Annotated in this window: 49 protein-coding genes and 1 other RNA gene (1 of these 50 only partly in view); 22 read left to right on the top strand and 28 right to left on the bottom strand. The window is 36.3% G+C overall.

Going from position 1 to position 57,671, the window contains the following annotated elements; all coding sequences use genetic code 11:
* From TYM08_RS18095 to TYM08_RS18125, 7 genes are all read right to left on the bottom strand, one after another.
* A protein-coding gene (locus TYM08_RS18095; protein WP_422380553.1) for a nitrilase-related carbon-nitrogen hydrolase crosses the window boundary here: on the bottom strand, window positions 1-458 show its 5' portion. It extends 349 nt beyond the left edge of the window; 458 of the gene's 807 nt are visible here — the first part of the coding sequence; the start codon lies at window positions 456-458; its stop codon lies beyond the left edge, outside the window.
* The gene (locus tag TYM08_RS18100) at window positions 455-4,390 is read right to left on the bottom strand and encodes a YhdP family protein (protein WP_422380554.1); all 3,936 of its coding nucleotides are present in this window, start codon (window positions 4,388-4,390) and stop codon (window positions 455-457) included. The genes TYM08_RS18095 and TYM08_RS18100 overlap by 4 nt, the downstream gene beginning before the upstream one ends.
* Before the next feature lie 7 nt (window positions 4,391-4,397).
* Complete coding sequence (gene rng, locus TYM08_RS18105; protein WP_422380555.1) at window positions 4,398-5,855, bottom strand: ribonuclease G; 1,458 nt, start codon at window positions 5,853-5,855, stop codon at window positions 4,398-4,400.
* A 14-nt stretch (window positions 5,856-5,869) separates the two neighbouring features.
* Entirely contained in the window at window positions 5,870-6,448 is a 579-nt protein-coding gene (locus TYM08_RS18110; protein WP_422380556.1) for a Maf family protein, read from the bottom strand.
* Window positions 6,445-6,933 carry a rod shape-determining protein MreD gene (gene mreD / locus TYM08_RS18115; protein WP_422380557.1) on the bottom strand — a complete coding sequence of 163 codons (489 nt, stop codon included), beginning with the start codon at window positions 6,931-6,933 and terminating at the stop codon, window positions 6,445-6,447. Before mreD ends, TYM08_RS18110 begins: the two co-directional genes overlap by 4 nt.
* The gene (gene mreC, locus TYM08_RS18120; RefSeq protein WP_422380558.1) at window positions 6,926-7,684 is read right to left on the bottom strand and encodes a rod shape-determining protein MreC; all 759 of its coding nucleotides are present in this window, start codon (window positions 7,682-7,684) and stop codon (window positions 6,926-6,928) included. The genes mreD and mreC overlap by 8 nt, the downstream gene beginning before the upstream one ends.
* A 104-nt stretch (window positions 7,685-7,788) precedes the next feature.
* The gene (locus TYM08_RS18125; protein WP_422380559.1) at window positions 7,789-8,826 is read right to left on the bottom strand and encodes a rod shape-determining protein; all 1,038 of its coding nucleotides are present in this window, start codon (window positions 8,824-8,826) and stop codon (window positions 7,789-7,791) included.
* Between the two features lie 208 nt (window positions 8,827-9,034).
* Between TYM08_RS18125 and TYM08_RS18130 the strand changes: the two genes are divergently transcribed.
* Complete coding sequence (locus TYM08_RS18130; RefSeq protein ID WP_422380560.1) at window positions 9,035-9,556, top strand: retropepsin-like aspartic protease family protein; 522 nt, start codon at window positions 9,035-9,037, stop codon at window positions 9,554-9,556.
* Between the two features lie 6 nt (window positions 9,557-9,562).
* Here TYM08_RS18130 and TYM08_RS18135 read toward each other — a convergent pair whose 3' ends face one another.
* Window positions 9,563-9,781, bottom strand: a complete 219-nt coding sequence (locus TYM08_RS18135; protein WP_422380561.1) for a hypothetical protein — start codon at window positions 9,779-9,781, stop codon at window positions 9,563-9,565.
* A gap of 172 nt (window positions 9,782-9,953) precedes the next feature.
* Between TYM08_RS18135 and TYM08_RS18140 the strand changes: the two genes are divergently transcribed.
* Together TYM08_RS18140 and TYM08_RS18145 are read left to right on the top strand one after the other, a co-directional pair.
* Window positions 9,954-10,619 (top strand): Bax inhibitor-1/YccA family protein, encoded by a 666-nt coding sequence (locus TYM08_RS18140; RefSeq protein WP_422380562.1) that lies wholly within the window; start codon window positions 9,954-9,956, stop codon window positions 10,617-10,619.
* Between the two features lie 220 nt (window positions 10,620-10,839).
* Window positions 10,840-11,319 (top strand): TlpA family protein disulfide reductase, encoded by a 480-nt coding sequence (locus TYM08_RS18145; RefSeq protein ID WP_422380563.1) that lies wholly within the window; start codon window positions 10,840-10,842, stop codon window positions 11,317-11,319.
* Between the two features lie 185 nt (window positions 11,320-11,504).
* Here TYM08_RS18145 and secB read toward each other — a convergent pair whose 3' ends face one another.
* Genes secB through TYM08_RS18160 form a run of 3 tightly spaced genes read right to left on the bottom strand, consistent with a single transcriptional unit; the run spans window position 11,505 to window position 12,635 of the window.
* On the bottom strand, window positions 11,505-11,972 hold the full coding sequence (secB, locus tag TYM08_RS18150; RefSeq protein ID WP_422380564.1) for a protein-export chaperone SecB: 468 nt from the start codon (window positions 11,970-11,972) through the stop codon (window positions 11,505-11,507).
* 31 nt (window positions 11,973-12,003) lie between these two features.
* Window positions 12,004-12,252: a glutaredoxin 3 gene (grxC, locus tag TYM08_RS18155; RefSeq protein WP_422380565.1), complete on the bottom strand. Its 249-nt coding sequence runs from the start codon at window positions 12,250-12,252 to the stop codon at window positions 12,004-12,006.
* Window positions 12,252-12,635 (bottom strand): rhodanese-like domain-containing protein, encoded by a 384-nt coding sequence (locus TYM08_RS18160; protein WP_422380566.1) that lies wholly within the window; start codon window positions 12,633-12,635, stop codon window positions 12,252-12,254. The genes grxC and TYM08_RS18160 overlap by 1 nt, the downstream gene beginning before the upstream one ends.
* Window positions 12,636-12,774: 139 nt before the next feature.
* Between TYM08_RS18160 and TYM08_RS18165 the strand changes: the two genes are divergently transcribed.
* From TYM08_RS18165 to TYM08_RS18180, 4 genes are all read left to right on the top strand, one after another.
* The gene (locus TYM08_RS18165) at window positions 12,775-13,245 is read left to right on the top strand and encodes a GNAT family N-acetyltransferase (RefSeq protein WP_422380567.1); all 471 of its coding nucleotides are present in this window, start codon (window positions 12,775-12,777) and stop codon (window positions 13,243-13,245) included.
* A gap of 32 nt (window positions 13,246-13,277) precedes the next feature.
* Window positions 13,278-14,552, top strand: a complete 1,275-nt coding sequence (tilS, locus tag TYM08_RS18170) for a tRNA lysidine(34) synthetase TilS (protein WP_422380568.1) — start codon at window positions 13,278-13,280, stop codon at window positions 14,550-14,552.
* Window positions 14,553-14,684: 132 nt separating this feature from the next.
* Window positions 14,685-16,316, top strand: a complete 1,632-nt coding sequence (locus tag TYM08_RS18175) for a CTP synthase (RefSeq protein ID WP_422380569.1) — start codon at window positions 14,685-14,687, stop codon at window positions 16,314-16,316.
* A 126-nt stretch (window positions 16,317-16,442) separates the two neighbouring features.
* Entirely contained in the window at window positions 16,443-19,223 is a 2,781-nt protein-coding gene (locus tag TYM08_RS18180) for an Hpt domain-containing protein (RefSeq protein ID WP_422380570.1), read from the top strand.
* A gap of 40 nt (window positions 19,224-19,263) precedes the next feature.
* Here the strand turns inward: TYM08_RS18180 and TYM08_RS18185 are convergent, their stop codons facing one another.
* The 3 genes from TYM08_RS18185 to TYM08_RS18195 all read right to left on the bottom strand — a co-directional run bounded on the left by TYM08_RS18185 (window position 19,264) and on the right by TYM08_RS18195 (window position 21,295).
* Window positions 19,264-19,653, bottom strand: coding sequence for a hypothetical protein (locus TYM08_RS18185; protein WP_422380571.1), 390 nt, complete (start codon window positions 19,651-19,653; stop codon window positions 19,264-19,266).
* Between the two features lie 31 nt (window positions 19,654-19,684).
* Complete coding sequence (locus TYM08_RS18190) at window positions 19,685-20,197, bottom strand: hypothetical protein (protein WP_422380572.1); 513 nt, start codon at window positions 20,195-20,197, stop codon at window positions 19,685-19,687.
* Between the two features lie 243 nt (window positions 20,198-20,440).
* On the bottom strand, window positions 20,441-21,295 hold the full coding sequence (locus tag TYM08_RS18195; RefSeq protein WP_422380573.1) for a PA4780 family RIO1-like protein kinase: 855 nt from the start codon (window positions 21,293-21,295) through the stop codon (window positions 20,441-20,443).
* 295 nt (window positions 21,296-21,590) lie between these two features.
* On the opposite strand from TYM08_RS18195, the gene TYM08_RS18200 reads away from it, so the two are divergent.
* From TYM08_RS18200 to TYM08_RS18220, 5 genes are all read left to right on the top strand, one after another.
* Window positions 21,591-22,022: a hypothetical protein gene (locus tag TYM08_RS18200; RefSeq protein ID WP_422380574.1), complete on the top strand. Its 432-nt coding sequence runs from the start codon at window positions 21,591-21,593 to the stop codon at window positions 22,020-22,022.
* Between the two features lie 475 nt (window positions 22,023-22,497).
* A complete protein-coding gene (locus TYM08_RS18205; RefSeq protein ID WP_422380575.1) occupies window positions 22,498-23,028 on the top strand; it encodes a hypothetical protein in 531 nt (176 codons plus the stop codon).
* 130 nt (window positions 23,029-23,158) lie between these two features.
* A non-coding RNA gene (gene ssrS / locus TYM08_RS18210) (6S RNA) lies at window positions 23,159-23,336 on the top strand.
* A gap of 51 nt (window positions 23,337-23,387) precedes the next feature.
* Window positions 23,388-23,963, top strand: coding sequence for a 5-formyltetrahydrofolate cyclo-ligase (locus tag TYM08_RS18215; protein WP_422380576.1), 576 nt, complete (start codon window positions 23,388-23,390; stop codon window positions 23,961-23,963).
* A complete protein-coding gene (locus TYM08_RS18220) occupies window positions 23,963-24,613 on the top strand; it encodes a hypothetical protein (protein WP_422380577.1) in 651 nt (216 codons plus the stop codon). The genes TYM08_RS18215 and TYM08_RS18220 overlap by 1 nt, the downstream gene beginning before the upstream one ends.
* Here TYM08_RS18220 and glpK read toward each other — a convergent pair.
* Window positions 24,596-26,068, bottom strand: a complete 1,473-nt coding sequence (gene glpK, locus TYM08_RS18225) for a glycerol kinase GlpK (protein ID WP_422380578.1) — start codon at window positions 26,066-26,068, stop codon at window positions 24,596-24,598. The two genes, TYM08_RS18220 and glpK, sit on opposite strands and share 18 nt — an antisense overlap.
* Before the next feature lie 122 nt (window positions 26,069-26,190).
* Between glpK and TYM08_RS18230 the strand changes: the two genes are divergently transcribed.
* The 3 genes from TYM08_RS18230 to TYM08_RS18240 are packed head-to-tail and all read left to right on the top strand — an operon-like array spanning window position 26,191 to window position 29,121.
* Complete coding sequence (locus TYM08_RS18230; RefSeq protein WP_422380579.1) at window positions 26,191-27,960, top strand: vWA domain-containing protein; 1,770 nt, start codon at window positions 26,191-26,193, stop codon at window positions 27,958-27,960.
* Window positions 27,961-27,982: 22 nt separating this feature from the next.
* Window positions 27,983-28,561, top strand: a complete 579-nt coding sequence (locus tag TYM08_RS18235; protein WP_422380580.1) for an RNA polymerase sigma factor — start codon at window positions 27,983-27,985, stop codon at window positions 28,559-28,561.
* The gene (locus TYM08_RS18240) at window positions 28,558-29,121 is read left to right on the top strand and encodes a hypothetical protein (protein WP_422380581.1); all 564 of its coding nucleotides are present in this window, start codon (window positions 28,558-28,560) and stop codon (window positions 29,119-29,121) included. The genes TYM08_RS18235 and TYM08_RS18240 overlap by 4 nt, the downstream gene beginning before the upstream one ends.
* A 65-nt stretch (window positions 29,122-29,186) precedes the next feature.
* Here TYM08_RS18240 and TYM08_RS18245 read toward each other — a convergent pair whose 3' ends face one another.
* The 4 genes from TYM08_RS18245 to TYM08_RS18260 form a co-directional block, all read right to left on the bottom strand.
* Window positions 29,187-30,605, bottom strand: a complete 1,419-nt coding sequence (locus tag TYM08_RS18245; RefSeq protein WP_422380582.1) for a DUF1501 domain-containing protein — start codon at window positions 30,603-30,605, stop codon at window positions 29,187-29,189.
* A gap of 10 nt (window positions 30,606-30,615) precedes the next feature.
* Window positions 30,616-33,078 carry a hypothetical protein gene (locus TYM08_RS18250; RefSeq protein WP_422380583.1) on the bottom strand — a complete coding sequence of 821 codons (2,463 nt, stop codon included), beginning with the start codon at window positions 33,076-33,078 and terminating at the stop codon, window positions 30,616-30,618.
* Window positions 33,079-33,335: 257 nt separating this feature from the next.
* A complete protein-coding gene (locus tag TYM08_RS18255; protein ID WP_422380584.1) occupies window positions 33,336-36,131 on the bottom strand; it encodes a GDSL-type esterase/lipase family protein in 2,796 nt (931 codons plus the stop codon).
* Window positions 36,132-36,214: 83 nt separating this feature from the next.
* On the bottom strand, window positions 36,215-39,280 hold the full coding sequence (locus tag TYM08_RS18260; RefSeq protein WP_422380585.1) for an RICIN domain-containing protein: 3,066 nt from the start codon (window positions 39,278-39,280) through the stop codon (window positions 36,215-36,217).
* 726 nt (window positions 39,281-40,006) lie between these two features.
* On the opposite strand from TYM08_RS18260, the gene TYM08_RS18265 reads away from it, so the two are divergent.
* A complete protein-coding gene (locus TYM08_RS18265) occupies window positions 40,007-40,426 on the top strand; it encodes a hypothetical protein (protein ID WP_422380586.1) in 420 nt (139 codons plus the stop codon).
* A 136-nt stretch (window positions 40,427-40,562) separates the two neighbouring features.
* Here the strand turns inward: TYM08_RS18265 and dapB are convergent, their stop codons facing one another.
* The gene (gene dapB, locus TYM08_RS18270) at window positions 40,563-41,294 is read right to left on the bottom strand and encodes a 4-hydroxy-tetrahydrodipicolinate reductase (protein WP_422380587.1); all 732 of its coding nucleotides are present in this window, start codon (window positions 41,292-41,294) and stop codon (window positions 40,563-40,565) included.
* A gap of 422 nt (window positions 41,295-41,716) precedes the next feature.
* Between dapB and TYM08_RS18275 the strand changes: the two genes are divergently transcribed.
* Window positions 41,717-42,139, top strand: coding sequence for a hypothetical protein (locus TYM08_RS18275; RefSeq protein WP_422380588.1), 423 nt, complete (start codon window positions 41,717-41,719; stop codon window positions 42,137-42,139).
* Between the two features lie 83 nt (window positions 42,140-42,222).
* Here the strand turns inward: TYM08_RS18275 and TYM08_RS18280 are convergent, their stop codons facing one another.
* Window positions 42,223-42,768 (bottom strand): peroxiredoxin-like family protein, encoded by a 546-nt coding sequence (locus tag TYM08_RS18280; protein WP_422380589.1) that lies wholly within the window; start codon window positions 42,766-42,768, stop codon window positions 42,223-42,225.
* Window positions 42,769-42,877: 109 nt separating this feature from the next.
* Between TYM08_RS18280 and TYM08_RS18285 the strand changes: the two genes are divergently transcribed.
* The 3 genes from TYM08_RS18285 (at window position 42,878) to TYM08_RS18295 (ending at window position 44,405) form a co-directional block, all read left to right on the top strand.
* Window positions 42,878-43,462, top strand: a complete 585-nt coding sequence (locus TYM08_RS18285; protein WP_422380590.1) for a TetR/AcrR family transcriptional regulator — start codon at window positions 42,878-42,880, stop codon at window positions 43,460-43,462.
* Between the two features lie 330 nt (window positions 43,463-43,792).
* A complete protein-coding gene (locus tag TYM08_RS18290; RefSeq protein WP_422380591.1) occupies window positions 43,793-44,086 on the top strand; it encodes a transcriptional regulator in 294 nt (97 codons plus the stop codon).
* 1 nt (window position 44,087) lies between these two features.
* Complete coding sequence (locus TYM08_RS18295) at window positions 44,088-44,405, top strand: helix-turn-helix domain-containing protein (RefSeq protein ID WP_422380592.1); 318 nt, start codon at window positions 44,088-44,090, stop codon at window positions 44,403-44,405.
* Between the two features lie 657 nt (window positions 44,406-45,062).
* Here TYM08_RS18295 and rep read toward each other — a convergent pair.
* Entirely contained in the window at window positions 45,063-47,090 is a 2,028-nt protein-coding gene (gene rep / locus TYM08_RS18300; protein ID WP_422380593.1) for a DNA helicase Rep, read from the bottom strand.
* 119 nt (window positions 47,091-47,209) lie between these two features.
* The gene (locus tag TYM08_RS18305) at window positions 47,210-47,761 is read right to left on the bottom strand and encodes a rhomboid family intramembrane serine protease (protein WP_422380594.1); all 552 of its coding nucleotides are present in this window, start codon (window positions 47,759-47,761) and stop codon (window positions 47,210-47,212) included.
* 664 nt (window positions 47,762-48,425) lie between these two features.
* On the opposite strand from TYM08_RS18305, the gene TYM08_RS18310 reads away from it, so the two are divergent.
* Window positions 48,426-51,452, top strand: coding sequence for a DUF1588 domain-containing protein (locus TYM08_RS18310; RefSeq protein WP_422380595.1), 3,027 nt, complete (start codon window positions 48,426-48,428; stop codon window positions 51,450-51,452).
* Window positions 51,453-51,454: 2 nt separating this feature from the next.
* Complete coding sequence (locus TYM08_RS18315; RefSeq protein ID WP_422380596.1) at window positions 51,455-52,804, top strand: DUF1552 domain-containing protein; 1,350 nt, start codon at window positions 51,455-51,457, stop codon at window positions 52,802-52,804.
* A gap of 279 nt (window positions 52,805-53,083) precedes the next feature.
* Here TYM08_RS18315 and TYM08_RS18320 read toward each other — a convergent pair whose 3' ends face one another.
* The 5 genes from TYM08_RS18320 to TYM08_RS18340 form a co-directional block, all read right to left on the bottom strand.
* Complete coding sequence (locus TYM08_RS18320) at window positions 53,084-53,716, bottom strand: hypothetical protein (protein WP_422380597.1); 633 nt, start codon at window positions 53,714-53,716, stop codon at window positions 53,084-53,086.
* Between the two features lie 108 nt (window positions 53,717-53,824).
* Window positions 53,825-54,451 (bottom strand): class I SAM-dependent methyltransferase, encoded by a 627-nt coding sequence (locus TYM08_RS18325; protein ID WP_422380598.1) that lies wholly within the window; start codon window positions 54,449-54,451, stop codon window positions 53,825-53,827.
* A 707-nt stretch (window positions 54,452-55,158) separates the two neighbouring features.
* Window positions 55,159-55,467 (bottom strand): hypothetical protein, encoded by a 309-nt coding sequence (locus TYM08_RS18330; protein ID WP_422380599.1) that lies wholly within the window; start codon window positions 55,465-55,467, stop codon window positions 55,159-55,161.
* A 128-nt stretch (window positions 55,468-55,595) separates the two neighbouring features.
* The gene (locus tag TYM08_RS18335; RefSeq protein ID WP_422380600.1) at window positions 55,596-56,138 is read right to left on the bottom strand and encodes a hypothetical protein; all 543 of its coding nucleotides are present in this window, start codon (window positions 56,136-56,138) and stop codon (window positions 55,596-55,598) included.
* Window positions 56,139-56,213: 75 nt separating this feature from the next.
* Window positions 56,214-56,825, bottom strand: a complete 612-nt coding sequence (locus TYM08_RS18340) for a retropepsin-like aspartic protease family protein (RefSeq protein WP_422380601.1) — start codon at window positions 56,823-56,825, stop codon at window positions 56,214-56,216.
* Between the last annotated feature and the right edge of the window lie 846 nt (window positions 56,826-57,671).

Here is a 57,671-nt window from a genome sequence, read left to right on the forward strand (position 1 = left end):
CAAACCGCCAACCCCATTTTGATTACTTTATTATTAAACATAAAATCAAACACACAGGGTAAAGAGCCTGGATCGTATTGGTCAGATTCTCGATAAGCACCTTGAGTGTCATTTACAACTGCATCAAATAAATGAATTTTTTGATAACAGGTGACAATTTGGCCTAATTGATCAAACACATAACAATTTGGCTGTCCTTTATCACTATTTGTTTGCGGCTGTTTAACAGTACCTGCAATTAATAAGGCATTATTTTCAATGGCTAACTGGCTAAGTTCAATCAATACTTGATCAAACTCCATTTGAACGGGGCTTTTATATTTAGCCCCGATTGATAAGCACATTTCAGGCAATACCAAGACATCCATTTTCTGATTTGTTAACAGCGTTTTGATGATGTTAAAATTTTCACTCACATCATTTGTGGATGTCATTTGCACAACACTAAAACGTATCATTCTTTTAATCCTCCATGTTTCACTTCAGGATATAAACTGTCTAAATTATTAATATTGCCCACAATATTAAAATGCCAGGTAGTTAATTTTTCTAGACCTTTGTTAAATATTTTTTCGCTGAAAAATATAATGGCGGCTGCAGGTGGTGCAGCAATTCCTGAAAGTAACCCTACCGTTGCAATAGTTGATGAAAACGGCACAATAATTTGCCCACTGATTTCAACATTATCATTTAACATATTGTAGTTACCAAACCCTGAGAATTTAAGCGAACTACTATCAAGGCTGAATTTGCGATCCGATGATATCGTAGCAACCCCTTCACTTAATACAACTTCTGCCCGTATCGAATCAAATGACTGTCCTGATTTCATAATATCAGTAAAGTCTAACGCAATACGGCTGAAAATTTTAGATGCGTTCAATAATCCGATAAATTTAAATAACCCGACGGCAGGGCCAACATCATCTGGTAATTGAGTAATCACGCCATTATCAATTGCAATTTTAAACGTTCCATTTGCAGTGGAACCTTTAAATAAATAGGGCGAGCCTTTCCAATTTAATGCCAATTCAATTTCAGTTTTGGCAGCTTTAATAGCAGGGGGGGCTTTAAATGCTTTTAAAGTTTGAGTGGTATTAGGTGTCATTAATTTCATCTGCATAGACGAAACATGATTATTATTTTTATCCACAAACCAATTTAAATTTCCGTTTGCTTCTACACCATTAATGACGCCACGCACATCTTTTATATTAAGCCCTTTTTCATGGGGCTCAATTTGCAATTGCCACGAACCATAATTAATGCCTTCATAGGATATTTGTCGAATATCAATTGCTGTAATTGGCAAATCTTTAGGGCTCATGCTTTGAGCTAACAAATCAATTTCAGGCGCATTAGGGTCAATGATTTCTTCCTCAGCTGACTCAGGAAAATTTTTCTCAGTTAATGCTAAGTAATCAACAGCAATAATCACGGGTTCAAAATCAGAGAACGGAATACCAATCTGCCCTTTTGATTCGATATTTTTATAATCCACTACCCAGCCAATTTCATTTTGAACCATTGTGGCGTACATTTCATGAAATAAAGTATCACCAGCAAGGGCAGTTTTACTTTTTAATACTATGGATTTAATCCGCTCATCAACCGTTGGCGTACCTTCTGGTAATTCAGGCCACACAACATTATATGGATTTGTTTCATTTAATTCTTGAGCATCCATAATGTATGGAATCCAATAATCAATATCGATGTAATCCAAATCGACATCTACATATATGCCGATGTCACTTCGATAATCTAATGGTCCAGTATTTGTGATAACCCCTTGCGTTAAGTAATCACCTTCCATCAATAATTTACCATCTAGCCAACCATCGTAATTAAACACGACCTCCAAATCATCAACATCATCAAAAATTGAGACATCCACAATTGTTGGCCTTGCTTCATTAATGGGCTTGCCAATTGGCTCTGGCAATTCATCAAAATCAGCACCAACTAAATCCGTTTCTAAATGCAAAGCTAATCGATCTTGTAGAATAGAAAATAAAGCGTCGTATTCAATACGCCCATTAAACTTAGACATTACAGGCTCACCAAACCATCTGGCTACATCTTGAATATCAATAAACCCTTTTGAATTAACATGATAATCCCAAATAGAAGGTTCAGTTTTACTCGCGTATTTTAGAATTTGAGTACTCACAACAGACTGTATTTGTTCGCCAAAAAATACAGAATCTATTTTTCCAGAAACGCCTAACACATCGTCGTAAATAATTTGGCCATTTATTTGCTCAAATCCTAACTCTTCTTCTGGCATAATCACCGTGACATTTTTCAGATCACTTTTCACCCAAGCTTGTACAGGGTCAGCTGAAAATGGAATGCGTAATTGTAAATCTAAATCGATATCGCCTTTCATTTCCCATAAATCGGCTGTATTACCAATATCCGCTTCGTATCGAATTGGAGAAGTAGTTAAAAATGTTTTCGCATGTTGCGCAGTGGTTTTTCCCAAACCAGTTAAATATAACAAGCTACTCGCATCACCAGAAATCTCTGCCTTTGCATTAAATACTTCACTTTTATAATATTCACCCTTTGTAATATTGGCATACACTAATTTATTTTCTAATGTGACTCTTCCTGCTAAATCGTAAACTGACTGCCATGTTGGATCAAAATTTATAGACACGTTATTTAAATCGGTACTTAATAAAAAGCTCGCATTGCTTTTTGCGGATTTATTTTTGCTAATGATTGGGCCATTAAAAATAAATGAGGTTCGCTCAATATTTGCTTCGAATATATTTTGTAAAATCCAACTTCTAATTTCAATATCTTGATCTTTGGTAGGATACAACTCTGGCAATGCGTATTTTTTAGATGACGACAGCCCACTTGTTAATGCCAATGTGGATTCATACCCTTTTAATAGCATTTCTTCAGAATACAACGTTACAAATATTTGCCCATCACCCTTTCCATAATGCTGATCTTCGATATGTAAATTTGGACTGTATAAGTAAGCTACGTTTTTTTGCTCATCAGTCTGCCAATACAAATCCGCTTTAAAATTCTCAACCGCTAAAGGCTCTTCAAAATTTCCAGCATCCCAAATTTTTACATGTTGATTTTCAATTGAAAAATGACCTTTAAATTCATTCATTTTTATATATCCGGCGAAGTTTTCAACCCCTGGTGATCCATTTGCAGGTCGGGTATACAAGTTGGTAACTTCAGAAAATAATTCATAACTGAGTTTATTATCAAACTTTGAAAATTGAATCGTACTATTTAAAAGCTTTCCTTTTGGATTCATTTTAGCAATGGTTTGAGTATCGTCAAAAGGCGAAATTAATTCCGCTAATCGATCTATATCTACAATATCACTACTGATTTCAAACACATTATCTATTAATGAAAATTCATGCAGGCTTGGTTGCCAAATTTCTTTGTTTTGTGAAAATGTTAAATCTTTTAATGTGCCTTGATAATTTGATTGCCCAACACCCATTTTATTTAAATTAAATTGTGTTGAAAAATTTTGTAATTTTGCCACTTTATTAGTTTGAGTGTACTTTAATGCAATATCTTGAATTTGAATCAAACTTGTAGAAGATTGCAATGTTTCGCCATACAATCTTAACCAATGCTCACCACTTACTTGCATACTTTGCAAAGCTAATGAATCAGGAAATACCGAAGTTAACCAAGGCGTCCAATCCCATTTATCATGTTTAATATACGCATCAAAAAAACCTTGCCCGTTACTGTCTAATTGCAATTCAAGTTGAGTTTGCTGGTCTTTTGCGTTCACTTGAGCTTTTGCTATTAGCCATGATTTTTTCTTTAGCGTCGATAAATCTGCTTGATCAACAAATATATCAAGAGGCGGAGAGTCTTTTAAGGTAATACCTAATCGTAAATCGTTAATTTGTACGCGATGCTGTTGTTTTAGAAATTGATCGATTTTTTTGAGGGTAACCGGTTCACGTTTTTGCTTGCTCTCTTTGATTTTATAACCTGAAACGACAAATCCTTCCTCGTTTTGGTTAACCGTTAATGCAAGTCCACTTATGGAAAGTTGCTCCATAATCCATTTTTGTTGCCAAATGGAATCAATAACAGATGGTTCAATTTTTAGTTTTTCCACCGAAAAATCTGAACCAATTTGAATATTTTCAAATGTAATTTCTGGCGCTAACCGAACCCAAGTGGCACTAATATTACCAATGACTACATCTTGTTGCGTTGATTTTGAAATTAAAGCTTCGATATGAGATTTGTAGTTACTTATATTCGGCGTAAATTGTTTGCCTAACGCAATCAACACGGCAAGCACTAATACAGTGACAACCACAAATGTCCAGACTAAAGACACACACCAATGTAAAAGCTTTGATAAAAGTTTAATCATAATGTTTTTATAACATCACCACATCGAACTGCTCTTGGCTGTACAATGTTTCTACTTGAAAAGTAATGGGCTTTTTAATAAATTCTTCTAAATCAGCGACATTTGCTGACTCCTCATCTAACAATCGATCCACAACTGATTGAGACGCTAATACTCGATAACTGCTACTTTCATAGGCTCGCTCTTCTCGTAATATTTCACGAAATACCTCATAACAGATCGTTTGCGCTGTTTTAATTCGTCCGCGACCATCACAGGTACCACACACATCCGTTAAAATATGCTCTAACGATTCTCTTGTGCGCTTACGAGTCATTTCAACTAAGCCAAGCTGAGACACTTCGGTTAATTTTGATTTAGCGTGATCTTTTTCTAGGTTTTTTTCTAGTACTCGAATCACTTGACGCTGGTGCTCTTCATCTAACATATCGATAAAATCAATAATAATGATGCCACCTAAATTTCGTAAACGTAGCTGCCTAACTAATGTCGTCGCCGCCTCTAAGTTAGTTTTAAAAATGGTCTCTTCTAAATTTCGATGCCCAACAAATCCACCAGTATTCACATCAATGGTGGTCATCGCTTCTGTTTGATCGATGATTAAATACCCACCTGATTTTAAATCCACCTTTCTTGCTAGGGCTTTTTGAATTTCTTCTTCGACACTGTAAAGATCAAAAATTGGTCGCTCACCTGGATAGTATTCTAGTTTGGACAATACATTTGGTGTGTATTTTTCAACAAATTGTTTTACTTTTTGAAAGGTTTCTTTTGAATCAATGCGTATTTTATCCACCTCTGGACGAACCATATCGCGACACACACGCAGGCTTAATGGTAAATCTTCGTAGATTAATGTAGCCGGTGTGGGTTGCGCCATACGCTCTTGCAATACTCTCCACAAACGTTTGGAATATTGAATGTCATTGATGGCTTCTTCTTCAGTAATGCCTTCAGCTGCAGTGCGCAGAATATAACCAAATTCAACTTCTTCTAACTCACGACTTGTTTGAACAATTTGCTTTAATCGTTCACGCTCCTCGTCAGTTTCAATTCGCTGCGAAACCCCAATATGTTTTGAATACGGTAAAAAAACCAAAAAACGAGACGCTATGGATAAATGCATAGTCAATCTCGCTCCTTTTGTGCCAAGTGGATCTTTAGTTACTTGTACAACAATGATTTGACCTTCACGAATTAAGAAACCAATAGGTCTGTTTTCGTCCCCATTGGCTTCATTATCGATGATGTCTGCTACATGGATAAATGCCGCTTTATCCAATCCAATATCCACAAATGCTGCTTGCATACCCGGGAGCACACGAATGACTTTGCCTTGGTAGATATTTCCTACAATACCAATACTTTGTGAACGCTCGATATACAGCTCTTGGGTCGCACCATTCTCGACGATGCCAACACGTGTTTCCATTGGAGTCACGTTGATTAAAATTTCAGAATTCATAGTTAACCTAAAGTTTAACTTAAATAGTCAATATCAAATTGCCTTAATAAAGCAATGGTTTGAGTAAGCGGTAAACCAACAACGCTACTATAACTGCCTTCAATTGATTCAACAAAACCCGCACCTATACCTTGAATGGCGTAGCCTCCTGCTTTATCAAGTGGCTCACCTGTATGCCAATAATTTTGTATCTCTTGAACAGTTATGTTTCTAAATTTTACATTTGTGGTCACGGTCACTAGCTTTGTTTGCCTAGGACTTTTTACGTATACCGAAGTGATCACCTGGTGCCAATTATCACTTAATTTTTGCATGTTTACTCTGAACACATCGTAATTTTCAGGTTTTAATAAAATTTCATTTTCAAAACACACAATTGTATCGCTAGCTAAAATCACTGCAGCCGTTGAATTTTGAATTTGATTGAATACATGCTCGCCTTTTTTAATGGCAATACGTTCAACATAATTGATTGCATTTTCACCTACCAGTCGACTTTCGTCCACATATGGTGATAAGCATTCAAACTGGTAACCCAGCTGGGTTAGCATTTGTTTTCGTCTAGGTGACGATGAAGCAAGAATAAGTGTCATTGGATTCTAAAGCTCTGACGCAAATGTCGTAACAACAAATAAGACCATGGCCAAAAAAGGGCGCTGAATACACAGGGATAGAAAAAGCGCCAATCCCAAATAAAATCGCCTAGCAACATATTAATAACCGCAGTCACAAACATACCGATAAAAATTATCCCCATAACCATGATAGATTGCTGAAAAGCTGGGAACATTCTTAATCGCTGATACACAATTAGCACTAAGTAAGCTTGAATAATTAGCCCAAGCGCGTACACACCAAATACATTATCACGCATTTCATCCATCAAAATACCGATAAAAAAAGCAGTAATAAATGAAAACCGCTCAGGCAAAGCTAACACCCAATAAATTAGAACAATCATCACAAATTGTGGTCGCCCCAATGCTAATGTATCAGGTAGTGGAAATTGATCTAGGAAAATAGCAATAACAAACGTCAACCAAACGATCCAATGATTTTGCGGTTCTTTATCAGTCATTGGATAACTCATCTTCAATTAAAAATAAATGGCGGCTTGTTTCTAATTCGGCAATAGGCTGAATAAAAATTCGAAAGAATTTTTGATCATCGCTTTGGATTTCTGTCACCGTTGCGACAGGATACCCTTTTGGATAGCGCCCTCCTAAGCCCGAGGTCACAATAAGGTCTCCCACTTGTACATCTTGAGTTTTAGGAATATACATTAATTCCATCTGTTCAATATCACCCACACCCTGTGCGACTGTTCGATAATGGGTTCTTAATAATTCTACTGGCACTGCGGATTGCTGATCGACCACCAACATCACTCTTGCTGATAATGAATCCAATTGAATAACCATGCCAAATACGCCTTTTGAATCCAAAACAACCTGCCCAACATACACGCCATGCACGCTGCCGCGATTAATCATCACATGGTGATTAAATGGGTTGCTATCTTCGGAAATTATTTCGACGGTTTTTACGGGATGTTTAATTGCTTCAACAGCATTTAAAAGTGTTCTGAGGCGAGCATTTTCAGCTTCTAGAAAAGCTAATGTTTGAACTTGACGCTCCAAAACGATGATTTCGTTCTCAAGGTCTTTATTTTGCGCGATTAAGGTTTCTTGATCTTCAAAGGACTGAGTACCCCATAAATAAATTTTACGAGGCACGCTTACTACAAGATGAACAGGTGCAGTTAACAGTGAAAGCGCTTTATGAGCAGGGTCTAACGTTTCTCGATTATTTAATTCTACCCATAACAAAGCACAGCAAACAAACACCGAGAGGAAAAATCGACTGTGCGGCCCTTGTTCTTGTAAAAATATGGACTTAATGAGACACCTCTATGCGTTTATTGAGGAATCAATTAATAGTCTTGGGCAAATTCAAAAATACGATCATCCATCATTTCTAGTGCCTTTCCGCCACCGCGAGCAACACAGGTTAATGGATCATCTGCAACCAAAACAGGCAAACCAGTTTCTTCAGATAACAATACATCAATATCACGAAGCAATGCACCCCCACCTGTAAGGACAATGCCTGACTCTGCAATATCCGCTGATAATTCTGGCGGGGTTTGTTCTAAAGCGGATTTTACCGCAGTTACGATTTGAGATAATGCTTCTTGTAACGCTTCTAAAACCTCATTGCTATTTAAGGTAAAGCTGCGCGGAATACCTTCTGCAACGTTACGGCCACGAACATCAATTTCTAATAATTCTTTTCCTGGATACGCACAACCAATTTCAAGCTTAATGCGCTCAGCTGTCGCCTCACCAATAGCAGAGCCATAATTACGACGAACAAACGCTACAATCGCTTCATCAAAACGATCGCCACCGACTCTTACGGAGTCTGAATACACCACACCATTTAGGGAAATGACCGCGATTTCGGTAGTACCTCCACCTATATCCACTACCATTGAACCGCGCGCTTCTTCAACTGGCATACCCGCACCAATTGCCGCAGCCATTGGCTCCTCAATTAAATGAACAACACGTGCACCTGCACTTAATGCAGATTCTTTGATGGCTTTACGCTCAACCTGGGTCGATTTACAAGGTACGCAAATTAAAACTCGAGGGCTAGGTTTAAACCATGAATGTTCATGCACTTTATAAATAAAATGCTGAAGCATTTTTTCTGTTACTAAGAAGTCGGCGATCACACCATCTTTTAATGGTCGAATCGCTTTAATGCTCCCAGGAGTACGACCAAGCATTCGCTTAGCATCGGTTCCCACAGCGGCAACTTGTTTTCCGTTTGGCGTATCTCGAACCGCAACTACAGATGGTTCATTCAAAACGATATCTTGGTCGCGAACGTAAATTAAAGTATTAGCTGTCCCTAAATCTATTGATAGATCATTTGAGAACATTCCACGAATTTTCTTAAACATATTTAACCCTTAAAATGTTATTTCTGGCCATACAAGATGAAACTAAAAACTTAACGCCAAAAGATAATATAAAATTCCACTGAATGTACCAATGCTGGACTCTTTGAGCAAGCATCAAATAATAAATATAGTCGTTACACGGTAAAAAAATTGGAATATTCCAACCTTACCCTTATTATTTATTTAAATTTAATAATTTGAGACAACCATGAGCAATAAAGATTCAACTCAACAGCTAGGAAAAGGTTTCGGATATGTCGCTTGGTTTTTAGCATTAGCGGCAATGACTTGGTTTTTTTCAGGAGTTCTAGACAGACAAGAAAATCCAAATAATAGGATATCTACAAATCAAAATGACGCTTACAAAGAAGTTATTTTGAAGGATAATCGAAATAACCATTACGTGTTCACAGGAAAGATCAATCAAAAAGAAGTAGTCTTTTTAGTGGATACTGGTGCAACCGATGTCGCGCTATCTGAAAGTTTGGCAAATAAACTTAATTTAACCAAAGGATCACGAGGTATCGCCAATACTGCAAATGGGGAAACACGTACATATCAAACATGGATTCGCCAACTCAACATCGGTGACATTACACTTTATGACGTTCAGGCGAGCATTGTCACTGGCATGGATTCCGAAGACTCCGTTCTTCTTGGCATGAGCGCCCTTAAAAATTTAGAAATGATTCATAAAAACGGACAATTGACCTTACGCCAATACCCATAGCAGAATTTAAATACAAATAACTTGATCGCTTTGCTGAACATCTGTAACGGGCGAACCTGGATAGCTAATTACAGTGATATTCAGGCAACACTCAATCATTTGTTTCCAGCGCTCACATTGCTCACCAAATACATGGATATGCTGTACATTTTTCATCAATAGAGTTAACGCTTCAAGTTTTGTATGAGTGTATTCGCTGCTTACGCACAAAATGACATCTTTCATAAATATCCCCTTACGTATCTTATCCGCTAAGAATGGCAAACTTTGATGAATCTAAACTGAAGGACTTGAAATAAAACTGAGTTGGACGCATTATGTGACTAATTGCATCTGGCTATATAGCATGAATTTGCTTATTTTTAGCCAATGTTTTTTAACAACACAGGAGAATGTCATGTCTGATATCGAACAAATGTACAACGAATCCACCGCAATGAGCGTGGATGTACCGAAACTTTTAAGAAACACCTATAGCTTACTGGCTTGTACCGTACTATTTAGTGCTGTAATGGCTTTTGTTGGCATGCAAATGAATATCGGTTTTATTTCCCCATTTATGACGCTTGCTATTGTATTTGGCTTGTTTTTTGGCATTGCTAAAACAGCTAATAGCGGTATGGGAATTGTGCTAACTTTTGCTTTAACTGGTTATTTAGGCTTTTCATTAGCGCCGTTAATTACTGCCTACATGGGCGCAGGCAAAGGCAACATAGTTGTTCAAGCCTTTGCTGGTACCGCATTTATCTTTTTCGGATTATCTGCTTACGCGTTAACTACCAAAAAAGATTTCACCTTTTTGTCAGGATTTTTGATGACAGGCGGCTTAGTGTTAATGGCTGCAGTTGTGATGAGTATATTCCTTCAAATACCAGCTTTGCACATTGCTATTTCTTGTGGATTCATGGTGTTTTCATCTGCTAGCATCTTGTTTTATACAAGCTCTGCAATTAAAGGTGGAGAAACTAACTACGTAATGCTGACAGTTGGATTATTTATGGCAGCTTACAATTTATTTGTTAGCTTACTAAGTATTTTAGGCATCTTCGGTGGCGATGATTAATAATTAATCAACGACACATACAAACCCGCTTTTGCGGGTTTTTTTATGCCTAATCGCAACCTGAATATACCCTGACTTGTATAGCACTTTTTTAAAGATACATATTTTTTCGCCTGCTAATATGTAACTGTTCTCATCTTGTGATAAAAATACAAATGCATGATACCTAGATGATTTTTTTTTGGTATGATGCAACCACTTTTAAAGAGGAGCCGCAATCATGCGTAAATTATTATTAGCCGTTATGGCGTTGTTAACTGTTCAAATTTCATCTGCAAAATTAAATGTAGGTGATGACGTGTATCTTCCTGAGTTAGTTTCACTTGAAACTGGTGAAGCGATTGATTTATCTCAATACAAAGGAAAAGTATTATTTGTTGAGTTTTGGGCAAGCTGGTGTACAACTTGTGCGAAATCATTCCCAACTTACAACAAAATCCACAAAGCATTAGATAGCGACAAGTACATGATGATCAGTATTAATACTGATAAGAAAGAAAAAGACGCTCACAAATTCTTAAAAAACACACCAGCTGATTTCTTAGTGGTACGTGACACTGAAAAAACTGCTGTTAAAAAATATGAGCCTAAAGGTTACCCTGTAGGTTATATCGTAAACAAAGCAGGTAAAATTGTTGCGATTGAAGAGTCACAACCAGAATACGAAGAGTTAAAAGCGTTATTAGAAGGTTTAATGTAAGCTTTACTTTTCTAAACAAACCAGCTTAGGCTGGTTTTTTTTCGCCTTAAACAAAGCAAAGCAAGCCTGTTTCCACAGAACTTAACTTGATTTACTGCTACACGAACAAAATAAACAACAACACCTAAACTCAAATTCAAGGCAAAAAAAAGCCAGCAAACGCTGGCTCATTAAATCTCAAACAATTACTGAACGTTTGCAGATTCTTTTTCTTTAGCAGCGGCAGCTTGTTTAGCTTGAGCTTGCTGATAAATTGCATCAAAGTTGATTGGCGCTAACATAAGCGCTGGGAAGCCACCTTTAACAACAACATTATCAATTGCCTCACGTGCATATGGGAATAATACGTTTTGACAATAAGCATTTAATGCATGCTTCTTCTGTTCGTCAGAGAAATTTTTGATTGAGAAAATACCCGCTTGTTGAATTTCAACTAAAAAAGCGGCATCCCCTTCAACTTTAGTATTAATGGTTAATGTTAAAACCACTTCAAAATTATCATTACCTAGATCTTTATTCTCAGATTTCATGTCCATTTTTACTTCAGGCTTCCACTGCTTACGAAAAACATCTGGAGAATTAGGTGATTCAAATGACATATCTTTTAAGAATATTTTTTGTACGTTAAATGCTGGTGTAGTTTGTTCTGACATAATATTTCTCTTTTTAGTGAATAAAAAGGCTTTAACCCTTTAATAATTGATCAAGCTCATTTTGATTTTCCAATTGGTAAAGCTCATCACATCCACCGATGTGCTTTTCACCTATCCATATTTGGGGAACAGTATGTCGACCACTTTTGCTCATCATCTCTCGACGTAAGGCGTAGTCTTGGTCGACCTTAATTTCATCGTATTTTGCTCCTTTTTTTTCAAGCAATTGTTTTGCTCGAATGCAAAAAGGACAAAATCGAGTGGTATATATAGTGACCATTAAGATTTAACCAAGGGTAATTTACTTGCTTGCCACTCATAAATGCCGCCTTGTAGGCGGTTTAAGTTGGTAAACCCTTCTTTTAATAAAATACCACCAGCCGAAGAAGCGTGTTGCCCTGCTTTACAAATTAATATAACTGGCTTTTCTTGATATTTTTTTAACTCTTTGGCACGCTGAGTTAACTCTTTAAGTGGAATATTAATCGCGCCAGACAAATGCCCCTCACGATATTCATTAGAAGGTCGAACATCTACCACAACGGCACCTTCATTATTGATTAGATTGGTCACTGCATGCACAGACAGGCTATTTCCTGTACGAGCACTCTCATGTTTAATAATTAAAAACAATAACACCGCCCAAACTGCAACAGCGATCATGTTCTCACCTACAAATGTAAATAAAACGTCCACAATATTATTCCAAAAAATCAAAGTTGGGGGATTATACAGATTTTCGCCTTGACTGAACAACCGTTATCAACCAAGCTAACATAGGTTTATCTAAAAATAATGACCTATGACTGCTCAATATGTTTATTATCCATTTAAGCACTATCATCCTATTAAAGGGTTTGATTTACAGTTAGTGCTCACCAATTGCATCCAAGGCCTACATTCAATGGATGGCATGCCTGCGTATGTATTTAACATATGTTTACCTTGCGATACTATTATTGGGCAAGCAGACATCAGAATTGGCACTAGCGACTACTTAATTAAATATGGCGGACAAATTGGTTACGGCATTAATCGAGCTTATAGAGGCTTTAATTATGCAGCCAAAGCCTGTCAACTTCTTAAAAAAGTCGCCCTTGATCACGATATGACTACATTATGGATAACATGTAATACCGACAATATTGCCTCTATCAAAACCTGCGAGAAATTAGGGGCAAAAAAAGTCGATAAAGTCATCATCCCTAAATGGACAGAGCTCTATCAAAGAGGCGATCGAGAAAAATTTCGTTATTTATGGGATTTAGAATAAACTGCCCCTCCTTTATAAAATCAATACACCTCATGTTATTAACAGACTGCCTTACCAAACTTAAAAAAAGTAATCGGCCTATTTTTCTTGGTTATTCTGGTGGTGTTGACTCCGAGTTTTTATTTGACTGTTTAATTAAGCACGGCATTACTTTTACTGCGATTCATATCCACCATGGCTTACAAGTACAAGCAGATCACTGGCAGCAACATTGTAGAACTCAATGCTCAGCCAATAACATTGCCTTTATAACAAGTAACGTCAAATTAAATCCAAATGGTAAAGGTATTGAAGACGCTGCACGTCAGGCAAGAATTGAGTTTTTTATTCAATGCATGAACCAAACTAATCAAACCTGCACTTTAATTTTAGCCCATCATCAAGACGATCAACTTGAAACCTTCTTTTTGCGTTTAATGCGCGGAGCATCATTGCAGGGTTTGTCAGCCATGCAAGATGAAGCTGAATTTTACGGGCACAAAGTGGCAAGACCTTTATTGGAAATGAGCAAACAATCTATTATTGAACAATCTGCACATTTAAACTGGGTAGAAGACCCAACCAACCAAGAATCAAAATACGATCGTAACTTTTTAAGAAACCAAGTTTTACCATTATTAAAACAAAGATGGCCCCATGCAAATGAATCCATTGAGGCATCTATCAAACACATTCAATCTGCCAACGCCTTCGAAACTGCATATTTTATCAACCAAGTTCAGCATTTAACTGACAATTCAAAGGGCCTTCGACTTTCTAAAGATTGTGAAAATCCAGCCAAAACCCTCTATTTTTGGTTAACTCAAACCCTGAACTTACAAGCTAACCAAAAATTAATTAATGAATTATTAAATTTAACTCAAGCCAAACAGTTACATTTGGCAAAAGTGATTTATCAATCCAAGCAATTTATTTTTGATGGCGAGTATTTAAGATTTATTGAGTCGACACAACCTCCAAGCACCATTTCAAACATTCAATTTAATTACCCTATCACTTGGAATGAATTCACAATCGAGTTCAAACTAAACGAGCAATTACAACAAACAGGCTTAAAAGCAAACTTAGATATCCACCAATTTCGTATTGATTCACGACCAACCAATCAAAAATTAAGCATTTTTGGCCGCCACCAACGCCGTGATTTAAAGCGACTATTACAAGAAATTGATTTACCTTGGACGACCAAGCAAAACCTGCCCTATATTTTTTATGGACAGGAATTAATCGCAATCGGTCACTTTTTCATCGTAAATGAATATGCTTCTGAAAAAGGCAGTGCAGGAATTGAAATTATTTGTAATTGAATATGGTGAACCCCGTCACTTTGCGATAATATAGCCTCCCATCTTTTGTTACCCATTCCTTGTTATTTTTTATCGCTTTTCGCATTCTTAGAATACGCGAGGAATTTCTATTTTTTTTTGAGATGGTTTTTTATGACTCGATTTATATTTGTCACAGGCGGCGTAGTTTCTTCGTTAGGTAAAGGTATTGCTTCCGCTTCATTGGCTGCAATTTTAGAAGCACGCGGACTCAATGTGACGATCCTCAAACTGGACCCATATATCAATGTGGACCCAGGAACGATGAGCCCATTCCAGCACGGTGAAGTATTTGTCACCGAAGATGGCGCGGAAACTGACCTAGATTTAGGTCATTACGAGCGTTTCATCGACACTACCATGAATCGCAGCAATAACTTCACCTCTGGCCGTGTATACCAAGATGTTCTTAAAAAAGAACGTCGTGGCGACTATCTTGGTGGAACAGTTCAAGTAATCCCTCACATCACAGACGAAATTAAACGCCGCGTATTTGAAGGCGCTGGCAAAGCGGATATCGCCATTGTAGAAATTGGTGGTACGGTTGGTGATATTGAATCATTACCTTTCTTAGAAGCCATTCGTCAGCTTAAAGTTGAACTTGGGTCCTCTCGTGCGCTTAATATGCACTTAACTTTAGTTCCTTATTTAAAAACTGCAGGTGAAGTCAAAACCAAACCGACTCAGCACTCTGTTAAAGATTTACGCACTATCGGTATTCAGCCTGACGTTTTATTATGCCGCTCTGAAGTACCTATTGATGCATCAAGCATTCGTAAAATCTCGTTATTTACAAACGTAGAAGAGCGCGCTGTTATTTCATTACCTGATGCTGACACGATTTATCGCATTCCAAATATCTTACAAGATAGTGGTTTAGATAAAATTATCCTTGAGCGCTTCAACTTAGACTGTCCAGTAGCCGATTTAAGCCAATGGGAAGACGTTGCCGATCGTAAATTAAACCCAACTCGTGAAATCAACATTGCCATGGTTGGTAAATACATGGAGCTTCTTGATGCGTATAAGTCATTAATTGAATCCATTGATCATGCAGGAATTCGTGCTCGTCTCAAAGTAAATATTGAATATATTGACTCTGAAGACATTGAAACAAAAGGCACGGCTCTTCTTGAGGGCAAAGATGCGATTTTAGTACCTGGCGGTTTTGGCCATCGCGGCGTTGAAGGTAAGATTCAAACAGTTCAATTTGCTCGTGAAAACAAAATTCCATATTTAGGTATTTGTTTAGGCATGCAAGTAGCCGTAATTGAATTTGCACGTAACGTGGCTAAATTAGAAGGTGCAAACTCAACTGAGTTTGACAAACAAGCTCGTCATCCTGTGATTGGTTTGATCACAGAATGGATTGAAGCGGATGGATCAAAAGTTGAGCGTAATGAATCAACAGACCTTGGTGGCACCATGCGTTTAGGTGCTCAAGACTGTCGTTTATTAAAAGACAGTAAAGCCCATCAAGCATATGGTCAGGAAATCATCAAAGAACGTCACCGTCACCGCTACGAAGTGAACAACAACTATGTTGTACAACTTGAAAAAGCAGGATTGGTTTTTTCTGGAAAATCAGTTGACGGGGCATTAGTTGAAATGATTGAAAATAATGACCACCCTTGGTTTGTGGCTTGCCAATTTCACCCAGAGTTCACATCCACTCCTCGCAAAGGGCATGGGTTATTCTCAGGCTTTATTGATGCCGCCGTTAAACAGGCAGATAGCAAAAAATAAAAATTTAAAATCAAGGGCCTTTTTTAGGCCCTTTTTTACATATAACTTCTCAATATGTTAATTTTTAGCACTACATTTCATTAAAATAAAGTATGATTCTAACTTTTTTAATATGTAGGGTTATGTATGTTATTCAAAACCACCCAGTCACACGATTTGAATCTCTCGCAGTCTTCTGTACCAGGAATGCTTAGCCTTTCGATTTTACCTCTTTTATTAGCATTCTTTTTTCCCCTGATTTACGTATTAAGTGACCTTTACTTTCTAAATCAATTTGATAAAAACCTAAGCGCACAATTATTCTTTTACAGCCCATTATGCTTATTATTTACTCTAGTAAGCTTACTCATCGCACCTGGAGCTGCTTTATTTATAACAAAAAGCATTGCTCAATTTGATTATGAATCTGCAGAAAATATTGCAGGGTCGGCAATTTTATGGATATTTATAATTGGATGTACTCTAAGTGTCTTTGGATATATTGGATTATCCTCAATCATTGAAATGAATTTGATAGATCTTACTAACACCCAAATCAGTCACTTATACCCTTACCTTATTGCGATCCCTTTTATACTATTAGCTCAATGTTATTTTGATTTTCTGCGAGCTCAGGGCAATACAATATTCATATCATTGATTGTAATTTTCGGGTTTTTAATCAATATTGCTCTAAATTACACTGCAAATACTTATTTCAATTTAGGTATTCTAGGAGTTTCAACTGCAACATTAATTTCGTTAATTATTACCTGTTTAATATTAATCATTGTATTTTCAACTGGCCAAACTGAGATTCGTATTGGAAGTAATGATTTATCATTAAGTGTCACCAACCTATTTTCAATTATTAGCCAAAGCTTATTATATTTTTCAATTACAGCGGCATTACCTTTAACGGTTTTGGGCATGTATTTTTGGACGGCTCAAATTGAATCCTCAAGTTTAAATTTTGATATATTTCATCATGCCTTTTTAATTAGTGCAGCGATTTGCTTTACATTATTTTCGCCATGTATTGCTTTATTATTAACATACCAATCTATTTCTATTTTTAATCTCTCTACGTTTTCTTATTCCAGAGTAAAATCGGCGCATAAATTCTCGATTCGATTCATTGCAATTTACGGTGTATTAATCACTGCAGCCATTCAATTTTTTCCAAATGAAATACTCAATATTTTAGCCATTGATGCAAACCTACAATCAACTGTATTGGAGTTATGTCTATATTTCTCTTTAGTTGGCACTTTTCATTTTATCAATGCAAGTTGGAGTACATTCTTACAAAGCCAAAATGCAAGCAAAAGCGCATTTCTATTAATTTGGATACCGACCGCGATGTTATTCGGAGCGTTTTATTTTTATCCACAAATTGATTCACTTATTAATGTAGATGTAGATATTATTTGGTATTCGTTTATCGCAGCTTACATCCTTACATCAATGTTAGCCTGGGTTCGATTTGCATTTTCTTTTAATGAAATCAACAAAGTCAACTTTACAAAACCTGAAAAAGTGCAAAAACTCAAAGTAAAAGAGCAAGCAAAACCCATCGTTGAAAAAATAATACAACCTTCAGAATCAAACACTGGAAATGTAAAATCAGATTTTGACGAGGATTTTTTATCGTCATTCGCATCTGACACAGAGGAGCAATTAGAAGAATTAGACGACATCGATGAGTTTGAAAAAGCAATGGCCTCATATAATAAAAATATGAGTTCTGCTACACCAAATATTGCATTAAATGAAGAACAAAAAATTGCCCAACCCGTAACAAAAGCAGAACCAGAACCAGAACCAAGTAAATACGATCAATTTCCCGATCAATCAGATCAAGATGCATTAAATGCACTTGATGATATCCCAGGATCAGAAGATGATTTTGGTTATGACATATTTACAAACGAACCAAACACATCAGAAAACCAAACAGCTAACTCAGAAAACAAACAAATCAATGACACGGATGAAAGATCAAAATCTTTAGACTTCGAATTATCCGATGAATTTTCATCCGTTAATACAGAATTACCTGAACATTTAGATATTGAACAAACAGAAAAAAATGAACTTCCAACAATAAATGATTTTAACGCAATTGAAGAAATCAATTTAAAAACTGCTGAAGAATTCAATATTAATGAAATCAAATCCTCTAATGAATCTGAAGTTTCGTTAGACATTGAACTTGAAACGATTTCCGATTTTGCAATTGAAGAACTCGAAGACATTGCCCCTGTTGAAATAATTGACGAAATTCAGCTGGAAACTATATCAACCAAACAAACCACACCTCCTTTTGACAAAGAAGAACGTCTAAAAAATGAATTAGAAGAGGTCGATGATTTATCATCAGAACTTGCAAAACTTGATCAAGAATTAAACGAATTATATGAAAAAAACAGTGAAACGGATCTCAGTAAATTAGATGAATTAATTGATGCTGCTGATGTAAACACACAAACCAGCAATGCAAGTCAGCCGGTAAAAATATCCACATCTATTGAATCGGATAAAATACTTTTTGTTGCAAAAGGCGATGAAGAAATTATTGAAATTTTTACGGAGGAAGCTGAAGAAATATTTGAAGAATTGCCTCAAAAAATAAACGCATTTAAAAACAACAATAAGGACAAAGAAATTATTAAAGAATTGCAGCGTGACTTTCACACTTTAAAAGGTGGCGCAAGAATGGCATCCATCGAACCAATGGGGGATTTATGCCATCAATATGAAATGTTATTTGAGAAAATCGGTTCTGGAAGAAAAACACCAAATACGGCAATAATAACATTAATTGATGATGGTTTTATAGAAGTTCAAAAGGCAATTGAAAATATTATAAAAACAAAACAATATCATTTTGATCAGTCATTAATAATAAAACTTAAAGCCCTATAATTCATAATATTGATATTTTAGGTGCGCATAACGTAAACAATCAAGCAACGTTAAGCACACCTAACTTCTTTAATCTTGCCTCCTTTGAACAAAACAAACGACACAATCCATAAACCGCAGCAATTAATCGCCCATAATCTTTTGCGAATTGGATTTCATCTTCATAATTTAAAGAATATTGATGGCAAAATATTTTAACAACCTTCCCAGCATCTTCCATATAACGCGTAAACTCAGAGTAGGTTTCTTGCTGATCGGGAATAGATTGTAATGGGTCAACTACCGAAACTTTTATTTCAGATAAAATTCGATTGTATTCTTTTTCAAATATAACAATTTGCTTTCGTCCTTCATCAGAGCAAATTCCATTTGCACTGATTTGAGCTAGTAAATTATGTAATCGGATTTGATACTTACTTAATGAAATCACATTCTTTCTCCTTTAATACATATCATAAAATTTAATTGGATTGGATAAAATGAATTCTAAAATCTTCCTGGTAAGTCGCACTATGTCGCTTATCAATCATGCTTCTAATAAACTCAACTTTCTCTTTTGGCACATCAATCATAACTAAAAACAACCCCTCATCGATGGCAGCATGGTATCGACGTATAGTTGCACTTTGAACATTCATTCCAACCACACAACCTAACACCAACCCAATAAAACAAGCGGATAAGAAATACCCTTTTGGCTGTACAATATCACCATCTACAAACATACCACGATCAAGAAACCAGCCAAATACAAAAAACGAAATACATAATGCCAAACCAACACCAACCAGAGCACCTTGAATGACTTCAGTACGTTGGAAAATATTAGCTGCTTGAATGTGTCGCTTATCTAAATGTTCAGGTTGATTACTTGCCACATGAAAATTCCAATCTGAAATTCCTTGTTGATGTACTAAATTAGAAACTTGTTCAACTTGCTCTACATCATCAGCTAAAAAATGGATACGACGCATAAAGTACTACTCCCAATATTCTCAAAATCAAAATTTGTCATGCTCATTAAGAGTCACAACTGACAACTTTTAATATAGACAACTTTTTTAAATGAGATTGTTGAGATTTGTAACCAGAAAGGATTTAAATTTTCATAAGGGAGGGGATAATTGCTCAACCATTGATTATGATTGAGCTTGCAGGGCGATTAAAATTTTATTGAATAATAAAATAAAAAAACTTAGCAAAAATATTTTTTTCAGCTAGTCATCTAAGTCATCTGACATACGCAAAATTCGCTCATTTTCTTCCTCTAAAGCAGCTTTAATTTCAAGCATTACACTGTCAACATCAGCCTCAGAATCGTCGGATTCAAACTCGCCAGTTAATGTTAAATCTTTGTGCAATTGTGCTTTTTCAAAATGATGCCAAATCTCTTTAGCATATTGAGTTTGCGCCAACTCTGGAGCAAATTGGGCGTAATAATCGGTCATATTTTTTACATCTCGATTGAACAAAGCTTGCGCCTGCTGATTACCCGCTGCATTGACAACTTGTGGAAAATCAATCACTACAGGACCATAATCATCCGCTAAAACATTAAATTGGGATAAATCTCCGTGAATTAGGCCTTCACATAACATACGCATGACATACACCATCATCACATAATGATCTTCTATGGCCTGTTCTGCATCCATAGCAATATCATTTAACCGAGGGGCAACTTCACCATCTTCTGTCGTGACCAATTCCATCAGCAAAACACCATCAATAAACATGTAGGCTTGTGGCACTCTGACACCGGCATTTTTTAATTGATGCAATGTATTGTATTCTGTTTGCTGCCAATCAGACTCTTGCTGTTGCTTGCCAAAAGCGGAACCTTTTTCAATTGCCCGTGCACGCCTTGAGTTACGAGTGCTTCGACCCTCTTGATAAGTCACTGCTTTTTTAAAGCTACGAAACTGCGCCTCTTTGTATACTTTTGCACATTGAATTTGATCTTTCGCCTTGACGACAAACACATCCGCTTCTTTACCACTCATCAATGAATACAAGACTTCATCGATCAAACCATATTCTATTAATTTATCTAATACTGCTGGAGTTTTCATTTCACCTTACCTAGAAAATCCTTAAAAAACTGACCTGACATACAATCAATATGATTTGTGTGCATTAACAAATTTTCACCTCTTTTCTCATTTTTTGATTGTTAAATATTTCAGGTCACACCAATGTTTAATCACTAAATATCACAACACGCATTGGATATTATTTGAGCATCATTTAATCATGGCACTCATTTTTTATTTGGCCTTCAATAATTACTATTCCAATGTAACGCACCCAAGCTGCATTGTCGATAAAACGTGTTAGAATCGACTCATTTTAAAATGAGGTTCACACATGAAAAAAACTTTGTTCATTCTTTTAACAATTACATCAACACTGGGCTTTGCTGGTCCTGAACCTTCAAAAACCTTTTTTGGTAACGCATTTAAATTAAACACAGATTTATTTGCTTGGGCAAACGCTTTAAATGCTGAAATTGAAGTGATTACTCAACCAAACCTAACAGCAGGCTTAGGTTTGAAATTAGGTGGGTTTGGCTCTCATTTGGTAGCTAATGGCCGATATTATTTTAATGAGGCTCAGCAAGAGTCGCCTTTTTTACGCAGTTTTATCAGTTTACCATTATTAACAGGTGGTGAAGTAGGCTATGGTGCGTCAGCAGGATATCAGTTTGTATTTGATCGTAAATATTTCGCTTCAGGACAATTAGGATTTGTAAGAGATTTTGAATTTGATGCGGAAATTACAGTAGGGATCAGTTTTTAAGCCCCAGAAAAAGAAAAAGCGCCCAGATTCAGCTAAATCGAAGGCGCTTAAATAGGATAACCATGTTTTATTTTTTATTGGAAACCTATAAATTTCTCAGCACCTTGATATAAGCATTTGCCATGCCAACTTAATAAGCCACTGATTTATAAGCACTTTATTAATATACCACCTTAATATGTTGTACTTTGTTACCATAATTATTGGTAAAGGTAACACTCTCAAAATAAAGTGTTACCTTTACCAGTAAGTTTGATTTACCGACCCACCACCAAGACCAAACATCAAATAGTTACCCTCTATCCTATTTTTCACACTTTGATTAGCTTAAATATTAGCGCACGAAAAACTCACATTTTTGTCTCTCTTAAGTTTGCCCACTAAACACCCAGCATCAAGAATACAATCTAATAAAACTATGTTGTATTTTCGAAATTGAATTTGCCAATTATCGTTCAGATTGGATTCATCGAGTATGTATAAACTTACTTCTATCAAACAAACAGAACAACCGGAGAAACCCATGAACTTAAAAACGATAATAACTACCGCCACAATGATTACTACTTTAAGTACAACAACAATGCTAGCTACTGCAGACAATTCATCTAGACATTATGACTCTCATTCTGTCACTCAATACACGCTAGATAAACGCAAAAATGATCGATATACAGAGCAACTTGAAAATAAAATTAAACGATTGGAAGAATTATTAGCCTTGGCGGATAAATTCATAGAGCGTTATATTTTATCGGATGAGCGACCAACACGTAATTACAACCAACAAAATATTCCGCGCCGATCAAGCGAAGTGACCGTTTATTCTTGCGCCATGAGCCCTGATTCTCGCCAAACTGTAATACTTGAAATCAATACAGATCGCAAACAAGCTAAAAATGATTTAATTCAAGAGTGCAGAAACAGTGGATATCGCCAATGCGCTGCCAAACAAATTACTTGCGAATCTCAAAGCGTATCCACATCACATCGCAACAATCATTGATATAGAATATTCTCAGCATATTGCCACCTTCGGGTGGCTTTTTTTATTATGGATGTTAAGAACTACAATTAAATTCACAAATTTACGAAACTTCATTAGTCCTTTACGGTATTTTTTATTATACTGTTTTCATACCCTGAGTTATTGGCCAGCTCGTTGGACCTAGAGCCGATAATTTAAACCCCAGGAGTGTTGACTTCGATGCTGTGAGCATGTCCGCTTGACGGAAAGCCTAATTCATCAATCTTCACCCCGCCCTTAAACCTACCGGTTTAAGGCCTAACCAGCAGCCGTAACTCGGGGCTCTTATTTCTTCTGGTTGTCCTTTCTTTTTATGCTTCATTTTTTATAATAAAAACATGTCTGATGCAAAATCAATAAAAAAAAATATTCGCAATATCATGCGACTAAAACGTCAAAGCTTAAAAATTGATCAGCAAACTCGCGCCAGCAAACATCTTCTTAATAATTTATTAAACTGTCCTGATTTTTTATCCGCCAAGCGCATTGGTATTTATTTAGCAAGTGATGGTGAAATTTCACTCAATCCATTGCTTAACTCAAATGATACTCGATTAAAAAACAAACAATTCTTTGTGCCGATTGTCAAAAAAAATAAAAACAAACAACTTAATTTCACTCAAATATCTAAATCAGCGACATTAAAACGAAACCGTTTTGGTATTTGGGAACCCAAAAAAGTACACGCCATTCAAAATTGGAGTTTGGATTTGGTATTAATGCCTTTAGTGGCTTTTACACTATCTGGCCAGCGTTTAGGCATGGGTGGGGGATTTTATGACACAACGTTTGCAACAAAAAAAATGATCATAAAGCAACCAAAATTATTTGGCATTGCACATACATTTCAGCAACTCGAATCCCTTCCAAATGAACCTTGGGACATTCCAATTAAAAAGGTAATCAGCGCATAATGAACATTTTAATTTTAGGAGCAACGGGATTAGTTGGAAATGACTGTCTTGAAATTTTAATCAATAAACCATCAATTAAAAACGTTATATGCCCCACACGCAAACCATTGCATCCACACGAAAAATTAACTAACCCTGATTTTAATACTTGGTTAAATGATATTGAACACAATCCAAAATTACTCAATACAATCGACGCTGTAATTTGTTGTTTGGGCACAACAATAAAATTAGCAAAAACAAAAGAACAATTTAAATTTATTGATCACACATTGGTATTAAAAATAGCCACAATTTGCAAGCAAGCCAACATTTCAATTTTTGCTTATAACTCTTCACTAGGTGCTAACATTAATTCAAAACAACTTTATGTACAAACAAAAGGATTAGTTGAATTTGATTTAACTCAATTGGATTTTAATTATTTATCAATTGTAAGACCAAGTTTACTAGTAGGAAAGTCCCGCCCAGAATTTCGATTTGGTGAATGGTTAGCCATTCATTTTACTTTACTTTGTAATCCACTTTTACCCAAAAAATATCAATCCATAAAAACCATGACCGTTGCCAAAGCATTATGCCATTTAGTTATGACACCTTCTAAAAAAGTGGTAATTCTTGAATCAGACAATTTACAAAACTTTTTGTAACGCTTGTTTCCAACGCAAAATTAATGCATCTCGCAATGATAATTCCATTTTTGGGTGATAACTATTTTGGCACTGCCATGCATTTTCAATATCTGTTAACGAAGCAAACAATCCCGCTTGTAGCATCACAGCATAAGCGATTCCTTGTGCAGTTGTTTCAATATTGATCGGTTGTTTAATTTCTGAGGTTGTGATGTCCGCTAGAAACTGCATTAGCCATTGATTATTGACCATCGCCCCATCCACTTTTATTTCATTAATTTTTTTCTGACTGTCTTGTTCCATAGCAAATAATAAATCGTAGGTTTGATACACACTTGACTGTAACGCCGCTGTAATAATATGAGATTGCGTGGTATCTCTTGTCATACCAATAATTGACGCTGTTGCATCGGCATTCCAATAAGGTGCACCTAATCCAACAAAAGCGGGTATTAAAATAACCGGATTATCCGCACCAACTTTATTAGCATGTTCAGACGTATCACTGGCATCATTAATTACTTGTAAATTATCACGCAACCACTGAATGGTTGCCCCTGCCATAAAGATACTTCCTTCTAATGCATAATGCGTATCTCCTTTAAATTGAAATGCAATAGTAGTTAATAAATGATACTGAGATAATCTGAAATTCCGCTCAAGTTGACTCATCATAAAACACCCTGTTCCGTAAGTGCTTTTTACCTGTCCTGTTTTAAAACACGCCTGCCCTATCATCGCCGCATGCTGATCACCAGCCATTGCCAAAATGGGGATATCTGCTCCAAATAAATCAGTGACACCAAAATTTGCACCATTATCAAAAACCTCAGGTAGCATATGTTTTGGGATATTAAATAAAGTTAGCAACTGATCATCCCATTGCTTCGTTTGAATATTAAACAACATTGTACGAGATGCATTAGTTACATCCGTTTTAAATGATTCACCTTTTGTAAGTTTAAATAATAAATAGCAATCCACAGTACCAAAACATAACTCTCCTTTACTGGCTTGATTTTGTAAGTTTTCATTGTGATCCAATATCCATCTAATTTTACTTGCACTAAAATATGGATCGACAATTAAACCCGTTTTTTTCCAAATCACATCCGCCATTTTTGTTTGTTTAATATCATCGCACTGCTTAGCAGTGCGTCGGTCCTGCCAGACGATAGCGTTATACACAACCTGACCTGTTTTTTTATTCCAAACCAATGTGGTTTCGCGCTGATTAGTAATTCCAATTCCAATAATTTGAGCAGCATTAGCTTGTGCTTTTTTCATGGCATTCTTGCAAGTTAATAACACTGTATCCCATATTTGATTTGGATCGTGTTCAACCCAGCCAGACTGCGGATAAATTTGCTCAAACTCCATTTGATCCGATGCAACTGGAATGCCGTTCAAATCAAACAACACACAACGTGTACTGGACGTTCCTTGATCAATTGCCATAATCCATTTTTTCATTATTTAACCTCACCCTATTTAAAAAATTAAAAAAGTTTTCACCCTTTTTCAAAAATCTTGCGATTAATACATAACAGATCACTAATTTAAGTGATATCAACGTATTTACCAAGGGGAAACACATGAAAAAAACCATTCAATTAACTATTTTAGCTGCAAGCTTCATTACTGTGAGCGCATTATTTGTAAACTGTGCATCAAGCACTAAAACTGGCGAAACTATCGCACAAGAATATGAAACAAATCATACTGATGCAAAAAAATCCATACCCGCGCCAAATGAAATTAAAACAACTGCTACACCTGTTTCAGAAACTAGGGTAGTAGAGCAAATGGATCAAATCAGTAATATGCATGACATAAACAGTCATCATAATAAAATTCAAACATACCAAACACAGAAAAGCGAAAAATATAAAGCTACTGATCAATCAACTAACTATTCAAATATAATGATTGAAGCGCCATTATATGAAAATCGACTCACTGCACCAACTATTGCGCACAACCCTGTACATAATTTAAAACTGACAAAAGATGAGCCTGTTAGTACATTTTCAGTGGATGTGGACACCTCTAGTTTTTCACAAATTCAGCAATATTTAGATAATGGACAGCTCCCTCCAAAAGAATTAGTACGCACTGAAGAAGTCATTAATTATTTTAACTACGATTACCTCACACCATCTACTTTAAATTCACCTATCGCATTAAATGCAAATTTAATTATGCATCCTTTTAAAGCAAACACGCATTTATTACAACTTGGCCTGAAAGCATTTGAAGTTAAAAAAGAAGAACTTCCTGCGATGAATTTAGTTCTATTAATTGATGTATCAGGTTCAATGAGTAGCCAGGATAAATTGCCATTATTAATGAAAGGCATGGACGTATTAATTGAACAATTAGATGAGGATGATAAAGTTTCAATTGTGACTTATGCAGGACGTGCTGCAGTATTAGCAGAAGGAATTTCAGGAAACAATAAACAACAATTACATAAAATCATTCATTCATTAAACTCTGGCGGATCTACTCATGGCAGCGCAGGCATTAAACAGGCATACGATTTAGCAAAACAATTTTATATTCAAGAGGGTGTAAATCGAGTGGTACTAGCCACTGATGGAGATTTTAATGTGGGTTTAACTGGAGTCGATTCATTAAAAACATTTGTGAGCAAACAAGCTAATGATGCCATTTATTTATCTGCTATAGGTTTTGGACACTCTGGTTATAATGACGCAATCATGGAAGAAATCAGCAATGCCGGCGAAGGCAATGCTTATTTTGTAAATGATTACAATCAAGCCCGCAGAATATTTTCAGAACAACTACCAAGCATGACATTAAGTGTGGCATCTGATGTCAAGGTTCAAGTTGAGTTTAATCCGCAATATGTTTTGGAATACCGATTAATTGGATATAACAACCGTCGATTAAACCGTGAAGATTTTAACAATGACAAAATAGATGCTGCTGAAATGGGAGCAGGACATACAGTAACCGCTTTATATGAAATCACATTACAAGGTGATACTCCCAATGTAGATCCATTACGCTATCAAAATGAAGGGCAGGCACTTTCAATTCCTACATCAGAAAATACTGAAATTGCCTATTTTAAAGCAAGATACAAATTACAATTAAATCAATCCAGTGAAAAAATCACCCTGCCTATATTAAATACAACTAAAGCATCTAATACTGATTCACTTATTTTAGCGACCAGTGCTATGCAATTTGCAGAAAATTTAAAATCCGACCAAACTCAAAAAAGTGATTACGATTTAATATTAAATTGGCTAGCAAATATTGACAATTCTAATTCTGAGGTAGCACTGTTAACTAACATGATTCATAATGCTAAAAGTTTACTCATACAATATTAATCATCACTGAGATTCATAATTTATGTCGTTTTGGTTAACAAAACTAAGACTGAAAAATAAAGATAGCCAAAGCTTATTGAGTCTTTATAGTCAGTCAAAACACCCTTTGATTTTAGAAATTATTTCTGAACGATACAGTCATGATCTCTATCATTATATTTGTAGCTTAAACGGCATAGAAGGCAGTGAAGATATTATGCAAAATATTTGGCTGTCTTTAATAAATTCTCAAAGCAAGTATGTTGCGACTGCATCAGTCAAAACCTTTCTATTTGGCATAGCCAGAAAGCGCCTAATCGACTGGCAGCGCAAACATCATTTTTTCAATAGCGTTCAAACGGATAGTGAATTACAAATTAACGCCATTGAATCAAATGAGTTACCCCTTGACGAATCAATTTATCAAGATCAAATTAAAACTAAATTCGATCAAGCACTAATGACTTTAAGTTGCGACAAACGCGAGGCATTTATTTTAAAACAAGAAGGCTTTAGTCTTGACGATATCAGCGACATTATGCAAAGCAACGGTGAAACGATTAAAAGTCGAATTAAAAGTGCAAAAACAATCATCAGTGATGCATTAAGAGGTGATGTATGAACGATAAAAAACAACAAAATGACGATCAATTAAATCGTCTTTATCAAACCCGTAAAGGGCAATTTAAAACGCCCGATTCTGTAAAGTTTAAAACACCAAAGAAAAATACATTCCATAAAACAAACAGTACATACAATACAAACGATGACACGCCATTTTGGAAAAGCTGGGGGTTTTATTCAAGCCTGTCTGCTTTTTCATTAGTGTTAGTCATTGTACTTCCAATGATGAATTCTCAATTTCAATCAGACTTAATTATTTCTGAACAGGCATTTGATCCACAGGAATCATTACAACTTTTGAATGACAGTGAACAGTTTTCTCCAGACATTATATTAAGTGCAGAGCCTTCAGAAAAAAAAGAATCGCAAGCCAAACAAAAAACTCAAACTGAAAGCATGCAATTTAGCCAACGTAAAAAATTAGATCCTTGTATTGAAAAAAAGCGATTAGTTGCGCAACGAGAAACATTAAAAGATCGAATAACCAGTAATGACATTGGAAAAAACATCACTACGCTTGAAGCTGAAATTAGTGAATCAAATGATTGCTTGGAATAAAAAAACGCCCAATACAAAATGAATTGAGCGTTTAAATTCTATTTTTTAAAATAAGAAAAACCGTTTTAAATAATATTTTCTACAGGAAGATCGTCAGCATTTAGATCAAATTTATCGCTAAACGGGTCATTTTCAATTCCAGCCCAACGTCGTAATATACGATGAATATGTCGTGGTTGTAATGTTGGCATTGGATTATTATCGTCCTCTTCACCAAAGGCAATCGGCGATAAATCTAACGAATTTAATTGCAATGCTCGATGCCCACTTGAGGATTGTCCAAATACTTTGCCATATTGAATCTCACGTCCTTGGGTTAATGTACTTTCAGGTTTTTGCATAAATATCATTGAATTAACTGGCCAATGATCTTTGCCATTGCCATCATTGTATTTAGGTGTCCTTGAAAATTCAGAACCAATCACAAGTCTAATTCGATCCTCAATTCCTAAATACTTAGCGCGTTGCCATAAAAAATCCACACCATCTGTTAATGTAGATAATGCATTGGCATGACGAGTATCGTGATTACCATGGGTATCAAATCCTCCAGTACGCAAATCAGCTGCTACCATAACATTAGCTGCCCCAGCGGCAAGTGTAAGTTCAATCTGATCTAAAAATCCATTTCCACTGTCGTATGAATCTGCAGTCACCCAATTTTCTTGTAATTCATCACCCTCTTCATAACCTTTTCTTAATTGAAGTTTTAAACTTTCAAGGTCATTATTTTCTGATTGTGCGGATGCAAATTGACTCAATACTTTTTGAGTATAAGGCAATCCATTTCGCGCTAACAACCGATCTAATCTTGCTTGCTTATATTGTTTAATTAAATCTAAACTTTCGGTGCCTACAAACTTTTTAGTATCGGTTTCTCGACTAGTGTCCACTTTATTTGGCGTTGCCAAATCTCTTAATCGCCCTGAATTTCCTGACAATAAAGTAGGGCTAATAATGCCACTGGTTGCAGCGTATCCACCATTTGAAACAAATGCCATTGGTAAACCTTGACCATATGCTTGAGCAACTAAAGCGGTAAATGTAGGTAAGCCTTCACTAAAACGCCCACTCCAAGTATTTATAGTACCCGCTTCATGGGAGTTAGTTTGCATGTCGATGCCATTAATGATCATCATTTTATCGCCATGATTGGTGAATAATTTTTCGTTCGCGCCAAACGGTGCGTAAGTGATTTCACTATTAGGTACTACTGATGCTGGAATATCAATTTCTTCTCCAGATTCATCTTCCCCTTTACTCCAGTTGTTCACTAAAATATTTTCAGTATTGCCGTTTCGATCGGTGTAATCATAATTTGTTTTAGGATCACATAAACTTGTCACATCCCAGCCTCCTCGAGCTTGCAATGTGATATAAATTGGCCCTGTATAATTAGCAGCTGCAAATGCTTTTTGTGAAATAGGGGTGCCTGCAACTAATCCTGCGGCACTAAACGATTTTAAAAAATTACGACGTTTCATTTTTGCGCCCCTATCGATAAATAAATTTGAAGTCAGACATTAAATATATAATTACTGCCTGCCAAGATTTCAAAGTTTGTTCTGGATTTTTATAAGGCCATACAGAAGTGTCCCATTGACGACCGCCTGTATTACAATATTCATTATATATAGGGTCTTCACTATTTTGACTTGGGTTATCAGAATAATTTTCATCATTCATTCGCATATTCCAAACTGCTGTAAATAATGCAAGAGTTTGATCTACTTCTGGATCATCATCGTCTAAATCTTCACCCAAAATATCAAAATGCAATCGCGCTATTTGATGGCGAATATTATTGATGTCTACTTTGTATACACCCGACGCATTTTCAGGCTGGGTTTGTGGAACATAAGACAATTCAACAAAACGCATTAATCGTCGCTCACCTTGGGGTAAAACAAAATCTTCCATTAACATTCTGCAACTAAATTCTCCGGTCATGCGTTCAATCACTAAACCCATCAAACTGGTTATTTCACTTGTGCGTTTTTCAATTTCGTCAGAATCAATTCCGCCGTAATAAAAATAATAATCGCTTAATAGTTTTCGATTTGATTCGCTATTTGATAAATTATTCCAACCTAACTGTGTCACTGCGTAAATTTTACGATCTAATTGTTCAGGAGTTAAAAGCACACCTTGACCTGCAACAAATTCAGTATTGGTGTTGATATCTTTTCGATCTAATGCTCGGTATTGATCGGACAACACCATATCCACTAATAAATCTTTTAAATTTAATTTTCTAAATCTGAAATCACTGGCTAAATCTTTAATTAAATTTTGTTGATACTCATAAATTTGTGCGCGTTCGGAATAATTTGCATCGGATGTATTAACAGGTGCATTAATTGGATCGGTACCAAAAATAACTGGATACCAAAACTTAACCGTTCCTGTTAAAAACCGTTCATCTTTTACAATTTTATTCGCCAACCACTGAGTCGCATCTACGTATTTTTCTTGATCTTGTAACGATTGATACCAAAACTCTTCATCTTTATTCATGTTCTCGCTTTCAAAACCTGCCGGTATTAAATTATCTCGATACCATGTATCTTTTGTGTGATATCGAAGTGGATTACTTTGATTACTGCCACGTTTTCCCTCTCGAATATATGAATTAGACAAAGTAGTTGTCCCGTTTTCTTTATGCAAATACTCTCCTTCATCACCATAACTTTGAAAAGTACCTGCAATTGGATCCATGACTTTATGACACCCAAAACAACTTGAAGCTGGATCACCTGGATTTGTAAAGTTAGTTAATTCTTCAGGGTCTTGGGCGCGAACAATACTGCCCTCTAAATCGACTCCCAAAAACATTTGAAGCGTTTGATTTGCTCTTGCGCGGTTACGCCCTGTATCGGTTGATTGGTATCGATATAAAAAAACAGGAGAGGTTAACAATCCAGCTTGGGGTAATCGTTTTTTTCCTTCATCGGTTTTACTTAAAACATGATCGGGCAAACTAAAATTAGTCTCGCTATATTCATCCATAATAAAACGATATTTAGTGATGTCACCTTTTTGCCAATTATCAAATTGTCTCACTTCACCTTTAAAATCATCGCCCATTAATCCCGGACCTGAATATCCGTTCACTATTATATAATCAGCAGTTAATACTTCAGAATACGGCAAGTCATTTTTAACTACATAATTGATTAGACGTAACGGCATCTGCTTTAAAGACAGGTCAATTAAATCCCGTGTTTCATTTGACCCATCCCCCCCAAGATTTTCATCGTAAAGTACATCGCGCAGTGGATAATAATATCCTTGCACAGAGGTTCGACCATTAAACTTATTCGTTAATAATCGATCATTTGCAGATTCCATTAAAAACTTTTCAAAATTTTCACCTTTCATAACATTATCTTTAAGCACTCGGCGTAAAGAGGAAGCACTCACCACTTTTGCATATTCAACAGAGGTAGGTAATCGTCCGGCAAATAAAAGCGTACTTTTTCGTAAGGTTTGATCAAATGACTCGATATTCACATCAACGGATGCAGACTGATTAAGTTGATCACAGCTACTTTCTTCGTCAGTGTGCACTAATGCAATAAATTCATTTAAATTGGCGTACTCATCACTTTGTACATCAAATCGAATGCCGCCTGTGTGAAATACATCATTATCCCCTGAAGGCTTGTCTAATAAGACTTGCTCAAATCCATCTAAAATATAATTGCGCATATTTAAATAATTATTATATTGATCGCCATTTTTGATTTTAAGCTCATTACTGCCATCATGATCAAAATGACAGGCTGAACACTGTGCGATAACAGGCAACACTTTTTGAGTGAAATAATCTTCTGAAGTTGAGCAACTTCGAGCATTAATAGAAAAATCGTCTTCGTCGGAAAACTGAACCTGCTCTTTACATGAAACCAGAGCAAACAATATTGATAATAGGGAGAGTGTCTTGAAGTTTGGCATACAACCATCACCAGAAATAAAATAGATGGTTTCATATTACATGAAAATCAAAACTTTACAGGGCATCAAGGCAGATAAAGGTATTTTTTAAGGGGCATGTATCATGATAAATGCTGACTTCAGCACAGTTTTCGACATTTGTTACACAAATACAAATCACATTCATGGCTCAACACCATGAAATTAGAGGGGTTGTTATTTAAACAGAGCTGAAAACTCAGCTCTGTCATGATTTGTTAGGATTTTGTTGAATTGGGTTATTGCGTGTTAGCTTGCAAGCTATTTTGTGAACCCATCGTCCATAAATAATAATCACTGGTTGAAATAACAGAGTTGGAACTTGAAAGGTTGATCCAATTTAAGAACGAATCACCACTGCCATTTTCGCGAAAACTAATTGGATATTGCATCCCTTCAGGATAAGAAAACCCTTGGGTAACCATCGCATTTTGAGAAGTTGAACCCACTTGCAAACTCACCAAAGGTTTTAACGCCGCTTGTATTGGCAATAACTCAGAAAACGGACTCATTTTAATTTCATCAGAAACCAATCTTGCAAACTCAATGGCACCAGCCACTTGTAAGTGCACATTATCCGCGCGTCCATCTTTATAATAAGAATCAGGAAAACGACCAGCATCAACATTCATATAATACATAAACCCAGAATAGTCTTGACCTTTAGATTCTAACAATTCAATGCCTCTGCCATCTAAATCCACTAGAGGCACATTAAGTTGAGCAGCTAATTCACGAGTCACCACAGGATGTTCGTGATAAGAATCATAAACGGTACCGTCGGCATTATAACCATTACGTGGAATGGTCGAAACCAAAATTGGGTGTCCGCCTTTTGCTTTTGTTTCATTCACATAACGCGTTAAATAATCTTCAAACTCGCCACCGGTTGGCGCATAACGCAGTGGATCAGATGAATTACGATCGTTAATTCCAAATTGAATTAATACAAAATCTCCCGGATTAATCAGCTCTTTTACAATTGGCCAATATTCCGCTTCGTTGTAGTAACTTTTTGAGCTTCGACCTGAACGCGCTCTGTTTTCAACTGTGATTTTATTGGCATCAAAAAACGGCTGAATCATTTGCCCCCAACCACGTTGTGGATAAAACACATCGGACCAAGTAGCTACGGTAGAGTCACCAATAATAATTAATTGTTGATGAGGATAATTTGCAAAGGATTGTGTAAAGTTTGCTGTCACACTGACATCTTTTTCTGGCATCACCCATTGATACGGCATATCCGTTTGAGTTTGGCTGTCATCAATATTCCAATTTAGAAAACCACTATTATTATCGGTAATTGCTTGTAATGTAATTGGTGCATTTGCAGGATACGCATTAGATTTGGTCACCCAATTATCACGATCTCCAACGGTATTAATTGTTAGATTATAAGTAGGTTTTAATAATGACGTTAACCAAGCAATGGATTCATTTGAGGAAATTTCATTTAAACCTTCAACAATTAATCGCGCCATTTCTAATGCGCCGTGCTGTTGAAAATGCGTGTAATCATTCACACCATCTTCAAAACGATCGTATCGCCCACCAGGTAATTGTAAAAACAAAAATTCATTGGCATAACGCTCCCCTACTTGTGAAACTAAATCCCAAGATTTTTGATTTAAATCCACAACCGGGACATCCATAGCAACACCCAAATCTTTCATGGCTGTCGCGTAATGATTTCCATCTTCAGTAAACACATTGCGCAGCGCGCCATTTCGATAAGCATGCACAATCATCGGTGTCACTAAAATTGGCGTCACCCCAACTGCACGAGATTCATTGATGTAAATTTCAAGATAATCCACAAAATCATCTACTGGTGTAAAGCGTTCTTCTTTGGTGAAGTCTCGATCGTTATGTCCAAACTGAATAAATAAATAATCTCCCGCTTGCATATCCGCTAATGCAGTTTGCCATCTGCCTTCTTGATAAAAACTGCGAGAACTTCTTCCGCCAATGGCTTTATTGGTAACACTTAACCCAGATTGCTGATCAAAGAAGTAAGGTAGCACTTGACCCCAACCTGTTTGCGGAAAATACGATCCAGAATAATTGGTAACTGTCGAATCCCCAATAATATGTATCTTTGGTCCGGGGATTGTATTTTGATTAACACTACAGCTGTAAGGATCAGGATCTTGAGCAGAATTGGCAACCACACATTGCTGTCCATTTTCTATACCAAATCCGTCACCGTTTATGTCTGTCTGGTTTCCATATTCGCAATAAGTTTGGTTGTTTGAAGTGTAATCACACATTGATAATTCAACAGTACAATCATTCACCCCCAAATCAATCCCTTTGATGGTTAATGAATCAATATTTGCCAAGCCTGTTTCTGATTGCGCTATTAATTCAACATCATAGACACCCACATCTAAGTATAAAGTTGCACTCACATCAAACCATTGATCCCAAACCCCTGGATTCGCTGTCGCAATTAAATTGGCTGATTGATTCGTTGATTGATTCGTTGATTGATTCTTGATGTGCAATTGCATTGGGCGATCAAGCGCTGATCCATTTGCATAACGCACGCTCAATTGATGATCTCCTGCTTGCTTGACTTCAAATTGATAAAAAATCGTAGCTCCATCGTTATTATCACTATTGCTATAACCATCGATAGAATTGGCGTGCTGCGTTTCAATCACCCCCTGCAACAAACACAACCCATCGGTTTCTTCTATGGTGATGATTGGTGTAAACATTGAATTTTGTGTTTCTGTATCTGTCTCTGTTTGAGTGACAGTTTGAGTTGACGTAGCTGTCATTGTTTGTGTAGCTGTTTGTGTAGTAGTTTGTGTAGTAGTGAGTGTGGCTGTTTGGGTCTGGGTTTGATCGTCCGTTTGAGTTTCAGTGACATTCACACTTTCAGTTTGAGTATTGGTCAAAGTAGCGTTTAAATTGTTATCCGTTAACGTTTGTGTGGCCGCATCATTATTAGACACAATACAGCTTGATACTCCCATTAAAATCATTGCATTAATTAAAATGCGTGAGCGTAATTTTAAATTCATAACACTGTCTCGAATTTTTTAAATAATAGTGAAAAAGCATTCACATACATTTAAATTATATGGGAATGTTTAAGAGGGTTTATTTAAGGTTGAACCACATAAATACTTGGCTGCTTAGGCTCATCCATTGCAGGATCAATAAAGTAACTTGGGTGTGGCGGTTGGTTATACGCTGTATTTTGCCAAGCAATTGCGCTGCGATATTGAGCGTCATGCATGAAGGTAAATAAACGATGTTCCGTAGCATAATCCGTGGACATAATATAAAGCTTTTGATTATCCGCTGCGCGTAAAATGATCTCTTCTCGCCAATCTCCAAAAACATCCGCCAATAATGTAGGGGTACTTTTTGAACCATTATTTGAAGAAATATCGATATCTTGATAAATCGTCAACATACGCTCTTGAGCTGAAGTGTTGTAGTTCCACTTATCTAATTTAGTACCATCTAATAACTCACGTAATAAGTCACCATCCCAATATACTAAGAAGTTAGTTGAGCTTGGTTTATTTCCAGCATCCACACCTTTAGACGTCATCAAGCCGCCTTTACTGTTCCAAGTTTCCATACCCGGTAAATTAGGATCAATATTTGCTGCCACACCACGACCTGAATCGGCGCCTGCTTCTTCCATTTTCCAAATAATTTCACCGGTTTTTGCATCATGTAATTCCGCATAAATGTCTTGATTTTCATGAATCATAAACACCTCTAAACCTGGACGATCCGGATCAATATCACTTACATGCAATGCATCACCATGCTTTAAGTCTGTGTTATACATTGGTGAACCGTCATCATCCACAGTCATCGCACCGTAAATTATTTCATCTTTTCCATCTTGGTCTACATCAGCAATCGACAAGCTGTGTGCGCCCTGATGTTGATAAGCATCAAGCCCTGTGTCGTTGGTATCAAAAGTCCAGCGTGCCGTTAATTGACCATTTCTCCAATCAAATGCGGTTATCACTGTTCGGGTGTAATAACCACGTGCCACGATGATTGAAGGTCGAGCACCATCTACAAACGCCATACCAGAAAGGAAACGATCCACTCGGTTACCGTAATTGTCACCCCAACTAGATACCGTGCCACGAGGTGGAATAAAATCTACTGTTGCCATTGCAGCACCAGATTCTCCATTAAATATGGTATAGAATTCAGGGCCCGATAAAATATAACCATTGGTTTCTCGGTAATCTGCATTGGCATCTCCAATCACATTACCCAAACCATCAATGGTGCCATCAGCAGTTTTCACCCCCATTTCTGCCTTGCCATCCCCATCAAAATCATAAACTGTAAATTGCGTATAATGTGCCCCTGCTCGAATATTTTTACCTAAATCTATGCGCCATAATTGCGTGCCATCCATTTCGTATGCATCAATAAATACATGACCCGTCACCCCTGATTGAGAGTTATCTTTCGCGTTAGTTGGATCCCATTTCAAAATAATTTCATATTCGCCATCACCATCTACATCTGCAATGCTCGCATCATTAGCTGCATATTCAAAATCTGCTCCTGGTGCGGGTTGATTGATATCAATCCCTTTGAAGTAATTGGACCATACTGAATCTTCTTGATATTGCAGATCACTTTCAACGCCATTGCTGACAACCGCAACTGAATATACTGAATTCACTGTTCCATTTGAATCAATCCAGTTTGTGCCCTCTGTAATGGGTGTGCTATTTAATTTAGTGCCATCACGGTAAAAATTAAACGCAGTATTAAAGCTTTCGGTGCCTAATAAGCGCCAGCTCACCATCACATCACCACCTTTTGTGATATGAGCATGCACACCACGAGTTAAATACTCTAACTGCTTAGCGCCATCTTCAACCAAACAAGAAAGTGTTTCAAAATTACCCTTTGTAAATGTCATATTATCAATATTTGCTAATCCGCCAGCACCTGTTGATTTAAGCTGAATGTTATTTTCACCCGCAAACAAAGGAACTAAGACATTCACAATCTGCCAATCTGTCCAGCTTTCTGTTTGAGCAAATTCAACCTGGGTGGAAGCTTGTCCATTAATATAAAACTGACCTGGTCGGGTGTCTGTGCTGCTATTTGCGTAGCGAATCGCAATATTAGCGGTAGTATCTTTGGCAACGTCTATTTTCATTGATATATATGAGTTCACTTCATTAACGGTATTTGAGAAACCCTGGCCGTTAAACCCTTCCCAATTGCTTTGTACTTCGCCTAGTACATCACACCAACCTGCGCCATATTCTTCAATAATCAATGTCACTTCAGGCTCTGGCGGAACCGCTACTAAACTCCCTACTGGCGAGTTAATTACCAATTGCTGCTCAGTAAATTCATTAGCACCGGTTTGACATGCTTGATTAACAGGATTAAAAACAAAGCGCTGAGAGGCTGATTGCGCTTCATTTTGCTGAGTAATAGCCGAAAGCTTTTCATTGGTTTCAAGCGTTAATGTTAATCCGCTATGAGCTGGCACAACACGCCAAGGTTGAGATGCATTATCTCGTTGCACATAAAACCCCAACGTTTGATCTGCCTGTTCTAGCACGCCATTAATTTGGGTGTCATTATCTTCAACAGCCAATAACAACGAAGAATGTGCCGCTGTAAATTGCCATAAACCCGCACTTATTTCCGTCGCCAAAAACTGTTGATTTTGCGCATCTAAATTATCCCAAACAATAATATCTGCTCCTGCTAATTCACTAACACTCAACACATCCCAAACAAAGCCATTGGCCACAGATTGAATTTGATAACGTTGGTTATTTTGTAAATCATCCAAACAATAGGCATAGCTATCAGCTGGAGTTTGTGGGTCAGTTTGAGTATTGCCTTGTGTTTCGGTTTCGGTTTGCGAAGAAGTATTGGATTGCGTTTGCGTGCTTGTTTCAGACTCGGTTTGTGTTTGCGTCACTTCGACAGTTGTCATCGTTTGTGTTTCGGATGGAGTCTGAGTCTGACTTTGAGTGTCTGTAGTTTGAGTGTCTGTAGTTTGAGTGTCTGTAATTTGAGTGTCTGTAATTTGAGAGTTGGGTTGCGTTTGCGTACCGTCTTGAGTAGTTGCCTCATCAATGGGTGCCTGTATACAGCTCGTAGCGACCCCCAAAACCAATGCATTAGTAGCAAATAATAATTTTATATTCATGAAATAAGCCTAACGTTTGATACGTTTTTGCAAATTAACTGCATATTTGTCGCAAACATATTTTGTTGTATTGAATGTATTCATTTTGATAACATTGTTACCAAAATGTTATTAAATGCATTATTCATACAAACCACAAAATAAACAAAGAGTTTTCTACAATTATGTTATTTTTGAGAAGTTCATTTGATTTACCTGTGAACTAGGCGATTTTAAGTGCATTTTTAACTACACACTGTGAAAGTAAATAAGAAAATCGCCCTCCATTTTTTAACAAAATTTACAAAAAACAATGGAAAAATACATTAACAATAAAATCCACCCCAACTATTTAACACAAAGTCGTTTTAAATTATTATTGCTTGCGTTCCATGCCCGATTAACAATGACAGCATGTCTGATGCATTCATATTTAAAGGAGTTAAATCATGAGAATTAAAATTCGTAATCTATCCATCGCTATCGCCATAATTGCATTGATCATTGCTGCAGCAAACTTCAAATAATCCAGAAACTTACCCATCATCTAATTGCAATAAACTGCAACTGGATGATTAAAATTCAATCTAATTGATTAGCTATAAAATCATTTATAAAACAATACATGCTTATTTCGTTCACATTACATGCAAAGTTATTTCTTATATTTAAGGAATCTCTGATTTAGAAAGATAAAAATCTTGCTAAATCAGAGGCTTAATTCACCTTAAACCCCAGAGAAACATTATGAGAAATACAATTCGCAATCTATCCATCATTATTTCAGTAATAGCCACTTTAATAGCGATCACCAATTTTGCACTAGCACAAACCCATTCAACAGATGACACATCAATTGAACATTCAACTTTCAGTCAAAACGCAAACTATAGAAACCAACATCCAAACCCCATGCAACAAATGCTGCAGCAAATTAACTTAAGTGATACACAATCTGAAAAAATAAATGAAATTTTAGAAACATCGCAACCAGATCAAACCACACAGCAGCGTCCAAGCTTTGAAGCACACAAAACTTTAATGAAGCAGATAAAATCCGTTTTATCTGATGCACAATTAGCCCAACTTGAAAAAAACCAGTCAAATATGAGCGGCAAACGAAAAGGCCCAGCTCAAAAACAAAGTGAATACTTAAAAACAAGGTGAATACTTAAAAACAAAAAAGGGTGAATCGAACATAGATTCACCCTTTTTTTAATTAGATTGCTATAACAAATATCTGCGCAAATACTATTGAAGTTTACACATCAAAAAGAAACAACCACTCCAAGACTACTTACTTCTAAAAAAGTAAATGCTCTAAACCATAAGCTAACTCGTTGCGATCAACGACTTTTTTACATGCCAAACAAATACCTGGCATAAACGACTCACGAGATTGTGAATTATGCTCGATTTTTAAAGTCTCGCCTGTGCCACCAAAAAATACAGTTTGCTGAGCAACCACACCTGGCAGACGAACAGAATGCAATTTAACACCTTCTAATTCAGCACCACGCGCGCCTTCAATTAATTCTTTGTCACTTGTTGGAGTTGGCGCTTGAGTGCGGGCCGCATTAATAATTTCAGCCGTGCGTAATCCTGTACCTGATGGACTTTCTTCTTTTTGCGGGCTGTGGGCTTCGATCACTTCTACGTCAGGCATATATTTTGCCGCTTCACCTGCAAATTTCATCATCAATACCGCACCAACAGAAAAGTTAGGGGCAATTAAACCACCTAACGATTTTGATTTAGCCAATGCTTGAAGCTTTTCAACCTGCTCTTGTAAAAAACCGCTCGTACCAATGACTGGGCGTGCACCTGCATTTAAAATGGTTTGCGCATTAGCAAAACCAGCTGAGGCAATAGTTAAATCTACCACCACTTGAGGTTTTAAGGTTTCGATGGTTTTTTGTAAATCATCTTGATAATCAATTTGTCCAATTAACTCTAAATCTGGATCATTTTTAATTGCTTCACAAGCTTGTGAACCCATACGGCCATTTGCGCCATTAACGATAACTGTAATCATGTTTGCACCCTATTTAACGTAATCTAAAAATTAATCGCGAATATACGGATTAAGCAATATATTGCAAGGATTCAGAGTAATTAGATAATGTACTTTAATCAATCAAAGAGAATAACCGAGGGTCAGATCCATTTTTAATAACCTAGGGTCAGATCCATTTTTTGATAACAGATAGCAACCCATCAATTTCATACATCAAAAACTAGCCTGGGGTCAGATCCATTTTTAAGTTACTGCGCAGTTTTGCTGACAAATTACCATTTATGGATCTGACCCCAGGCTAAAAAACAACCTTAATCGTAAAAAATAGCATCGATCCCTTGGCTTTGTTGCTTTGATGTTTTGGGATTATCTATAAGTCCTGTATATTACCCACCTCGAACCATAATTTATTAAGATAATATTAAAAACAGGAGACAACTATGAAAGGAGCCGGAGGTAATTCAGGCGGTATTGGTCAATTTTTTATTGGCTTTGTGATGATGTGTGGTGGGTTTTACTTATTGCTTAATTCCATCAACGTATCTTCAAGTTTTGCTTTAACATCAAGACTGTATGGCAGCTCTATGTTTGGTAGCCAGTTCAGTATCACAGGTGGCATCATTATGATTCCGTTTATGTTTGGTGTTGGTTTTTTATTTTTTAATTCTAGAAATATTTTTGGCTGGTTGTTAACCATAGGTTCAATCACTGCACTGATTTTTGGTGTGATTATGTCAATTCGATTCAGCATTAAACCGATGTCAGCATTTGAGTTGATTTCTATTTTGGTATTGGCAGTGGGTGGCTTAGGTTTATTTTTACGTTCGTTTAAAGATTACAATAAAAACAATTCTACCGAATAACTCCTACTTATCTGTTAACTGTTATCTGTTAACAAGGACCACTTCTCAATCGGTCAGTATTGCACTGACCGACTCTCAATCATTTAAAGCTCGCCCATATTAGCAAACCGTTTAATCGCATCAATGGGTAAATGATCACCCTCGTCCTGTCCTTTAAATATTTTAACCACCTCACCTTGTTCATTTATTAACAATTCCATCGGCATCGAAAAAACATTCCCTTTAATTGGAAATGGCCAATACCCCTTGATAAACATCGCATACATTAACGATGGAAAGTGTTTAAAAAACCCTTTTATCACCTTAAGCACCGAACGCTCGACACTAAACGATTGATAATATTGGTTAGTACTATCAGCCAAAATATAAAAGGGCGCATGATGGTCTGTCGCGTGTTTTTGTAAATGATCTAATGGGGAATCAAATATCGCAACAATGGTAAACTTATCCGAAAATTGATCATAATTTTTGATCAATTGATGAATGCGTAAATTGCAAAATGGACAGGTGGCAAATCGATGAAATGCCACCATGACACGCTTCCCCTTCAAGGATGACAACTCAAATTGCTGACCATCTATATTAGGTAATACAATATTTTCGATTGTTTGATTTAACTTAACAGACATATTTTCGACCTTTATTGAAACAGTTGTTTCAATAAATATAATCCACAATTTCCATTATTACAACAGTTGTTGTAAAATTAATTTTAATCGAATAATAGAGTACCAACTCATGGGCCGAAAAATCAGCTTTAACAAGCAAGCTGCACTCATATCTTGCATGAATTTATTCTGGCAAAAAGGTTATGATGCGATTTCATTTAGAGACTTACAAAGTATCACAGCACTCAGTGGTCGCAGCTTAATTCATAGCTTTGGTGACAAGCGAGCCATTTTTCAATTGTGTGTTGAACAGTATTTAGACTATGTCGAGGCGATTTTAAATGAATATTCAAATTTAAATAACACACATTGCATTGAACTTTTTTTTAAAGATTTCACAACAGGTAAAATTGAGGACAATCGTAAATTTGGTTGTTTTTTATTAAATAGCATGAAGGGCACATTAGAGAATGACACACAATTTTTAGAAGATTTCACTCAATTTAAAACCCGACTCAATGCTTTTTTTACAGCACAGTTAAAATTAATACACATTAAAGATGCCAAAAAGAAATCGGAAGTTTTTTTCAGTTTATTAATTTCAGGATTGATAAAAATAAGCTTATATCAAGATACAAAAATGATGCAAAGCGAATATCAAAGTGTCTGCTTGTTATTAAACCAATGGCGTCTTGAATCAGATTCAACTAATTGATGACTTAAAACCAGCACATGGATGTGCGTATGCAACTATAAAGATTAGGAAGGTTCCCTTGTGCGAGATTTATACCAAGCGTTTATTTTTTTCATGAATGAAAAAAATAAAAATAATAAGCAAACCAAAATGGACAAACCAAAATGGACATCCACTTTTGAAGTCCAATCAATTGTTGATAAAGGCAAATTATCACCCACTTGATTAAGTTATTTTGGGCTAAACACAATTCTAATTGAGAGCATTTCACTATAACAAGATACAAAACTAAACTTGATTATATACGGGCTACCCGTATAATTATCTATTTATCAGTTACACTAAATTCCAATGAAAACGGTACAAGAGACTCAAACATTTAAAAAACAAGCTGATGCCATCTGGTCTGAAGAAGAAAGACTTGAATTTATCACTTATATATCTGAACATTTCGATGCTGGTGACGTGATCCCTAATGCTGATGGTGCACGCAAAATACGTTGGAGCGTTGGTAAACAAGGCAAACGTGGTGGGGTTAGAGTGATTTATTTTAATGTAAACGAAGATATTCTTTGTTTATTAGCAATCTACAAGAAAAACCAAACTGAAAATATGAGTTCACACGATATAAAACAGGTGCAATAAGATGAATATAAATAAAATAGCTGACGCCATTGAATTGGATGCGGGCGAATCCATTGATGGGTTGCGTGAATCTCTTCAAGAAATGCAAGCAGGTAATATCGCCCGCGAAACGACCCCTGAGCAAATATTATTGCAACAAGCTCGTCAGGCACTTAAGTTATCACAGACTAAATTTGCTACTTTAATATCAACGCCTGTTGCTACCATTCGAGACTGGGAGCAAGGTCGCTTCAAACCATCAGGCAGTGCGATAGTTTTATGCAAATTGGCTATTAAACATCCTGATTTATTATCTGATTTGGATGAACCACGTATTTAGTATCGAACTGCTTGGGTTGCACCCCCAAACACCTTTGGGTTATTAGTTTTTTGAGATAAATCTCAACCCTACACCTTCAACATGAATGTACGACTGCGACTACTCACTCAAGAAAGGTTTCCTTTCGCGACGTGCATGGATGCACTAATGCAGTGGGTGCAGGATGCACAGGAACTGCCAGGATTATCACAAAGCTTTTTATTTCTTCATGGATGAAGAAATAAAACTTAATCACCAGCACATGGATGTGCGAAATGCGACTGACAATTCAAGCAAGGTTTCCTTTCGCGACATGCATGGATGCACTAATGCAGTGGGTGCAGGATGCACAGGAACTGCCAGAGTGCGTATAAAGCGTTTAATTTAAAAAGGGACTATTAAATTAAACTTAAACAGCACATGGATGTGCGACTGCGACTGATAATCCAAGCAAGGTTTCCTTGCGCGACGTGCATGGATGCACTAATGCAGTGGGTGCAGGATGCACAGGAACTGCCAGGATTATCACAAAGCTTTTTATTTCTTCATGGATGAAGAAATAAAACTTAATCACCAGCACATGGATGTGCGAAATGCGACTGACAATCCAAGCAAGGTTTCCTTGCGCCAGGATTGTCATAAAGCGTTTAATTTAAAAAAGGGACTTTTAAATTAAAATCAAGAGTCATCAAACAACGCACGCAATCCTGCTAGCGCCTGACTACCTGTTTCTTGAGTGGTTTCTTTTGTTGATTGTCCCGCCCCTTTCCATGAAATATCTTCTTGTGGTAACTCATCTAAAAAACGACTTGGCGTACAGTCTATGGACTCACCAAATTGCTTACGCTGTGCGGCATAAGAAATGGTTAATACTTTTTTAGCTCGAGTGATGCCTACGTACATTAAACGTCGCTCTTCTTCGATGTCGTCGCTTTCTATGGAGTTTCTGTGCGGCAGTAATTCTTCTTCTAGGCCGATCATGTGTACGTGCGGAAACTCCAACCCTTTTGATGAATGCAATGTCATTAATTGCACGGCATCTTCTTGGTCTTCGTCTTCTTGGCGCTCCATCATGTCACGTAATATTAATTTACCAATGGCATCGGCAATGGTCAGTTCGTCTTCACCATCGTCCTCTTCATTCTTTTTAAACATGTAATCAATGTTGTCTACCAACATCCACACGTTTTTCATGCGTTTGAGTGCCATCTCGGGTGTGTTGGAATCGGCTTGTAAATACACTTCGTATTGAATGTCTGCCAGCATTTCTTTAATGGCTTGAATCGGGTTATCGATGGTGTGTAATTTTTGTTGAGTTTTGGCCACCCAATTAGCAAAGCGATGAATGCGATCGCCACTTGTGCCGGTGATGTAACTTGTAATTTGTGGATGCAGTGCAGACTCAAATAACCCCAATTGATTTTGTTCAGCAAAATGGTTGAGTTTTTCAATGGTCACAGGGCCAATTTCACGACGCGGCGTATTCACAATTCGTAAAAACGCAGAGTTGTCGTCGGTGTTAATCATTAAACGCAAATAACTCATGACATCTTTAATTTCGGCTTTGCCAAAAAATGATTGTCCACCATTTAGTTTATAAGGAATTTGATGATGCTGTAATTTAAATTCAAGTACACGCGCTTGGTGATTACCACGATACAAAATCGCAAAGTCACTGAATTTTAATTTACGATTTAACTTTTGAAATATAATTTGTGACGCGACCCATTCGGCTTCGGCTTCATCATTTTTACATTGCATAATGGTAATGCGATCACCACCTGCTTGTTGTGACCATAATTTCTTTTCAAATACGTGAGGGTTATGATCAATCACCACGTTTGCCGCGTTAAGAATCAACGACGTTGAGCGATAGTTTTGCTCTAGTTTGATAATTTCCAAGCTTGGGAAATCTTCTTTTAGTTTTACAAGGTTTTCAGGACGCGCACCACGCCACGAATAAATAGACTGATCGTCATCGCCCACCACAGTAAAGCGATTACGCGCGCCGACTAGCATTTTTACTAAAATATACTGACTGATGTTGGTGTCCTGATATTCATCCACCAACATGTAACGAATTTTCTTTTGCCATTTGGCTAATACGTCTTCGTGCTTGTGAAATAACTGCACAGGCAAACGAATCAAATCATCAAAATCCACAGCGTTATAGGCTTTAAGTGCGCTGTTGTATTTATCAAATACCAAAGCCGCCATTTGTTCTAGGTCGTCTTGCGCTTTTGATAATGCGGTGGCAGGTTCCCATAAATCATTCTTCCATGCTGATATTTTGTTTTGAAACATATCAATATGTTCGTCCTGATCATTCAATTCTGCCTGCACAATGTTCTTAATTAAACTGTGGGCATCTTGTTGATCAAACAGCGTAAAACCGCTACGCAGACCTAAGTAGCTTGCTTCTTTACGAATGATGTTCAAACCTAAATTATGGAAAGTAGACACAATCAAACCGTGAGACGCACGGCCTTTAACAATGGTACGCACTCGCTCTTTCATTTCACGTGCGGCTTTATTGGTAAAGGTAAGCGCTGCGATATTACGGGCTTTGAATCCACAATCTTGGATCAAGTAAGCGATTTTTTGCGTAATTACACTGGTCTTGCCAGACCCCGCGCCCGCCAATACTAGCAATGGGCAGTCGATAGTTAATACGGCTTGTTTTTGTCGATCGTTTAAATGATTCAAAGCGGAACGCTCAAGATTTTAAAAGGAGGGAGATTTTAACTTAAAAAGACTGGACATTAAACCAGTATTACAAACAGATACATAGGCCAGCCTGCTAAGCAGACTGGCTTGTTGCTCACTTATTTCACGCGTTTTTTACTCATCATTAATGACAGTACAATGCCAGCAACCAAACCACTAAAATGCCCAGCCCACGAAATACCATGCTGCACTCTAAACATTGCAATCAACGCACCTGAATAGAAAAACAAACACAACAGCGCTTGCGTCCAACTTAATAAGCTTGGGTTAAAATAAATATTGGCAAGCAACAAACCAATAAAACAATACACCAAACCAGAGGCGCCCACGACAATTCCAGATGAACTAATAACCCAAGTAAGCAGGCCAGACATTAAAATGCCCAATACAATAATCATCACCATTTGATCACGGGAATAAGAGATTTTTAAAATCATGCCACAGATCATTAACGCAAATGAATTCAACACAATATGCATGATACCACCGTGCAAAAATGCTGATAACGGGACACCTATCAATCCAAAAATCTGCCTTGGTCGAATACCCAGCGAGTTAAAATCAAAAAAGAAAACAACAAAATCTAAAACAAATACACCCCAAATAATGGCGAGTAAAATAATCAATTCGTAGGGAATGAGTTTTTTCATGTTAAATAATATCCGTTAGTGGTGAGTAAAGATTAAGATGAACATTCTAACGTAAAACACAGTGATGACAATGCAGGGATAGTTATTTGTACAGATTATTAAGAGGAAGAGAAAGACGACAAGTAAAAACCCCGTACTGACAATTCATTTGAATGATTTTGATGTAGGCTTCCTTCTAAGAGAAAAGATTGTTTTGGTACAATCGTCAACTCACAATTTTGTCAATTCAATTTAATAAAGTGGATGCCTGTTATAGTGATAGTGGTTTTTTATAGTGCTTTTTTATAGTGGTTTTTAGTGTCCTGTTTTGGCGTCGATTGATTAAAGTGTACAGGGCACATACAATCGCTGTGTTTGTTGAAGCCGCTATCAACCATATCTCAACCATCATCATAACCTTCATGACACACACGAAAAAATCAAATATTCCGCATTCAATAATCAATTGACCACTCCCAATACTCCTTAATATCAATGCCTCTTTATATCAATGAAAATATGCTGTTGTTCATGCTGTTTTTACAACAATTCAAACACATTTATTAATAAATTTGTGATAAAGATTTGATTTTTACTTCAAATATTACACTTAAGTACATTTATTAAGACAAATCCTAGGTATACTTTTTTGCATATTTAAGTATTTCAAAATTAAGGTTGTGTCATGAAACGTATTTTTACAATCTACGCAGTTATATTTCTAACAGCATGTTCTGTCGAAGAAGTCTCCATAAGCGATGCTAACAATAATGCTCAAACCAATACTATAAGCGACACAGCTAATCAGATAGAAACCAATACCAGTGCGAATACAAACTCTTCCACGCAAACGCAGACGCAAGTAAAAACTGAAACTCAGTCAGAAACTCAAACCCAGTCGGACATTCAAACTCAGTCAGAAACTCAAACAAACAGTGAGATTGCAACAAGCACCCAAACAATGACAACTATTGAGCCAGAAACACTTAAAGTGGATTTTGCAACTGGCTTTGAAATTGTAAAAAATCAATGTTCAAATTGTCACTTAGGCATTCACTCTGCTTGGGATGATCTACTGACCAAAACTGATTGGTTAAATTATACAAATGATAGTGACGAGCCTTTAATTAATATTGATGATCCGTTGAACTCTTTATTTTTACAACGTATTAAAAACTATGGCGGCGCAAATTCAACCATGCCGTGGCCAAATGATCGTGCCACTGAAGGGTTTGGCGAACTTGACTATAAACAATTACAACAATGGGTTGTTGGCTTAACAGAAATTGATTATCTGTTACCGGACTCAGATCAATCGGTTAGTTTTTTACAAACCAGCTTTAATGAGTTTGGCTTAGACTTTGAATTAGCTTGTTCTGCCGATTACGATCAAGTTGATATCGATATCTTTGATGTAAAATCTCAATCAGTTTTTATCCTAGTCGATTATCTACCTGTGGTTTCAACATCTTCTGGTTTGCAATCAGTCGAAGTTGAACAGATTGCACAAATAAATAATGATCAATCGATAAAAATAACTGGTGAAGGAATTGGTTTATGGGAAAGCGATTTAAATTTTAATGCCCTTCAAAGAAATATCGATACCAACTTTTTTGATGTGACTTTACAAATAAATTCTGTCACCAATTTGAATCATGAATTTGCAAAAATTGGTTTAATGGTTTCAAGTACTGAGGATATGTCAGGAGAATTAGTGTTTGTACATTGGTCTGGCCAAAATGGTTTAGCAGAAGACAGTGGCGAAGGTGCATTAACTAACTACCAATTATTAGTAGAAAACACAGACGTCACGATGCAATCTGAACTGCCTGCTAAAGTTCGAATTCAATATTCTGATAATCTTTTAAAAATTGGGGCCTGTATAAATTGTGAAAATCCGCAGTTAGTTGATCCAAAAGAATTTAATTTTAAACCAAAAAGTATTTATATTGCCGCCAATTCAAATTACGAAGAATCATTAACAGCCGATATTTCAGTATTTGCAAAATATAGCGCTGACTCCAATTCGGTTATTGGTGGAGCCCTGGCACAAACCACTGTCAATTGTGATGCTGGTGTTGCCCATGTTGACTTACCTTTAAATACTCACATTGATGCAATTGCCGTACATGCTAAAAGTGATGGAATCATTCGCGGCAGTAAAGTGGTCAAGCGTAGTTTTTCAGATGCAGCAAGTTGTGAATTACAAGATGGTTTGTTAACACCTAAACTACGTCGATTAAGCCAGTCGCAATTACAAAATTCAATTGCTGCTATATTTGGCGATATTTTCTCGCAGGATATTTTCCCCGATTTAGAAGATGGCGCAAAATTAATTGGCATGAATGACACAGCAGATAAACTTGCGGTAAATAATTTAAATTTCGAGAAATTTTATGAATTTGCTCGCGCGGTTACCGATACCGTTTTACAAGATCACGAAAGCATAAACAGCTGTGCTTTAAGTAGTGATACCCAATGCATTGAAGACATCAAAACTGAATATTCATTATTGATTTGGCGTCGTCCAATGAGCGAAAGTGAACACTTAAGTTTAAATGAAGTATTGGAATCGTTGCCCGATCAAGAAGCTAAACTTGAATTTCTGTTTAATTCGCTATTGTTAAGTTCAAACTTTATTTTCCGTGACGAACTCGGTGCGAGTGATTCTACAAATAATGTTAATCGTTTAAATAATTATGAATTAGTTAGCTTACTTGCCTTTGCAGTAACCAATACAACACCAGACAAAACATTACTTGAATTGGCTGCGCAATCTACACCATTGGATGCAGAGCAATTAAAACAACAAGTAACCCGCTTAATGCAAGATGAAAATTTTGAACAAGCAATGTTGCAAATGTATAGCGACTATTTAAAACTTGATTTAGTGATGACTCGCTCAAAAGAAGAACAATTGAATTTTAACGATTCAGTTCGTCGTGACGCATTAGCCAGTGCCAAACAAATGTTGCAGCAAAATATTAGCGACAACCTGTCATTTACCGATGTGTTTTCGGGGGAGCAATTTTTTACTAATCAAAATATCGATTATTTATTTGGCTTAAGCGGTAACACAAACGAATTTACTCAGGTTAATTTAAGTGATCAGCGTAATGGTGTGTTAAATCATCCTGCGTTCTTATCGGTTCACTCAACTTTATCAAGTTCGGGTATTGTAAAACGCGGCGTATTTTCATTAGAACAATTACTTTGTCAGACATTACCAGCGCCACCTGCTAGCGTAATGCCAGTTGAAGGTGCTGAGGACTTAGATAAAGAAAACACTTCAGAGCGTGAGTTATTGTTAGCCACTCACAGCTCACAAGCAGCCTGTGTTGGATGTCATGTAATTATTGATCCTGCGGGTTTTGGTTTTGAAAATTTTGACGTAATTGGCCGCTATCGCACAACTGAAAAAAATAATGTTTTGATTGATGCAAGTGGTGTACTCGACACAGTGGGAGATCATGTATTGCGTTATGACAATAGCTTGCAATATGCCCAACAAATTATTGAGTCACCGCAGTTTAATCAATGTGTCAGTAAACGCTTTTTGGAACATTTTATCGGCCAAGACTTAAAAGATGAAAATTGTGAATTGAAAAAATTCCAACAGGTTGTAAGTGGTTCTGATAAAAGTTTGGTAGATTTAATCAATGCTTTAATCGGCTTAGAAAGTTTTAGTAAACGTAAACTTGAGAATGAATAGATATGAATAAGTTCACGCGAAGACAGATTTTAAAATCATTAGGCGCCACTGGATTATTAAGTTCAGTGCAAATTAATAAATCGTTAGCGGCAACCGAGCAAGCACCTGTGCGTGTGTTGTGTGTTGCATTGCAACATGGCTGGGGATTAGCGGGTGGTTCCAACAGATTTATGCAAGGCACCCTAGATGAATTTAGCTTTCCTGATGGATTGGATCCTTTTAATACAATTAAATCACAATGTAACGTGGTTGATGGCTTGCTGACATTAGGGCAATGGGGCAATAATCACGATTTATCTTATGCGGATATTTTAACGGCAGGGGTATTAGTTGAATCTGAATCATCCGATTATGACAGCCATATGCCAATGCCTGTGAATGCATCAATTGATTATTTATTACAAGAAGCATCGGGCAAACCGGCATTTCGATTTAGTGCCGGTTATCGCTCTTGGGGCGTGCAATATCATCCATTAAGTTTTGATCATGATTTGAATGTCCTTCCCTATTATACGACTGCAAAAAGTGCCTACGACAGCATTTTTAAAGATTTGCAAAATGGGGGTTCTCTTAATTTAAGCGCAGCAGATCAAAGAGAAGCGCAAATTATGCAAAATGTGTTTAACTTTATAAAAACACCTGCCAATGAAAAATCTGCTGTATTAAATTCTAAAGAACAACAAAAATTAAACCAATATATTTTGGCAGTTGAACACGTTGAAAATAAAACACTCACTTTAAATACCTATTCTGGTAGCGAGCGTGTGGTCAATATTCCAGAGGCAGGCCAATCTAAATTAACAGACTTAGATCATTACTTAGAGATGATAAAAGTGGGATTTGCAAATGATCTTACCCGCAGTGCAGTATTAGGTATTGGCGATATTATTGATATTGCTGACTTTCATCATGAACATGCACACGGTAATACAAATACTTATTGGGACACACGTAGAACCTATGCACAGGCAATCTCAAAGTTTGTTACTCAATTAGAAAAAGTAACCGATTTCGACGGTAGACCTTTGATAGATAATACCATCATCGTATTAACTGGCGAAGTGGGTGACGGCACTCATGGCATTTTAGATAAAGGCAATATTGTCATTGGCGGTGGCGCACATATTCAAACGGGTCGTTATTTAAAACAAACAATAGAAACCGATCGAAACGTTGTAAGAAATTTAAAACGTGAAGATATTAATGGAGATTTAGTCAATCAAATAAGATGGAGTGACACTGCCAGTACACGCACAAATGCCGATCTTTTTAGAGAGATTGGCAACATTGCAGGCTTAGAATTAACTCAATTTGGTTTACCTTCGCAAAATAAAGGTAACGTGCTGATTTAAAATTGAACAGATGCAAAATAAAAAAGCCACGATATGTTTAACATTCGTGGCTTTTTTTATTGGTTAAAATAATTAAAATAGATTAAGTCTAACATCAAAATACATAGAACAAATATGTACGATTAACCGAATTTTTTTATTGTGCTAGTTATATTAAAAGTATTTTTTTTGACGAAACAACAAGCCACATGTGTGGCAAATAAAATATTATTAAATGAGTGTCTGTTTTGTCATTATTAAATGAGTGTCTGCTTTGGCATTAAATTGAAATTGTTATTTTTAAGTATTTTTCAGTTCATTATAGAGTTGTGATGCCGCACTTTTAGACAAACCACTCAGTGTTAAACCTTGCACAATATGTTTTTCACTTTTAAAAGCATCAGCGGGTTTGTTAAAAACTCTCATTCTAACTAACTCTTCACACATCCATGTGACATTTGCTTTTAGCATACGCATTCCAAAGTTATGATTAATTTGAAACATATGGCATATCTCTGAGCTCATTCGCAACCAAATGAGTAATCGCTGATCTTTTATCCGATCAAGCGCTTCTGCGATTTTTATAGAAGAAGGCGTCAAGCTACAAGATACGATTTTTAAAATTTGATAACTCAAATCAATAAGGTTTTCAAAGCTTTCTCTAACCTGACAACTTCCTCGTTCACAGTATTGCAACTCGTGTCTAAATTCACCTACCTCAACCCTGTACCAGTCTTCGCGGTATTGCCCAAAACTTGGCCAAGAAAACGTTTTGTATGGAAGCTTTTCAGCAAGTTTACGTAATGCGCATTCGTAAGCATCCGTTGTCTTGATTGATTCCAGAAAAGAAAATTCAGCATACGCAATGCAATCCTTAATTAATGGCACCTCATCAGTATTGATCGATAGCAATTTAGATTCATAGTTTTCCATATTGGCGCCTAATAAAGTACTCAAATAAATCAACAAAAAAAATCTAGATACCCAGAAAAATTAAAAAGGATTCTAAAATAAGGATTGCTGATTTTAAGGTGATAGCATTTACAAGTCCGAGTGATTTGACTTATTTGATTTCTGTGCCACAACTTGAAATATATGCCAATTGTGAGCGACACCCTGTGATGTTTTACCTGTAGATTTATGAACCTTAAAGCAAAGCAAATCAAAGTTTTTGAAAAGCTGCTTAACCTCAGCCTCATCAAAAGATGTTACCTCTGGCCAGAAAACACTTGGATTATCACCAGCTTCAGCCATAGTATCTTCTTTGCCTAGAAAAGACCCACAAAATACGCCATTTGAATCTAGACATTGATATATATTTTCCCACACACTTTTAAATTCAGAACGGGGGCAATAAAATAAACTTGCATCAGCTACAACGAGCGATGCTTTAGGGTAACTAAAAGTACTAAAAGATGACCGAGATAAAATCACGTTCTTAACACCTTCAAAGCGAGACTGGCAACGTGAGACAGACTCTTGCTCAACATCAAATCCATAAACTGTGAATCCATTTCTTGCCAAGTAGTCGATATCAGCTCCAGCGCCACAACCACAATCAATCGCAACCTTTGGTTCATTGACCATACTCACAGCCAGTACTAAATCTTCGCGTATTTCACGAAACTCAGTTGCATTGAAGTACTTGTTAATTTCCTCGCTAAACATAATTAAAACCTAACGTATTTTTAAACGGAAATTTTCAGAAATTGACATGTTAAATAATTCCCACCGATTTTTTTATAGCCCACAATATACATGAGCATATTCATAATTTAAATTATTTTAACAACTTTAATAACTTTAATAACTTTTTTGAGACAAATACAAATTTTTTGACATACAGGGATTCAGTGAGTTCAGGACAAACAGAAACTGACAATATTTTTAAGTCTGATATTAAATACAAAGAAGGCGGAGGGTTTTCATCGGTTTTAATTTGCTTTGTTATGTGACGACGTGTCTAAATACAAGTCCACCTAATAGGCCGATAATCAGATGACACAAAAAAAATAACCATTTACCTTTTTTAAAGAATAAAATACTAGAGATTACTCCTGAAATTATAACAACAATTCCGATACCCATAAACAAGGACCAAATTAATACCCCAAATCCAAAATATGGAATAACAATTAAGTAGTTATATACACTATTTACTTTTGGCAATTCATGCCCAAAGAAATTACCTAAATAGAAGCAAGATAATAATAAATACCATGCAATGATAATAAATAATAATTTATGTATATATTTCATTGAGTCCACATAACGCCGCAATAAGCGGCAAGATAAACGTTGGCTATATTTGTTGTGAGGAACGAACAGCAGCCAACGTTTAGATGTCCGTTTTAATTGCCTTTGTTATACGTGGTTTAATTGTTTAAATACCAATAATCAATAGAGGATTTCTTTTTTGCTATATTTTCTAATTCAAGAATATTTACAATAAATTCTGTTGAAACAGTTGCCTCTTCTCTATATTTACTTTTTAATTTTACCTCTAATCCAGCTGGAAGTATCAAAGTATTATCTTGATTTTTAATTTCTATATTAGTTATGAGTTCAAATTTTTCATCGGGATATGATGAAAGTAAATCATAATCAAAGAATTTTAACATGATAAATGCTGATGTAATTAACCCCAATATAAATGAAACTAGAATAATGATGGCAATCTTCAATTTGATGTTCCTTCTAGCGTATAACGCTCTAATAAACCGCGCAACAACGCGGAGGCTTCTTTGTGTATACTTCGCGAAGCGAAACACAAAGAAGCCGGAGTGTTTTGCGTCGGTTTTAATTAGCTTTGTTATACGCTCATTAGTATATCAATAAATAAATTACTTTTTTCATCTTCTTTATAAATTGGAGTAAGTATTTTTTCTATTGGAATAATAATTTCAGTGCCATTATTTTCGAAAACCAATTCAAAAAACACTATTAATTTTGAGTGTTCTAATTCCAATTTATCGTCAGATGAAGCAGGTTCCCAGTATGCAAACCAATATTTACGATAATTTGACCACTCAACACCCACTATACCTCCTTGATTATTATAAATTGTATTATCATCCATTTTAATCGAAATATTTCTAATAATTTTAGGTAGATTTTCTTTATTTTCAGAGTGGAATGAAATAAAAATCTTATATGGACTACCGTATGTTCCAGTTAATGAAAACAATCCTGAATATGTCCAATCAGGTACCAGTCTAACTTTATATTCTCCGCCATGAATCTGTGCATTAGAGCCATCAAATTCACGATACTTTGAAGTTGTGCATCCTTGAAATAAGGTAAAAGTTAAAATGCATATTATTAATTTGATAGTGACTCCAGCGTATAACGCCAAGTTAACCGGCAAAATGGCCGGAGTGTAGTGTTGCGTAATAATGCACGAAGTGCATACGCATAAACGAAACGGAGGTTACTTTGTCCGCGTTGAACTTTTTGTTATGAGCTTTTTCTGGATTAAATACATTTTACCGTTTTCTTGAACAACTTTGAGGTTTTTAAGGAACGACATACCTAGAAGTATTTCATCTCCCTCCATGCCGGTAGCTACAGAAGCTTTTACGTCGAAAAGATATATTTCACCAACTCTAACTTCTTTTGCTTTTGATGCATAGGAAAGCGCCTTCCCATTAGCAGTGGTTGAATAATAAGTCTTCCCAAACGGCATACCTAAATAGTTTGCTACACCCGTTGGAACTGCAATGTTAGTTGCACCAGTATCTAATAGAAACTTAACCTCTTTGCCGTTAATTTGACCAATAAAGATATAGTGACCGCCTGCACCTTGAGACAACGAAACTTGCACATCCCCATTTTCTAGTGTTTTAGTGATGGGGTGCTGTGCATTCAATAGAGGCTCAGTGATATTTGGATCATATGAATAAATACCAAAAAAAACCAACAGCACAACCACCACAATAAATAAATATTTTTTGAATTTCTCAATTTTCTTCCGTTTTTCGACTTCAACGATTTTTATACGTGCTGTCGATATGTCTACTATCTTCTTTGAATCATGATCCATTTAATACTTCTTCTAACCTAAATTACAGTGATACTGGTGGAATGCTCATAACATGTTATTAGACGGATTTTTTCTACATTTCGCATTTTCAATAGTTACCGTCGATTTATTTGAATAACACAATATACATGAGCTCAAGCACAATTAAAATTACTAAAACAACTATTTTTTTGAAGTAAATACGGAATATGTCTTTGCTATTTTAGAGTCTTGATATAAAAACATAGCAAATTGCAGAAACACAGAAATATAGATAGCAAAAAGAAATAGGGAAAAATTCTGTCTATCTGATAATTAACATCCCATGGGTTATGGGAGTTTTCAAAAATTTAAATAAAAATAGAGTAATTAAAGTGACATTACAACGTATTTAGTAACAACTCCCTGTACATTCAAATTTTGAATTTTGAGAAATATGGATATTTTCCATATTTCTTGTCCGCCTATTTTTTTTTACTATTTTTCTGTCTTTGAGCTGAATTTACTATTTTTTTGGCCGGATCTGGATATCCAGTCAGCAATAACAGGGAAAATATGTAACTCCTTTTTTTATAGATTTGGATAGTTTTTTCGTAATGAATCACGAACCTACAGGTTTGGAAACTAGACAGGCATTTTTAGAATTTTGTGCTGAGTTTGTATGATTTTTTTGTTAATAGAAGCCGTTGGGTGATGTTTTTTCGTTTTGTTTTGGATAGTTTTTTCGTAATGAATCACGAACCTACAAAAGAAAAATTGGGTATCTGTTTTGACCCTTTGCTAGTTTTTTCGTAATGAATCACAAACCTACAAAAGAAAAATTGGGTGTCTGTTTTGACCCTTTGCTAGTTTTTCGGAACGATTGCA

Origin of the sequence: Marinicellulosiphila megalodicopiae, assembly GCF_045862395.1 — a bacterium.
Lineage (GTDB): Bacteria > Pseudomonadota > Gammaproteobacteria > Pseudomonadales > Natronospirillaceae > Marinicellulosiphila > Marinicellulosiphila megalodicopiae.

Coding starts and splice junctions, on each gene's coding strand:
- TYM08_RS18100 (WP_422380554.1), bottom strand. CDS start 4,390: ATGATTAAACTTTTATCAAAGCTTTTACATTGGTGTGTGTCTTTAGTC.
- rng (WP_422380555.1), bottom strand. CDS start 5,855: ATGAATTCTGAAATTTTAATCAACGTGACTCCAATGGAAACACGTGTT.
- TYM08_RS18110 (WP_422380556.1), bottom strand. CDS start 6,448: ATGACACTTATTCTTGCTTCATCGTCACCTAGACGAAAACAAATGCTA.
- mreD (WP_422380557.1), bottom strand. CDS start 6,933: ATGACTGATAAAGAACCGCAAAATCATTGGATCGTTTGGTTGACGTTT.
- TYM08_RS18125 (WP_422380559.1), bottom strand. CDS start 8,826: ATGTTTAAGAAAATTCGTGGAATGTTCTCAAATGATCTATCAATAGAT.
- TYM08_RS18130 (WP_422380560.1), top strand. CDS start 9,035: ATGAGCAATAAAGATTCAACTCAACAGCTAGGAAAAGGTTTCGGATAT.
- TYM08_RS18135 (WP_422380561.1), bottom strand. CDS start 9,781: ATGAAAGATGTCATTTTGTGCGTAAGCAGCGAATACACTCATACAAAA.
- TYM08_RS18140 (WP_422380562.1), top strand. CDS start 9,954: ATGTCTGATATCGAACAAATGTACAACGAATCCACCGCAATGAGCGTG.
- TYM08_RS18145 (WP_422380563.1), top strand. CDS start 10,840: ATGCGTAAATTATTATTAGCCGTTATGGCGTTGTTAACTGTTCAAATT.
- secB (WP_422380564.1), bottom strand. CDS start 11,972: ATGTCAGAACAAACTACACCAGCATTTAACGTACAAAAAATATTCTTA.
- grxC (WP_422380565.1), bottom strand. CDS start 12,252: ATGGTCACTATATATACCACTCGATTTTGTCCTTTTTGCATTCGAGCA.
- TYM08_RS18160 (WP_422380566.1), bottom strand. CDS start 12,635: ATGATCGCTGTTGCAGTTTGGGCGGTGTTATTGTTTTTAATTATTAAA.
- TYM08_RS18165 (WP_422380567.1), top strand. CDS start 12,775: ATGACTGCTCAATATGTTTATTATCCATTTAAGCACTATCATCCTATT.
- tilS (WP_422380568.1), top strand. CDS start 13,278: ATGTTATTAACAGACTGCCTTACCAAACTTAAAAAAAGTAATCGGCCT.
- TYM08_RS18175 (WP_422380569.1), top strand. CDS start 14,685: ATGACTCGATTTATATTTGTCACAGGCGGCGTAGTTTCTTCGTTAGGT.
- TYM08_RS18180 (WP_422380570.1), top strand. CDS start 16,443: ATGTTATTCAAAACCACCCAGTCACACGATTTGAATCTCTCGCAGTCT.
- TYM08_RS18190 (WP_422380572.1), bottom strand. CDS start 20,197: ATGCGTCGTATCCATTTTTTAGCTGATGATGTAGAGCAAGTTGAACAA.
- TYM08_RS18195 (WP_422380573.1), bottom strand. CDS start 21,295: ATGAAAACTCCAGCAGTATTAGATAAATTAATAGAATATGGTTTGATC.
- TYM08_RS18200 (WP_422380574.1), top strand. CDS start 21,591: ATGAAAAAAACTTTGTTCATTCTTTTAACAATTACATCAACACTGGGC.
- TYM08_RS18205 (WP_422380575.1), top strand. CDS start 22,498: ATGTATAAACTTACTTCTATCAAACAAACAGAACAACCGGAGAAACCC.
- TYM08_RS18215 (WP_422380576.1), top strand. CDS start 23,388: ATGTCTGATGCAAAATCAATAAAAAAAAATATTCGCAATATCATGCGA.
- TYM08_RS18220 (WP_422380577.1), top strand. CDS start 23,963: ATGAACATTTTAATTTTAGGAGCAACGGGATTAGTTGGAAATGACTGT.
- glpK (WP_422380578.1), bottom strand. CDS start 26,068: ATGAAAAAATGGATTATGGCAATTGATCAAGGAACGTCCAGTACACGT.
- TYM08_RS18230 (WP_422380579.1), top strand. CDS start 26,191: ATGAAAAAAACCATTCAATTAACTATTTTAGCTGCAAGCTTCATTACT.
- TYM08_RS18235 (WP_422380580.1), top strand. CDS start 27,983: ATGTCGTTTTGGTTAACAAAACTAAGACTGAAAAATAAAGATAGCCAA.
- TYM08_RS18240 (WP_422380581.1), top strand. CDS start 28,558: ATGAACGATAAAAAACAACAAAATGACGATCAATTAAATCGTCTTTAT.
- TYM08_RS18245 (WP_422380582.1), bottom strand. CDS start 30,605: ATGAAACGTCGTAATTTTTTAAAATCGTTTAGTGCCGCAGGATTAGTT.
- TYM08_RS18250 (WP_422380583.1), bottom strand. CDS start 33,078: ATGCCAAACTTCAAGACACTCTCCCTATTATCAATATTGTTTGCTCTG.
- TYM08_RS18255 (WP_422380584.1), bottom strand. CDS start 36,131: ATGAATTTAAAATTACGCTCACGCATTTTAATTAATGCAATGATTTTA.
- TYM08_RS18260 (WP_422380585.1), bottom strand. CDS start 39,280: ATGAATATAAAATTATTATTTGCTACTAATGCATTGGTTTTGGGGGTC.
- TYM08_RS18265 (WP_422380586.1), top strand. CDS start 40,007: ATGAGAAATACAATTCGCAATCTATCCATCATTATTTCAGTAATAGCC.
- dapB (WP_422380587.1), bottom strand. CDS start 41,294: ATGATTACAGTTATCGTTAATGGCGCAAATGGCCGTATGGGTTCACAA.
- TYM08_RS18275 (WP_422380588.1), top strand. CDS start 41,717: ATGAAAGGAGCCGGAGGTAATTCAGGCGGTATTGGTCAATTTTTTATT.
- TYM08_RS18280 (WP_422380589.1), bottom strand. CDS start 42,768: ATGTCTGTTAAGTTAAATCAAACAATCGAAAATATTGTATTACCTAAT.
- TYM08_RS18285 (WP_422380590.1), top strand. CDS start 42,878: ATGGGCCGAAAAATCAGCTTTAACAAGCAAGCTGCACTCATATCTTGC.
- TYM08_RS18290 (WP_422380591.1), top strand. CDS start 43,793: ATGAAAACGGTACAAGAGACTCAAACATTTAAAAAACAAGCTGATGCC.
- TYM08_RS18295 (WP_422380592.1), top strand. CDS start 44,088: ATGAATATAAATAAAATAGCTGACGCCATTGAATTGGATGCGGGCGAA.
- TYM08_RS18305 (WP_422380594.1), bottom strand. CDS start 47,761: ATGAAAAAACTCATTCCCTACGAATTGATTATTTTACTCGCCATTATT.
- TYM08_RS18310 (WP_422380595.1), top strand. CDS start 48,426: ATGAAACGTATTTTTACAATCTACGCAGTTATATTTCTAACAGCATGT.
- TYM08_RS18315 (WP_422380596.1), top strand. CDS start 51,455: ATGAATAAGTTCACGCGAAGACAGATTTTAAAATCATTAGGCGCCACT.
- TYM08_RS18320 (WP_422380597.1), bottom strand. CDS start 53,716: ATGGAAAACTATGAATCTAAATTGCTATCGATCAATACTGATGAGGTG.
- TYM08_RS18325 (WP_422380598.1), bottom strand. CDS start 54,451: ATGTTTAGCGAGGAAATTAACAAGTACTTCAATGCAACTGAGTTTCGT.
- TYM08_RS18340 (WP_422380601.1), bottom strand. CDS start 56,825: ATGGATCATGATTCAAAGAAGATAGTAGACATATCGACAGCACGTATA.